This window comes from Alphaproteobacteria bacterium (genome assembly GCA_017308135.1).
In the GTDB taxonomy this organism is placed as follows: Bacteria; Pseudomonadota; Alphaproteobacteria; order CACIAM-22H2; family CACIAM-22H2; genus Tagaea.
The window spans coordinates 503,513-559,239 of the sequence record JAFKFM010000006.1; the positions used below are offsets into that span (position 1 = coordinate 503,513).

58 protein-coding genes (2 of these 58 running past the window's edge) are annotated in these 55,727 nt (G+C 65.4%); 27 read left to right on the forward strand and 31 right to left on the reverse strand.

Annotated elements, in window-relative coordinates:
- The 9 genes in view from J0H39_02750 to ddpX are tightly spaced (at most 38 nt apart) and all read right to left on the reverse strand, a layout consistent with a single transcriptional unit that may run on beyond the window.
- On the reverse strand, positions 1–843 hold the 5' end (the start) of the coding sequence (locus J0H39_02750) for an ABC transporter substrate-binding protein (GenBank protein ID MBN9495650.1). Its footprint begins 1,101 nt before the window's first position; the window shows 843 of its 1,944 coding nt (coding positions 1–843); its start codon is at positions 841–843; the stop codon falls past the left edge of the window.
- Complete coding sequence (locus J0H39_02755; protein ID MBN9495651.1) at positions 840–2,708, reverse strand: ABC transporter ATP-binding protein; 1,869 nt, start codon at positions 2,706–2,708, stop codon at positions 840–842. The genes J0H39_02750 and J0H39_02755 overlap by 4 nt, the downstream gene beginning before the upstream one ends.
- Before the next feature lie 38 nt (positions 2,709–2,746).
- Entirely contained in the window at positions 2,747–3,223 is a 477-nt protein-coding gene (locus J0H39_02760) for a hypothetical protein (protein ID MBN9495652.1), read from the reverse strand.
- The gene (locus tag J0H39_02765) at positions 3,220–3,972 is read right to left on the reverse strand and encodes a polysaccharide deacetylase family protein (protein ID MBN9495653.1); all 753 of its coding nucleotides are present in this window, start codon (positions 3,970–3,972) and stop codon (positions 3,220–3,222) included. Before J0H39_02765 ends, J0H39_02760 begins: the two co-directional genes overlap by 4 nt.
- A complete protein-coding gene (locus tag J0H39_02770; protein ID MBN9495654.1) occupies positions 3,963–5,039 on the reverse strand; it encodes a glycosyltransferase in 1,077 nt (358 codons plus the stop codon). Before J0H39_02770 ends, J0H39_02765 begins: the two co-directional genes overlap by 10 nt.
- The gene (locus J0H39_02775; protein ID MBN9495655.1) at positions 5,024–5,623 is read right to left on the reverse strand and encodes a histidine phosphatase family protein; all 600 of its coding nucleotides are present in this window, start codon (positions 5,621–5,623) and stop codon (positions 5,024–5,026) included. Before J0H39_02775 ends, J0H39_02770 begins: the two co-directional genes overlap by 16 nt.
- Complete coding sequence (locus J0H39_02780; protein ID MBN9495656.1) at positions 5,620–6,708, reverse strand: glycosyltransferase family 4 protein; 1,089 nt, start codon at positions 6,706–6,708, stop codon at positions 5,620–5,622. The genes J0H39_02775 and J0H39_02780 overlap by 4 nt, the downstream gene beginning before the upstream one ends.
- Positions 6,681–7,889 (reverse strand): glycosyltransferase family 4 protein, encoded by a 1,209-nt coding sequence (locus J0H39_02785; GenBank protein MBN9495657.1) that lies wholly within the window; start codon positions 7,887–7,889, stop codon positions 6,681–6,683. Before J0H39_02785 ends, J0H39_02780 begins: the two co-directional genes overlap by 28 nt.
- Before the next feature lie 10 nt (positions 7,890–7,899).
- Positions 7,900–8,463, reverse strand: coding sequence for a D-alanyl-D-alanine dipeptidase (ddpX, locus tag J0H39_02790; GenBank protein MBN9495658.1), 564 nt, complete (start codon positions 8,461–8,463; stop codon positions 7,900–7,902).
- Between the two features lie 29 nt (positions 8,464–8,492).
- Between ddpX and tsaB the strand changes: the two genes are divergently transcribed.
- The 16 genes from tsaB (at position 8,493) to J0H39_02870 (ending at position 22,266) form a co-directional block, all read left to right on the forward strand.
- Positions 8,493–9,128, forward strand: a complete 636-nt coding sequence (gene tsaB / locus J0H39_02795; protein MBN9495659.1) for a tRNA (adenosine(37)-N6)-threonylcarbamoyltransferase complex dimerization subunit type 1 TsaB — start codon at positions 8,493–8,495, stop codon at positions 9,126–9,128.
- Positions 9,125–9,589 (forward strand): GNAT family N-acetyltransferase, encoded by a 465-nt coding sequence (locus tag J0H39_02800; GenBank protein MBN9495660.1) that lies wholly within the window; start codon positions 9,125–9,127, stop codon positions 9,587–9,589. The genes tsaB and J0H39_02800 overlap by 4 nt, the downstream gene beginning before the upstream one ends.
- 45 nt (positions 9,590–9,634) lie before the next feature.
- Positions 9,635–10,054 (forward strand): MucR family transcriptional regulator, encoded by a 420-nt coding sequence (locus tag J0H39_02805; protein MBN9495661.1) that lies wholly within the window; start codon positions 9,635–9,637, stop codon positions 10,052–10,054.
- A 151-nt stretch (positions 10,055–10,205) separates the two neighbouring features.
- On the forward strand, positions 10,206–10,640 hold the full coding sequence (locus J0H39_02810) for a transcriptional repressor (GenBank protein ID MBN9495662.1): 435 nt from the start codon (positions 10,206–10,208) through the stop codon (positions 10,638–10,640).
- Positions 10,637–11,491 carry a GNAT family N-acetyltransferase gene (locus J0H39_02815; GenBank protein ID MBN9495663.1) on the forward strand — a complete coding sequence of 285 codons (855 nt, stop codon included), beginning with the start codon at positions 10,637–10,639 and terminating at the stop codon, positions 11,489–11,491. The genes J0H39_02810 and J0H39_02815 overlap by 4 nt, the downstream gene beginning before the upstream one ends.
- Before the next feature lie 76 nt (positions 11,492–11,567).
- Positions 11,568–12,341 (forward strand): 1-acyl-sn-glycerol-3-phosphate acyltransferase, encoded by a 774-nt coding sequence (locus J0H39_02820; protein MBN9495664.1) that lies wholly within the window; start codon positions 11,568–11,570, stop codon positions 12,339–12,341.
- A 93-nt stretch (positions 12,342–12,434) separates the two neighbouring features.
- A complete protein-coding gene (gene miaB / locus J0H39_02825) occupies positions 12,435–13,739 on the forward strand; it encodes a tRNA (N6-isopentenyl adenosine(37)-C2)-methylthiotransferase MiaB (GenBank protein MBN9495665.1) in 1,305 nt (434 codons plus the stop codon).
- Positions 13,736–14,704, forward strand: coding sequence for a PhoH family protein (locus tag J0H39_02830; protein ID MBN9495666.1), 969 nt, complete (start codon positions 13,736–13,738; stop codon positions 14,702–14,704). The genes miaB and J0H39_02830 overlap by 4 nt, the downstream gene beginning before the upstream one ends.
- Positions 14,701–15,162, forward strand: coding sequence for an rRNA maturation RNase YbeY (gene ybeY / locus J0H39_02835; GenBank protein MBN9495667.1), 462 nt, complete (start codon positions 14,701–14,703; stop codon positions 15,160–15,162). Before J0H39_02830 ends, ybeY begins: the two co-directional genes overlap by 4 nt.
- The gene (locus J0H39_02840; GenBank protein ID MBN9495668.1) at positions 15,159–16,046 is read left to right on the forward strand and encodes an HlyC/CorC family transporter; all 888 of its coding nucleotides are present in this window, start codon (positions 15,159–15,161) and stop codon (positions 16,044–16,046) included. Before ybeY ends, J0H39_02840 begins: the two co-directional genes overlap by 4 nt.
- Before the next feature lie 10 nt (positions 16,047–16,056).
- A complete protein-coding gene (gene lnt / locus J0H39_02845) occupies positions 16,057–17,592 on the forward strand; it encodes an apolipoprotein N-acyltransferase (protein MBN9495669.1) in 1,536 nt (511 codons plus the stop codon).
- A 110-nt stretch (positions 17,593–17,702) separates the two neighbouring features.
- Entirely contained in the window at positions 17,703–18,224 is a 522-nt protein-coding gene (locus J0H39_02850; protein MBN9495670.1) for a helix-turn-helix transcriptional regulator, read from the forward strand.
- Positions 18,225–18,412: 188 nt separating this feature from the next.
- Positions 18,413–19,627 (forward strand): methionine adenosyltransferase, encoded by a 1,215-nt coding sequence (locus J0H39_02855; protein ID MBN9495671.1) that lies wholly within the window; start codon positions 18,413–18,415, stop codon positions 19,625–19,627.
- Entirely contained in the window at positions 19,627–20,370 is a 744-nt protein-coding gene (gene trmB / locus J0H39_02860; protein ID MBN9495672.1) for a tRNA (guanosine(46)-N7)-methyltransferase TrmB, read from the forward strand. The genes J0H39_02855 and trmB overlap by 1 nt, the downstream gene beginning before the upstream one ends.
- A gap of 34 nt (positions 20,371–20,404) precedes the next feature.
- On the forward strand, positions 20,405–21,814 hold the full coding sequence (locus J0H39_02865; GenBank protein MBN9495673.1) for a hypothetical protein: 1,410 nt from the start codon (positions 20,405–20,407) through the stop codon (positions 21,812–21,814).
- Positions 21,811–22,266, forward strand: coding sequence for a GNAT family N-acetyltransferase (locus J0H39_02870; GenBank protein MBN9495674.1), 456 nt, complete (start codon positions 21,811–21,813; stop codon positions 22,264–22,266). The genes J0H39_02865 and J0H39_02870 overlap by 4 nt, the downstream gene beginning before the upstream one ends.
- Here the strand turns inward: J0H39_02870 and ugpQ are convergent.
- The 6 genes from ugpQ to J0H39_02900 form a co-directional block, all read right to left on the reverse strand.
- Positions 22,259–22,996, reverse strand: coding sequence for a glycerophosphodiester phosphodiesterase (gene ugpQ, locus J0H39_02875; protein ID MBN9495675.1), 738 nt, complete (start codon positions 22,994–22,996; stop codon positions 22,259–22,261). The genes J0H39_02870 and ugpQ overlap by 8 nt on opposite strands.
- 71 nt (positions 22,997–23,067) lie before the next feature.
- Positions 23,068–25,203 (reverse strand): polyribonucleotide nucleotidyltransferase, encoded by a 2,136-nt coding sequence (gene pnp, locus J0H39_02880; GenBank protein MBN9495676.1) that lies wholly within the window; start codon positions 25,201–25,203, stop codon positions 23,068–23,070.
- 222 nt (positions 25,204–25,425) lie between these two features.
- Entirely contained in the window at positions 25,426–25,695 is a 270-nt protein-coding gene (rpsO, locus tag J0H39_02885; protein ID MBN9495677.1) for a 30S ribosomal protein S15, read from the reverse strand.
- 18 nt (positions 25,696–25,713) lie between these two features.
- Positions 25,714–26,613 (reverse strand): tRNA pseudouridine(55) synthase TruB, encoded by a 900-nt coding sequence (truB, locus tag J0H39_02890; protein MBN9495678.1) that lies wholly within the window; start codon positions 26,611–26,613, stop codon positions 25,714–25,716.
- Positions 26,610–27,059, reverse strand: a complete 450-nt coding sequence (rbfA, locus tag J0H39_02895) for a 30S ribosome-binding factor RbfA (protein MBN9495679.1) — start codon at positions 27,057–27,059, stop codon at positions 26,610–26,612. The genes truB and rbfA overlap by 4 nt, the downstream gene beginning before the upstream one ends.
- Positions 27,056–28,036: an oxidoreductase gene (locus J0H39_02900; protein MBN9495680.1), complete on the reverse strand. Its 981-nt coding sequence runs from the start codon at positions 28,034–28,036 to the stop codon at positions 27,056–27,058. The genes rbfA and J0H39_02900 overlap by 4 nt, the downstream gene beginning before the upstream one ends.
- Positions 28,037–28,129: 93 nt before the next feature.
- On the opposite strand from J0H39_02900, the gene J0H39_02905 reads away from it, so the two are divergent.
- A complete protein-coding gene (locus J0H39_02905; protein ID MBN9495681.1) occupies positions 28,130–29,260 on the forward strand; it encodes an adenylate/guanylate cyclase domain-containing protein in 1,131 nt (376 codons plus the stop codon).
- Here J0H39_02905 and J0H39_02910 read toward each other — a convergent pair.
- Both J0H39_02910 and J0H39_02915 read right to left on the reverse strand, forming a co-directional pair.
- A complete protein-coding gene (locus tag J0H39_02910) occupies positions 29,257–31,017 on the reverse strand; it encodes an ABC transporter ATP-binding protein/permease (protein MBN9495682.1) in 1,761 nt (586 codons plus the stop codon). The genes J0H39_02905 and J0H39_02910 overlap by 4 nt on opposite strands.
- 97 nt (positions 31,018–31,114) lie before the next feature.
- A complete protein-coding gene (locus J0H39_02915; GenBank protein MBN9495683.1) occupies positions 31,115–32,293 on the reverse strand; it encodes a hypothetical protein in 1,179 nt (392 codons plus the stop codon).
- A gap of 313 nt (positions 32,294–32,606) precedes the next feature.
- On the opposite strand from J0H39_02915, the gene J0H39_02920 reads away from it, so the two are divergent.
- From J0H39_02920 to J0H39_02930, 3 genes are read left to right on the forward strand one after another with little or no spacing between them, the layout of a single operon-like run.
- Positions 32,607–35,273 carry an ABC transporter ATP-binding protein gene (locus J0H39_02920; protein MBN9495684.1) on the forward strand — a complete coding sequence of 889 codons (2,667 nt, stop codon included), beginning with the start codon at positions 32,607–32,609 and terminating at the stop codon, positions 35,271–35,273.
- A 14-nt stretch (positions 35,274–35,287) separates the two neighbouring features.
- The gene (locus J0H39_02925; GenBank protein ID MBN9495685.1) at positions 35,288–35,749 is read left to right on the forward strand and encodes a cyclic nucleotide-binding domain-containing protein; all 462 of its coding nucleotides are present in this window, start codon (positions 35,288–35,290) and stop codon (positions 35,747–35,749) included.
- Positions 35,746–36,231 carry a hypothetical protein gene (locus J0H39_02930; GenBank protein MBN9495686.1) on the forward strand — a complete coding sequence of 162 codons (486 nt, stop codon included), beginning with the start codon at positions 35,746–35,748 and terminating at the stop codon, positions 36,229–36,231. The genes J0H39_02925 and J0H39_02930 overlap by 4 nt, the downstream gene beginning before the upstream one ends.
- Here the strand turns inward: J0H39_02930 and J0H39_02935 are convergent.
- From J0H39_02935 to J0H39_02950, 4 genes are read right to left on the reverse strand one after another with little or no spacing between them, the layout of a single operon-like run.
- The gene (locus J0H39_02935) at positions 36,212–37,366 is read right to left on the reverse strand and encodes a benzoate/H(+) symporter BenE family transporter (protein MBN9495687.1); all 1,155 of its coding nucleotides are present in this window, start codon (positions 37,364–37,366) and stop codon (positions 36,212–36,214) included. The genes J0H39_02930 and J0H39_02935 overlap by 20 nt on opposite strands.
- On the reverse strand, positions 37,363–38,208 hold the full coding sequence (locus J0H39_02940; GenBank protein ID MBN9495688.1) for an exodeoxyribonuclease III: 846 nt from the start codon (positions 38,206–38,208) through the stop codon (positions 37,363–37,365). Before J0H39_02940 ends, J0H39_02935 begins: the two co-directional genes overlap by 4 nt.
- The gene (locus J0H39_02945; protein MBN9495689.1) at positions 38,205–39,158 is read right to left on the reverse strand and encodes an alpha/beta hydrolase; all 954 of its coding nucleotides are present in this window, start codon (positions 39,156–39,158) and stop codon (positions 38,205–38,207) included. The genes J0H39_02940 and J0H39_02945 overlap by 4 nt, the downstream gene beginning before the upstream one ends.
- Positions 39,155–39,913 (reverse strand): gamma-glutamyl-gamma-aminobutyrate hydrolase family protein, encoded by a 759-nt coding sequence (locus tag J0H39_02950; protein ID MBN9495690.1) that lies wholly within the window; start codon positions 39,911–39,913, stop codon positions 39,155–39,157. Before J0H39_02950 ends, J0H39_02945 begins: the two co-directional genes overlap by 4 nt.
- Before the next feature lie 98 nt (positions 39,914–40,011).
- Between J0H39_02950 and J0H39_02955 the strand changes: the two genes are divergently transcribed.
- Positions 40,012–40,398, forward strand: coding sequence for a translational machinery protein (locus tag J0H39_02955; GenBank protein ID MBN9495691.1), 387 nt, complete (start codon positions 40,012–40,014; stop codon positions 40,396–40,398).
- Here the strand turns inward: J0H39_02955 and J0H39_02960 are convergent, their stop codons facing one another.
- Complete coding sequence (locus tag J0H39_02960; protein ID MBN9495692.1) at positions 40,399–41,376, reverse strand: TerC family protein; 978 nt, start codon at positions 41,374–41,376, stop codon at positions 40,399–40,401.
- Between the two features lie 314 nt (positions 41,377–41,690).
- Positions 41,691–42,677, reverse strand: a complete 987-nt coding sequence (locus J0H39_02965) for a D-glycerate dehydrogenase (GenBank protein MBN9495693.1) — start codon at positions 42,675–42,677, stop codon at positions 41,691–41,693.
- 74 nt (positions 42,678–42,751) lie between these two features.
- Between J0H39_02965 and J0H39_02970 the strand changes: the two genes are divergently transcribed.
- The 3 genes from J0H39_02970 to J0H39_02980 are packed head-to-tail and all read left to right on the forward strand — an operon-like array spanning position 42,752 to position 44,189.
- The gene (locus J0H39_02970) at positions 42,752–43,243 is read left to right on the forward strand and encodes an SH3 domain-containing protein (protein ID MBN9495694.1); all 492 of its coding nucleotides are present in this window, start codon (positions 42,752–42,754) and stop codon (positions 43,241–43,243) included.
- The gene (locus J0H39_02975; GenBank protein MBN9495695.1) at positions 43,240–43,740 is read left to right on the forward strand and encodes a lecithin retinol acyltransferase family protein; all 501 of its coding nucleotides are present in this window, start codon (positions 43,240–43,242) and stop codon (positions 43,738–43,740) included. Before J0H39_02970 ends, J0H39_02975 begins: the two co-directional genes overlap by 4 nt.
- Complete coding sequence (locus J0H39_02980; protein MBN9495696.1) at positions 43,737–44,189, forward strand: LEA type 2 family protein; 453 nt, start codon at positions 43,737–43,739, stop codon at positions 44,187–44,189. Before J0H39_02975 ends, J0H39_02980 begins: the two co-directional genes overlap by 4 nt.
- On the opposite strand, the gene J0H39_02985 is transcribed toward J0H39_02980, so the two are convergent.
- The gene (locus J0H39_02985; GenBank protein ID MBN9495697.1) at positions 44,186–45,196 is read right to left on the reverse strand and encodes a glucosaminidase domain-containing protein; all 1,011 of its coding nucleotides are present in this window, start codon (positions 45,194–45,196) and stop codon (positions 44,186–44,188) included. The two genes, J0H39_02980 and J0H39_02985, sit on opposite strands and share 4 nt — an antisense overlap.
- Before the next feature lie 46 nt (positions 45,197–45,242).
- Positions 45,243–45,797, reverse strand: coding sequence for a NifU family protein (locus tag J0H39_02990; GenBank protein MBN9495698.1), 555 nt, complete (start codon positions 45,795–45,797; stop codon positions 45,243–45,245).
- A 169-nt stretch (positions 45,798–45,966) separates the two neighbouring features.
- Here J0H39_02990 and J0H39_02995 point away from each other — a divergent pair, with 169 nt between their 5' ends.
- The gene (locus J0H39_02995) at positions 45,967–47,244 is read left to right on the forward strand and encodes an adenylate/guanylate cyclase domain-containing protein (protein MBN9495699.1); all 1,278 of its coding nucleotides are present in this window, start codon (positions 45,967–45,969) and stop codon (positions 47,242–47,244) included.
- Here J0H39_02995 and J0H39_03000 read toward each other — a convergent pair.
- The 6 genes from J0H39_03000 to J0H39_03025 form a co-directional block, all read right to left on the reverse strand.
- The gene (locus J0H39_03000) at positions 47,241–47,723 is read right to left on the reverse strand and encodes a universal stress protein (protein MBN9495700.1); all 483 of its coding nucleotides are present in this window, start codon (positions 47,721–47,723) and stop codon (positions 47,241–47,243) included. The genes J0H39_02995 and J0H39_03000 overlap by 4 nt on opposite strands.
- Positions 47,724–47,745: 22 nt before the next feature.
- Positions 47,746–48,486 (reverse strand): TIGR02186 family protein, encoded by a 741-nt coding sequence (locus J0H39_03005; GenBank protein ID MBN9495701.1) that lies wholly within the window; start codon positions 48,484–48,486, stop codon positions 47,746–47,748.
- Complete coding sequence (locus tag J0H39_03010) at positions 48,483–49,430, reverse strand: sulfite exporter TauE/SafE family protein (protein ID MBN9495702.1); 948 nt, start codon at positions 49,428–49,430, stop codon at positions 48,483–48,485. The genes J0H39_03005 and J0H39_03010 overlap by 4 nt, the downstream gene beginning before the upstream one ends.
- 98 nt (positions 49,431–49,528) lie before the next feature.
- Positions 49,529–50,527, reverse strand: coding sequence for a tryptophan--tRNA ligase (gene trpS / locus J0H39_03015; protein ID MBN9495703.1), 999 nt, complete (start codon positions 50,525–50,527; stop codon positions 49,529–49,531).
- A 34-nt stretch (positions 50,528–50,561) separates the two neighbouring features.
- A complete protein-coding gene (murJ, locus tag J0H39_03020; protein ID MBN9495704.1) occupies positions 50,562–52,100 on the reverse strand; it encodes a murein biosynthesis integral membrane protein MurJ in 1,539 nt (512 codons plus the stop codon).
- Between the two features lies 1 nt (position 52,101).
- Entirely contained in the window at positions 52,102–54,948 is a 2,847-nt protein-coding gene (locus tag J0H39_03025) for a [protein-PII] uridylyltransferase (protein ID MBN9495705.1), read from the reverse strand.
- 30 nt (positions 54,949–54,978) lie between these two features.
- Between J0H39_03025 and J0H39_03030 the strand changes: the two genes are divergently transcribed.
- The gene (locus J0H39_03030; GenBank protein ID MBN9495706.1) at positions 54,979–55,443 is read left to right on the forward strand and encodes a hypothetical protein; all 465 of its coding nucleotides are present in this window, start codon (positions 54,979–54,981) and stop codon (positions 55,441–55,443) included.
- Positions 55,444–55,456: 13 nt separating this feature from the next.
- Positions 55,457–55,727, forward strand: the 5' portion of a protein-coding gene (locus J0H39_03035) for an FKBP-type peptidyl-prolyl cis-trans isomerase (GenBank protein MBN9495707.1). It continues 182 nt past the right edge of the window; 271 of the gene's 453 nt are visible here — the first part of the coding sequence; the start codon lies at positions 55,457–55,459; its stop codon lies beyond the right edge, outside the window.

Below are 55,727 nucleotides of genomic sequence, written 5' to 3' on the forward strand. Positions count from 1 at the left end.
CCCGTTCGCGTCGATGCGGTGGTAATAGGGATTGCGGTCGAACACGAAACGCTCGGCCGGCGCCTTGGTGCGCACGACCCACGGATCGAGCACGGGCAGATCCGGGTTGTCGTTGCGGTCGAGCTTGTCGAGCCGGTTATGCAATTGCGACCAAGTGCGCAGATTGGCGCGCTGCACGGCTTCGCCCAGCGCCTTGCGGTCGGCGTAGCGATGGTGGAATTGGCGCAGATAATGCGCCGGACGATAGATGAAGACCGGGGCGGGGCCCGCAAGGGCGGGCAGGAATGCGGCGTTGGGCGTCGACCATTCGTAAACGACGGTGCGCGCATCCGGAAAGCTGACGACGGGTTTCTCGTTATCGACCAGCAGCGCCTTGGGCGGGCCCGCGGGCGTCAGCGCCTTCTCGTTCGCGACATCTTCCCACCAATAGCGGAAATCCTCCGACGTGAAGGGCGCGCCGTCAGACCAGCGATGATTTTCGCGCAGCTTCAGCGTGAAGCGCCGCCCGCCATCGACATCGACGCTTTCCAGAATATCGGGCGTAAGCTCGAGATTCTTGTCGAGCCCGACCAAGCGCGAATATCCGTAGACGGAAACGAGGCGCACATCCTGCGTACGGCCGATTAGCATGCGCATCTCGCCGCCATGCTTGCCCGGCTGCCATTCGGGATCGTCGATCGCCGTCACCAGCGGATTCGCCGGCAAGCGATCATGGATCGACGGCAACTTGCCCGCGATCACATCCAGCGACAGGTTCGGCGTTTCGATCAACTCGCCGGCATTCGCCGAACCGACGAAAAATGCCGCGGCCAGCAGGGCCGCACTCAGCGTTTTGAACTTCATGCGACGACCTCCCGCGGGCGGGCGAGGGCGCGCAAGCTGTCGGGCGAAGCCGACAAATGCGCGCGCACGTAATGACCATGGCCGAGATCGATCAGCCCCACCGGCGTCTGGCCATCGACCGTGAACGGCGCGGGCCACAGGCTTGGGCTCGACGCGCGGCCTTCCATCAAGGCGGCGAGGTCGAGCGGCCGGTCGATATCCGGTTCGGGCACGGCGGTCAGCAGCGCTTGCGTATAAGGATGGATCGGTTCGCGGAACAGCCGCTCGCGCGGCGCCACTTCGACCAAGCGTCCGGCGCACATCACGGCGATCCGGTCGGCCATATAGTCGACCACCGCGAGATTATGGCTGACGAAAATGTAAGTGAGGCCGAGCGCCTTCTTGAGATCCTGCAGCAGGTTCAAGACCTGCGCCTGGATCGACACGTCGAGCGCCGAGACGGGCTCGTCCAGCAGCAGCAATTCCGGACCCAGGGCCAAGGCGCGCGCGATGCCGATGCGCTGGCGCTGCCCGCCGGAGAAGGAATGCGGATAGCGGTTGAGGGCGCGATCGTCGAGCCCGACCACGCGCATCAATTCGCGCACGGTGGAACGGCGCGAACGTTCGTCGCCGATGCCGTGGATCAGCAGCGGTTCCGACACGATATCGCTGACCGTCATGCGCGGATTCAGCGACCCGAACGGGTCCTGGAACACGAATTGGACCTTGCGGCGATAATCGAACAATTCGGCGCCGTCGAATTTGCGCGCGTCGCGGCCTTCGAACAGGATGTCGCCCGAATCCGGCGTCAGCGCGCGCATGATCATTTTCGACACGGTCGTCTTGCCGCAGCCGGATTCGCCGACCAGGCCCAGACATTCGCCGCGAAATACGTCGAAGCTGACGTCGTCGACCGCCAGCACACTTTGCGCTTGGCCGCCGCCGAACATGCCCGATTTGCGGATCGCGTAGCTTTTGCGCAAATGCCGCACCGACAAAACCGGCGTCGCGCGGTCGGCGGCGTCGAGCGGCGGCTTGGGCGCGCCGGTCTTGTCCTTGCGGCGGACCATTTCGCCAAGATCGGATTTGATCTCGCGCAGCGGAATCAACTTTTCGCCCGGCTTCATGTCGAAGCGCGGCACGGCCGCCAACAGCGCCTTCAAATACGGGTGTTCGGGCTTGCGGAAAATATCCTCGCGCATGCCCGCTTCCATCACCCGGCCGCGATACATCACGACCACTTCGTCGGCCATGTTCGCGACCACGCCCAGATCGTGTGTGATCAGCAGGATCGCCATGCCGAGATCGGCTTGCAGATCCTTCAGCAGCTTCAGGATCTGCGCTTGGATCGTCACGTCCAGCGCCGTGGTCGGCTCGTCGGCGATCAGCAAAGCGGGGCGGCAGACCAGCGCCATCGCGATCATCGCGCGCTGGCGCAAACCGCCGGACAACTCGAACGGATAGGTGCGCAGCGCCTTGACCGGATCGGGGAAGCCGACCCGGCGCAGCATGTCTTCGGCGAGGTCGAGCGCTTCTTGGCGGTCGCGCGTGCGGTGCAGGCGCACGGCTTCGGAAATCTGGTCGCCGACCGTATGCAGCGGCGACAGCGACGTCATCGGTTCCTGGAACACGATGGAAATGCGCCCGCCCCGGATCGCGCGGAACTTGGCGCCGTCGGGGTCGAGCTTGGCGAGGTCGGTCGTCTTGTCGCCGTCGCGAAACAGCATCTGGCCGCGCGCGATGGCGCCGGCCTTGGGCAGAATGCCCATCAGCGCTTGGCTGATGACCGTTTTGCCGGAGCCGGATTCGCCCACGACCGCGACCGTGCTGCCAGGCCGCACGCGGAAATCCACGCCGTCGACCGCCTTCACCCGCGTATCGTGCACGCGGAAGTCGATCGCCAGATCGCGGACTTCCAGGAGATTCACCGCGCGATCCCCAGGGCTTTCAGATTTTCGCGGCTGGCGGCATCGACGGAAACGCTATGGCGTTCGGCCTCGGCGAACGCGGCCGACACCAAATCGGCGAAGCCCTCGCCCGAGGAATCCGCGTCGATCCGCGCCCCATCGCTGGACAGCTTCAGCTGCATCCAACCCCCCGTGCGGTCCCGCGTCGTCGAGAAAAAAGCGAGTTTAAAGGACCGCAATTCGTTCCAGTCGAGCCTAGCCGCTCCCGGTCCCGAAAGCGATACACCGATTGCGTCCCAGGTTACGGATTGGCGACCGCGCCGCCAGGTCTTGTAGCCGAATCCGGCGAACAGAACGGTCAGCGGCAGCAGGAACCCATGCGCGATCGACCATTCGCCAAGCCCGATAGCGGGAGTCAACGTCAACGCGACGCCGATGCCCGCGCGCGCGTAGTCGCCGGCCAGCGCCTTGGCGGGGTAGCGCAGCGTGTTCACGAAAAAATCTCGGCGGGATGGCGCCAATTCACGGCCGGGTGTGCCGCGATACGGCGCAAGGCGGCGTCGGTGAAGTCCCAAGCCGCCTCGTCATGCGCCAGATGATGGGTGAGAAACCCGGTCGGCTCGTCCGGATCGGCCTTGCCGTCCAGCTTCGCGGTCAGATGTGCCACCAGCGCGCCCAACGCCAAGCCTTCGCCGCCGAAGCCGCGCGTATGCCAATCCATGATGTCGCAATGCGTGTTGATCTGCGTAAGGCCCGGCCGCGCTTTCTTGCGCGCGTTGAAGGTCGATAAGCCGCGATAGCCCGCTTGCGCCAGCAGATCGGCGGCATCGTCCGAGATGCGGTTATGCGGCGGGACCAGAATGGGCAGCGGGGCCGCGAACAGCGATTTGATTTTCAGCCAGCCGCGCGCGAGTTCGCCCATCACCACCGGCAACGGGCGATGGGCGCCCAGCTCGGCTTTCGATTGGCCCAAAGGGGCGTGATTGTCGTGATTCCAGCCATGCTGGCAGACGACCAGATCGGTCAGCGCCGCCAATTCGCGCGTCGCGCGCGCGGGGATGACCGCGATCAGCGGCACGATGCCGGTCGCGGCGGAAATCGCGCGCAAGCGATCAAGCGCGGGTGTGGGGCGGGTGGCGTCGTCGTCGCGCCACCACAATTCGGCCATGCGGCCGGCGGTGCCATAGGAATCGAGCACGCGGAACAGCGTGACCCAGTCGGCGGGAGGCGGGGTTATAGCCATTGTGAAACGATACTGACCGTGGCGGCGACCCCTTCGCAAGAGATCGCGTGCGGTTGGGGCGATTTCGCGGCGCCGATCGCGGTATCGAGCGACTCCGGCGTCAATCCGGCCTCGTCGGCGATCGTCGCAAGACCGGCGGCGGCGAACGCCTGGGCGCGGATCGTCTGTTCGCGCTCGTTGCCTTCCGCGAAGGGCACGAGGATGGCGGGCACGCGCGCGCGCAACAAATCGATCGCCGTGTTGTAGCCCGCTTGGCTGATCGACAAGCGGCTGCCTTTCAGCAAGCCCGGAAAATCCGGCCGGTTGCGCTCGACCGCGACGAAATCGTTGGGGGCGGCGATCGTCGCCGGTTGTTCGCCGGTCAGGATACGCCAGCGCTCGCCCGCATGGGCGCGGCGTGCGGCGAGCTTCAAACTCGAATCGAGCAACTTCGCCCCGGCCGCGCCGCCGCCGACCGAGACGACGATCTCGTCTTGGCCCGAAGCGGGTTGTTCGTCGCCGGCGACATAGCCCGTGTGGATCAGCTTGGCGCAGATCCGCGCCAATTCCGGGAAGCCTTGGGTCGCGGGCAGAAAGCTTTCATCGCCATGCGCCAACACGGCGGCGAAATCGCCCAATGCCGCCAAGCGCGCTTCAATTTTCGCGTCGGATGGGCGCTGCGGCACGTCGCGGATCGAAACGAGTTTCGGGATGCGGCTTGCGCGCGCGATCAACGGTTCCAATTCGAAGCGCAGCAGCGCACGGCCGAGCGGATAGAGCTCGACGATCAGCAGATCGGGCTTGAACGCGGCGTAAAGGTCGAGCGTGGCTTGTGCGCGTGCTTCACGCCACGATTCATCGACCGCATCGCCGTGCGCGTCGATCAAAACCTTGAATGTCGTATCTTGCGCGCGGCAGGCGGGAAGCTGGATCAGCTTCGCGGCGCCGATGTCGAGGCGCAATGGCATGCCGCCGCTTGCCAGAACCGTGTCGTGGCCCGCTTGCGCCAATCCGTTCGCGATTGCCGCCATGCGCCGTGCATGGCCCGTGCCCAGCAGATGCTGGACATGGATCAGGATTTTCGCCATCGCCGCTTCAGCGCGAGGTTGAGATCGACGATGCGCGGATGGCCATCCTTGGCGAGTTCGAGGACATGCATCGAATAGAGATCGAGCTTGTCCGGCGGGTCGCCTTTCATGTCCCAGCCGCGCGCCAGCGCATAGACCGCGCGGAACACGCCGCGATGGGTGACGCACAGCGTCGAACGACCATCGGCGGCGAGTTCGGCCAATAAGGGGCGCAGGCGGTCCTGCACCATGCGCGGCGATTCGCCGTCGGGCGGCGTGAAATCGAGCCCGCGTTGCTCGTTCTCGACGAACGCGTCGCCCATTTCGGTGCGGATATCGTCGATCGTGCGGCCTTCGAATCGGCCCCAATGCATTTCGACCAAGCGCGGCTCGAGTTCGAATTTGAGGCGCAGCAACTCGGCCGTTTCGCGGCAGCGGCGCAACGGCGAACACAGCACGCGCCAATTGTCGAATTCATGCGGAATGCGCCGCGCTTGCAGGAATTCGCGCGTGCGCGGCGTCAACTCGATATCGGCGCGGCCTTGCAGACGCTTGGCGCCGTTCCAAGCCGTAGGGCCGTGGCGCATGAACGCGACGTAAGTCATGCCGCCAATCCCCGCACCAATGCGTCGAGCGTCGCGGATGCGCCGTCGAGCCCGTGTTCGCGTTCGGCTTTCAGGCGCGCCGCGTCGCCCATCGACTTTCGCAAATCGGGATCGTCCAACAGCGCGGCGAGCTTGGCGGCGAAGTCATCCGCATCGCCGGGCGCCGTTAGGAATCCGGTTTTGCCGTCGGCGAGGATCGAACCCACGCCGCCGAAATTTCCGGCGATGGCGGGCAGGCCCGACGCCTGCGCTTCCAGCAGCGCCATGCAGAAGGCTTCGTTGACCGCGGGCCAGACGAAGATATCGGCGTTCGCGTAATCCTGCGCCAGTGCTGCTTCGTCGCGCAGGCCCAGGAAGGTCACGCGATCGCCGAATGGCGCGAACAGCTTCTCGATATCGGCGCGGGCCGGGCCATCGCCCGCAATCGCCAAACGCCAATCGCGCGCGCCAAGTTTCGTCAAAGCCGCCGCGAGAATCTCGTAGGAGCGTTGCTTGTCGCCGTGCCGCAACATGCCCACGGCCAGCAAGCGCAGGGTCGATGCCGCGCCGCGCGTCGCGCGATAGACGCTGGGATCGAGGAACGGCGCCAAGGCGACGCGCCGGCAATTGGGCCGCAGATATTTATCGAGGGCGGCATCGTCGCGCGCGTTCAGCGTGACGATCGCGTCGGCCGCACGCAACGCATCGATGCAGGCGCGATGGCCGATATCCCAGGGCCCGTTCGCGCGCTTGTTCGCGATCGATGCTTCGACCGCGACATAGGGAATCGACAATGCGCGCGCGACGCGCGGGCCCAAATGATCGGGCGCCTTATAGTAAAGATGATACGTGAGCCACAGCGCGGGCGCATTGCCGTGCGCGCGATAGCGGCGCAGCAGCCGATCGGCCATGCGTGCGCCGATCCGCGCGATCCGCGCTTGGCGTGCCATATCGCCCCGTCGATCGAAACTGCGCAGGCGCGAGGCAATATCGACGTCGTGGCCCGCCATGCGCAGCGCATCGGTCAGCAAGCGCGCCACGCGCCGGTCGCCCGACGGGGTCGGGTGATCGGGATGTTTCAGAGGCGCGTAGACGGCGATCCGCATTGGCACAACAGATCATGCAGTTTGTCGCGGTTCGCCGCGAAGGGAAAATCGCGCCGCACCTTCAACCCGGCGGCTTCGCCCAGCCGAACGCGCAAGGCGGGATCGGCGATCAGCCGCGCCAGCGCGGCCGCCAGCCCGGCGCGGTCGCCCGGTTCGACCAGAATGCCCGTTTCCGCATCGACGAAATCGGCGATCGACCCGGCGGAGGTGGCGACGAGGGCGAGATTTTGGCTCGCCGCTTCCATCAGCACATTGGGCAAACCGTCGCGGTCGCCGTCGGATGTGACCTTGCTGGCGAGCGCGAAGATGTCGCCTTCGCGCAACGCGGCGAGCACCGAATCCTGATCGCCCGCCCCGCGAAATTCGACGCGGTCGCCCAGCGGTGCCGCTTGGGCGCGCATCGCGTCTTTCAGCGGCCCGCCGCCGACATGAACGAAGCGCCAATCGAGATCGGCGGGCAACATCGTCAACGCTGCGATCAGATCGTCATAGCCCTTCTTGGGCACCATCCGCCCGACGGAAACGATGGTGACGGTCTTGCGCCCGTCGCGCGACGGCGGTTCCGGCCAGCGCGTGGCGTCCAGCCCGTGCGGCACATAACGCGTTTTGCCGGGTGCGAGCGCGTCGAGATGTTCGGCCCCTGCCTTGGTGCAGGTCGCGCACCAGACCATTGAGGCGAGCTTCTCGCGCTTCTCCCAGTCGGGTGTGGTCCAAATATCCTTGGCGTGCGCGAAGGCCGACCAGGATGCGCCCCTTATCATCGCGGCATAGCGCGCGACCGACCCGGGCGTGTGGATGAAATGCGCATAGAAATGCGCGATCGCCGGATCGGCCTCGGCCGCCAGCACGCAGGCCTGGAAGAAGCGCCGCCCCCGATTCGGCGTGAGATCGCGCCGCCAATCGCGGATGAATTGCGCGAAAGCGGCGCGATAGCCGGGCAGGGTTCGGGCTTTCCACCATCCTCGCGCGACTCGACCTGGCGCGCGCCACAGATATTCGGGCAGATAGCGCACTTGCGCCTTCAGGCGCTTGGCGAGCGCATGGACCTTCTTATCGGTCGGGTGGCGCAACGACCAAAGATCGAGTTCGAGGCCCTTTTCCTCGAGCCCGACCAGTTCCTGCGCCACGAAGGTTTCGGAAAGTCGCGGCCATCCTTTGACGATTACGCCGATGCGGGACAAAGTGGCGCCGTCATTCCTGGGCCATCAGGCCCTGCCGCAGCACGCTGTCGGACAGGACCGGATAGCGCCGTGCGTCGAAGAGCTGATAGTGCCACCATTCGCGCGAGTAGAAATCCCATCCCGCCGCCGACATCAGGCCGAGCAACAGGAAACGGTTGCGCTGCGCCGTTTCGGATACTTGCGTGTCGCCGTGATAGGACAGGGGCGTGAACGCGTCGAATTCGGTGCCCATGTCGAGCGCTTCGCCGCTTTTGGCGTCGATCAGCGTGAGATCGACGGCGACGCCACGCGAATGGGGCGAGCCGCGCCGCGGATCGGCAAGGAAATCGGGATCGGGACGGAAATTCCACAGCTTCCATTGCGCTTCGGACGGGCGGAACGCGTCGAACAGCCGGAAGCGCAGGCCCAACGCGGCGGCCAGGTCGATCGCGCGCTTCAAATGCTTGGCCGCGTCGGGGTGCAGAAACGCCGCCGCGCGGCCATAGACCGGCTTGCCGGTGAAGTTGCGCGGCGTGGCGTAGGCCAAGTCGAATTCGACGTCGAAAGCCGGCGGCGTGATGGCGACCAAAGTCATGCGCCGTTTCTAGCACCGGCGGGCCAGGCATGAAACTCCTCGCCCTCGATTCGGCGTTTGCCGCCGTCTCCGCCGCCGTTTGGATCGACGGCCGCATTGTTGCGGCGAATCATACGCCGCTGTCGACCGGCCACGCCGAAGCCTTGCTGCCGCTGATCGCCAAAACGCTGGGCGAGGCGGGGATCAACGCCCTCGACCTCACGCGTATCGGCGTGACGATCGGGCCGGGGCACTTCACCGGCTTGCGCGCCGGGTTGGCCGCCGCCCAAGGCATCGCGACCGCCTGCGGTACGGAATATGCCGGCATCGATTGCTTTTCGGTGGTCGCGTCGGCGCTGGCCAAACCTACGCCCGGCGAGCGTTTACTGATCGCCTTCGATTCGAAGCGCGAGGAAGCCTTCGTCCGCGTTGATGATGAAACACCTTATGCCGCGACACCGTCGGGCTTCGTCGCATCCGGCGATTCGTTCTTGGTCGGCGGCGACCGCGCGGCGGAGTTCGTTGCGGCTTTGACCGCCTCGGGCAAGCGCGCGCGCGTGGCCGAAGGCCCGGCCTTGCCGCGTGCCGATCTGCTTGCACCGCTGGCGGCGCAGGCCGCCCCGGTCGCGAAGCTCGTGCCGCTTTACATTCATCCGCCGGCGATCACCCAGGCCAAACCGCGATGATCGAACTGCGCGTCGTCGATCGAACATACGGCGAAGTGCTGTCGGCGCTGCATTGCGCGTGTTTCGACGATGGCTGGGGCCCCAACTCGATGGACGAGGTGCTGCGCTCGCCCGGCGTCTACGCGATCCTCGCGGCCGACGGCGAAATGCCGGCCGGCATGGCGCTGGGGCGGCTCGCGGCCGACGAGGCCGAGTTGCTGACGATTTGCGTGGCCGAGGAATTTCGCCGCCAAGGCCTGGGCGAAGCCTTGGTGCGCGCGGTCGCGTCGGTCGTGCCGCGCGCGCGGGCCCTGCATCTGGAAGTCGCGGCCGATAATCGGGGGGCGATGACGCTTTATCGGATGCTCGGCTTTCGCGAGATCGGGCGGCGCAAGGATTACTATCGCCGCGCGGGGAATTCGCTGGTCGATGCCCTGACGATGATGATCGAGCCCAAGAAAATCGCGCCGCCAATTCCATAATTTATTTGGGTTGTTCGGTAACGGGTCAGCGCCTATATCGCCGGGATGACCGAATCGAAACAAGCCGATTTGCTGGCGCTGACGGCGAATATCGTCGCGGCGCATGTCTCCAAAACCACCGTCGCGGTGGACGATCTGCCGGCCTTGATCCGCCAGGTCCATCGCACGCTGAACGAAATCGGCCAGGGGGCGGCCCCGGCGGCCGAGCGCCCGTCGCCCGCCGTGCCGATCAAAAAATCCGTGACCAGCGACTTTATCGTCTGCCTGGAAGACGGGAAAAAGCTCAAGATGTTGAAAAGGCACCTGAAAACCGCCTACAACATGACGCCCGAGCAATATCGCGAAAGATGGGGTTTGGCGTCGGATTATCCGATGGTCGCCCCCAATTATGCCAAGAAACGCAGTCAGTTAGCCCGCGATTTGGGGCTTGGCACCAAGTCCAAGCGCAAGCGCGGCGCGGACTGATTTACCCCGGATACGTCGACGGCCGTCATCACCCCGCCATATAATGACGGTACATCCCTCGCGAACTTCTCCAGGCCCCCGATTCGCTTCCGGAGGACGACGTATGGATGGCATGGCGTATCCGCCCAACGACATCGGAGAACCCCGACGCATGCCGCGCCGCCTGGAAGCCCTCTGCATTGAAAAAGGCCTGAAGATGACCGGTCAGCGCCGGGTCATCGCCAAGGTCCTGTCCGACGCCGACGACCACCCGGATGTGGAACAGGTCTATCGCCGCGCCGCGGCGATCGATCCGCGCATCTCGATCGCCACCGTCTATCGGACGGTGAAGCTGTTCGAGGAAGCGAACATCCTGACGAAGCTCGATTTTGGCGACGGGCGCGCGCGCTACGAAGAAGCGCCCGAGGAACATCACGACCACCTGATCGACGTGAAAAGCGGCCGGGTGATCGAGTTCCATAACGAAGAGATCGAGCAGTTGCAGGCCGAGATCGCCCGCAAGCTCGGCTACAAGTTGATCGGGCATCGTCTGGAGCTTTACGGCGTGCCGATCGACACGCCCGAACCGGAGAAACCCAAGCAATGAGCGCATTGCCCAAAAACGACGGTCTTATCGACGCCGATTTCGCGCCGATCGTTTCGGGCGATCTTGAAGTGCGCCTCGCGCGCGACGTGGCCGAAATCGAAGCGGCCCAGCGTTTGCGCTATCGGGTTTTCGTGGACGAACTCGGCGCCAAGCCCGATGCGGCCGCTTTGGCCACGGGCCGCGACGCCGACAAATACGACGAATATTGCGATCATCTTCTGGTGCTCGATCGGTTGAAGGGCGAAGGGGCGGCGGCGATCGTCGGCACTTATCGTTTGCTGCGCCGGTCCGTCGCCCGCGCGCATGACGGTTTCTACACCGCGACCGAGTTCGATATTTCGCGCCTGGAATCGGTCGAGGGCGAGATCCTGGAGCTCGGCCGTTCCTGCGTCGATGCGGAACATCGCACCCGCGCGGTGATGCAGCTTTTGTGGAAGGGCATCGCCCATTACGCCTTCCGCCACGGCATCAAGGTGATGTTCGGCTGCGCCTCGCTGCCCGGCACCGATCCGCAAACCCACGCGGCGGCGCTGTCCTATCTGCACCATAATCACTTGGCGCCCGAAGCGATCCGCACGCGCGCCTTGCCCGAACGCTATGTCGATATGAATTTGCTGCCGGCGGGCGAGGCCAAGCATGAAGCCGCCGCCGCCGCGTTCGATGCGCGCGCCGTGATCGCGGCCTTGCCGCCGCTGATCAAAGGTTATCTGCGCCTGGGCGGTTTCGTCGGCGACGGCGCCGTCATCGATCGCGAGTTCAACACGATCGACGTCTGCATTCTGGTCGTGACCGACGATGTCACCGCGAAATACTTGAAGCACTACAGCCGCCCGTCCGGCGACGCGAGTTGATCAATTGAACCAAGCCGGCTCGCGCGCTTTGGCCGTCGTGCGATTGACGGTCTATCTCGTTTTCACGCTGACGCTGATGCCGGTGCAGGCGGTGTTCGTCGCATTCGGCTCGCGCGGTGCCGGGACGCTGCCGGTTTTCTATCACCGCAACTGCGCGCGCATTCTGGGCTTCGATATCAAGGTGACCGGCATGCCGTCGCAAGCGCGGCCGACCTTGTTCGTGTCGAATCACATCTCCTATCTCGACATCACCGTTCTGGGCGCGCTGACCGAACTCAGCTTCATCGCCAAATCGGAAGTCGCGCGCTGGCCGCTCTTCGGCTGGCTCGCCAAGTTACAGCGCACGGTGTTCGTCGCGCGCCGGCAGGCCAGCGTGGGCAAGGAACGCGACGCGATCGCCGCACGCCTCGACGCGGGCGGCGCGCTGGTCCTGTTCCCCGAAGGCACGACCGGCGACGGCAATCGTATCTGCCGGTTCAAAAGCGCCTTGTTCGCGGTGGCCGAACGGCCGGAAGGGGCGGCGCCGATCGTCGTCCAGCCCGTCACCATCGCCTGGACCCGACTCGACGGCATGCCGATGGGCCGCTATTTCCGCCCGGCGGTAGCATGGTACGGCGATATGGATCTAGGTCCGCATCTGCTGCATGTCGCCGGGCTGGGCCGGATCGAGGTCGAGGTGATCTTCCACGAACCGACCACCTTGGCCCAGGCCGGATCGCGTAAGGCTTTGGCACATCACTGCGAATCGCTGATCGGCCGAACCCTGACCGCGACCCTGGCCGGGCGCGGGGCCGGGCCCTTGCCGGTCCCGCCGCCGCATGCGACACACGCCGCCCCCGCCACCGTCTAGGGGCTTTCCCCAGGGGGAGGCGGCGAGTACCATTTGTCCTTGGATTCCCGGCCTTACGTGAAAAAGCTCCATATCAAGACCTATGGCTGCCAGATGAACGTCTACGACTCCGCGAAGATGGCGGATGTCCTGGCGCCGCTGGGCTACAGCCAAGTCGAGACGCCCGACGGCGCCGATCTGGTCATCCTCAACACCTGCCATATCCGCGAGAAGGCCGCCGAGAAGGTGTTCTCGGAGCTCGGGCGCCTGAAACCGTTGAAGGACGCGAACGGCACGCTGCTCGCGGTCGCCGGTTGCGTGGCGCAGGCCGAAGGCGAGGCGATCCTGGCCCGCGCCCCCTATGTCGACGTGGTGCTGGGCCCGCAGGCCTATCACCGCCTGCCCGAATTGGTCGCGCGTGCGACGCGCGGGGCCGGGGCGGCGCTGGACACCGATTTTCCGGTCGAATCGAAATTCGACCATTTGCCCGCCCCCGGCGCCAATCAAGGTGTGGCCGCGTTCCTGACCGTGCAGGAAGGCTGCGACAAATTCTGCACCTTCTGCGTGGTTCCCTATACGCGCGGCGCGGAATTCTCGCGCGACGTGGCCGCGATCGAACGCGAAGCGCGCGCGCTGGTCGCGAACGGCGTCGGCGAAATCACGCTGCTCGGCCAGAACGTCAACGCGTTCCATGGTGTGGACGAGGCGGGTAACGAGCTTGGCCTTGGCGCGCTCGCGCGCCGCTTGGCGCGGATCGAAGGTCTGCATCGCATCCGCTACACGACATCCCATCCGCGCGACATGGACGACGATCTGATCGCCGCCCATGCCGATACGCCCGCTTTGATGCCGTTCCTGCATTTGCCCGTGCAGTCGGGTTCCGATCGCTTGCTCGAAGCGATGAATCGCGGCCACACGGCGCGCCAATATCTCGACCTGATCGCGAAGCTGCGCAAGGCGCGCCCCGACATCGCGCTGTCGAGCGATTTCATCGTCGGCTTCCCCGGCGAGACCGAGGCCGAGTTCGAAGCCACGCTCGACCTGATCCGCGCAGTCAAATTCGCGCAAGCCTTCTCGTTCAAATATTCTCCGCGCCCGGGCACGCCGGCGGCGTTGCTCGACAAGCAGATCCCCGAAGCGGTGCAGGACGAACGGCTCTACAAGCTGCAAGCCTTGCTGCGCGAACAGCAGGACGCATTCAACGCCGCGACCGTCGGCGCGATCGTGCCCGTGCTGTATGAACGCCCCGGGCGCAATGCCGGCCAGCTGATCGGCAAAACGCCGTGGCTGCAAGCGGTGCACGCGCAATTGCCGGACGATGCGGCCGGTAAGGTTCTTCCCACCCGAATTCTCGCCAGCAGTTCGAATTCGCTGTCGGGGGTCGTCCACGATCAAACCCAGGAAAGGTTGTCGGCTTGAGCGGACCCATTCATCTGGCCTTCGACGACAACCGACTTCTTTCCTCGCTCTACGGCGAGCATGACCGGCACCTCGCGCGGATCGAGCAATTGCTCGGCGTGGACATCGCCTCGCGCGGCAACGAGGTGCGGATCCAAGGTCCGCATTCGGCCGCCGAGGCGGCGCGCGACGCGCTGAACGCGCTCTACGCCAAGCTCGTGAAGGGCCTGCCGATTGACCTTGGCGAGGTCGAAGCGGCGGTGCGCTTCACCACGCCGAGCAACGGCGGCACGGGCGAGCGCGAATTGTTCGACGCCGACGCGCTGGCCATCGCCACGCGCAAGCGGCGCGTGGCCCCGCGCACGGCGACGCAAGGCGCCTATCTGAAGGCGCTGAAGCAGAACGAACTCGTCTTCGGCATCGGCCCGGCGGGTACCGGCAAAACCTATCTCGCCGTCGCGGTCGCCGTGGATCATCTGATCACCGGCAAGGTCGATCGCATCATCCTGTCGCGCCCCGCGGTCGAAGCGGGCGAGCGGCTCGGCTTCCTGCCGGGCGACTTGAAGGAGAAGGTCGATCCCTATCTGCGCCCGCTCTACGATGCGCTGCACGACATGCTGCCGCCCGATTTGGTGGCCAAGCGTTTGACGTCGGGCGAAATCGAGGTCGCCCCGCTCGCCTTCATGCGCGGCCGCACCTTGGCAAATGCGTTCGCGATTCTCGACGAAGCGCAGAACACCACGCCCATGCAGATGAAGATGTTCCTGACCCGCTTGGGCGAGGGCAGCCGCATGGTCGTGACCGGCGATTTGACGCAGATCGATTTGCCGCCGGGCCAGAAATCGGGTCTCGCCGAAGCGCTCGACACGCTGACCGGCGTGCCGGGCATCGGCATCACGCATTTCACGGGTGCGGACGTCGTGCGCCATCCGCTGGTCGGGCGCATCGTCGAAGCCTATCGCCGGCGCGAAGAGCAGAGCAAATGAACGCGCTTCTGTCCGTCTCCGTCGACGATCCGCGATGGCGACGCGCCCTGCGCGGACCCGAAACGGTCGTGCGCAGGGCGGCGAATGCGGCGTTGGACGGGGCCGCTTCGCGCGGCGAGATCCGCTACGTGCTGGCGGGCGACACGCTGCTGCGTTCGCTCAATCACGATTTTAGGGGCAAGGACAAGCCGACCAACGTGCTGTCCTTCCCCGACGAAACGCCCGGCACGCTGGGCGACGTCGCGTTGGCTTACGAGACTTGCGCCGCCGAAGCGCGCGCGCAAGGCAAGACCTTGGGGGCGCATCTCGCCCATCTCGTCGTTCACGGAACACTGCATTTGCTCGGGTGGGACCACGAGACAGTGCCCGAAGCGCTGGCGATGGAGGCGCGCGAACGCCGCGTGCTCCGCCGCTTGCGCATCGCCGATCCCTATCGAGTCCATCAGGTGAAAGAATGAGCGAGTCGCAAACAAGTTTCGCGGATCGATTGCGCGGGCGGCTGCGCGATCTGCTGCGCCCCAAGGGGGATGCGGCGGAAGAGCAGCTGCGCGACACGATCGAAGAAATCATTGAGGAAAGCGAAACGCCGGCCGAACCGATGGGGGCGGCCGAGCGCGCGATCCTGTCCAACGTGTTGCGCTTGCGCGAGGTCACGGCCGAAGACGTGATGGTGCCGCGCGCCGATATCGTGGCGATCGAGCTGGAAGTCGATCTCGACAAGCTGGCCGCGTTCCTGGCGCGCGAAGCGCATAGCCGCGTCCCCGTCTATCGCGGCACGCTCGATGACGTCGTCGGCTTCGTGCATTTGAAGGACGTGCTGCGCGCGCGCGAAACGAAATCGGGCGCCAAGCTCGCCGACGTGATGCGCAAGGTGATCTTCGTCGCCCCGTCGATGCGCGTACTCGATTTGCTGCTGGAAATGCGCAAGACGCGCACGCATCTCGCGCTCGTTGTCGACGAATTCGGCGGTGTGGACGGGCTCGTCACCATCGAAGACGTGGTCGAAGCGATCGTCGGCGACATCGAAGACGAGCACGACGTCGACGAACGTCCGCGTTTGCAGAAGGTCGCCGACGGGTGGCTGGTCGATTCGCGCGTGTCGATCGAGGAATTCCAGAATCAGACGGGCCTGACGCTGGACGACGAAACCCGCGAAGCCGATATCGACACGGTGGGCGGCGCCGTCGCCGCCATGGCCGGCCGTGTCCCCGGCCGGGGCGAAGTGATCCGCCATGCCGGCGGCTGCGAATTCGAAATCATCGACGCCGACCCGCGCCGCATCAAACGCTTGAAGGCGCGCGCCGCCCAAGCGGCACCCAGCCAAGAAAGCGCCGCCGAGTAGCGTGAATTTCATCGCCGACATCGCGCGGCGCCTGCAAACCGCGACCGGCTGGCGGCGGCGTTTCTATGCCGCGGGGCTTGGCATTTGCGCCGCATTGGCGCTGCCGCCTTTGGGCCTGGTGCCGCTCGCTTTCGTCGCGTTCGCGGGCCTGCTGCTGCTGTTGCAAAGCGACGATCCGGCGAAACGCTTCGCCGGCTTCGCCACCGGCTGGTGGTTCGGCTTTGGCCTGCATGTCGTCGGACTTTACTGGATCGCCAACGCGCTGCTGATCGAATGGGAACGCGTCGGTTGGATGATCCCTTTCGCCGTGTTCGGCCTGTCGGGATTCTTGGCCGCGTTCATCGGTGTGGCGACATTCGCGGTGGTGCGCGCGGGCGCGCAAGGTGTTGCAGGCGCCATCGCCCTCGCCATCGCCTGGACGATCGCCGAATACGCGCGCGGCCATGTGCTGACCGGTTTCCCGTGGAATCTGATCGGCTCGATCTGGAGCGTCGCCGATGCGCCGCTGCAATTCGCGGCGTTGACCGGCGCCTATGGCTTGTCGGCGATCACGGTGTTGATCTGTGCATTGCCCGCGACATTGCGCCTTCGGCCGGTGCTGGCCGCGATCGGCTTGCTCGCCGCACTTTGGATCGGCGGGCTCTGGCATCTTTCGACCGGTCCCACGAACAACGTACCGGGTGTGGCGCTGCGCTTGGTGCAACCGGTCGTGCCGCAGGAATTGAAGTGGGACGCGTTCGCGCGCGAAGGCAATCTCGCGCGCACGATCGCGTTGTCCAAAGTGCCGGGCTGGGAAACGCGCACCCATGTGATCTGGGCGGAAACCGCCACGGCGTTTCCGATTTGGGGGACGAACCCGCGCATCGCCGAACGCCGCCGCCAAGTCGCGGACGCCGCCCCGCCCGGCGGCATGTTGATCACCGGTGCGGTGCGCCTGGAACTCGACGGGCAGAACATCGCCGCCGCCTATAACTCGCTGCACGCGATCGACGGGGCGGCGAACATGCTCGCCAACTACGACAAGGCGCATCTGGTACCGTTCGGCGAATACGTGCCGCTGCGCGGGCTTCTGCCGATCGAGCGCATCGTGCCCGGCAGCGGCGATTTCGCGCGCGGTCCTGGCCCCGCAACCATCGCGATCCCCGGCTTGCCGCCGGCGGGCGGGTCGATTTGCTACGAGATCATCTTCCCTGGCCGCACCGTGGATGAAGCTGCGCGACCGGGATTCGTCCTCAACGTCACCAATGATTCCTGGTTCGGCTATTCCGCCGGACCGTTCCAGCATTTCGCCGCCGCGCGGTTGCGCGCGGTCGAGGAAGGACTGCCGGTCGTGCGCGCCGCCGGTGGTGGTATTTCAGGTATCATCGATGCGCGCGGGCGTGTGCGCGCCTTTCTCGGTCTTGAAATCGTCGGCGTGCTCGACGCCGATTTGCCGCAAGCGGCCGCGCCAACACCCTATGCGCGATGGGGCGATCTAATGCTGGCGGCGTTGTTGGCGATTTTCGTCGCGATTTGGCTTCGCGCGCGAGAAAACGGGATCGCCTGACGGTCGTTTCTGAATCGAACCTCTTCCCTTCTAAGGTACTTTCTTCCTACAAATGTACCCGGAACGGCGCGCAACGTAGTCGTGCGTTCGTCCGCAGCGAGGATTCGAACATGGCAGCGAAATCGAAGAAACGGCGCGGCAATCCCCTTGGCCGGCGCGGTCGCGCGTCGCCGGGGCCGAATCCGATCGACATCCATGTCGGCAAGCGCTTCCGCGAACGCCGCACCGTGCTGGGCCTGTCGCAGCACGACGTGGGCAAGATGCTGGGCGTCACCTTCCAGCAGGTGCAGAAGAACGAGCGCGGCACCAATCGCTTTTCCGCGTCGCGCCTTTACGAAGCCGCGCGCGTGCTCGACGTGCCGGTCGGCTATTTCTACGAAGATATGCCGGGCGAGGTCGCCTCGCATGGCCGCAAGCATATGCAGGGCGTGGCCGAAGGCCCGACGCCGGCTTTCGACTTGGACCCGATGGCCAAGCGCGAGACGCTGGAGCTGGTGCGCGCCTACTACGACCTGACCGACCGTCAGGTGCGGATGAATATGGTCACCATGATGCGCACTTTGGCCAAAAACGACCCGGATTCGCGGGTCCATGACCGTCCGCGCCGCGGCCGCCCGCCCAAGAAAAGCTAAAGACCGGCCCCCTCAACCGTGTGGTTGACGGGGGGCCCGAACCTTGCCACAAACCCCGCGCGTGAGGGGCCCTGGGCGGGAATGCCGGGGGCTTCGTGCGCGTTCATGTTTCCGGGCGGAAAATCCGCCCGGCGGCCGGGCGAAAGATGCGCCGGCCGTTCAACGTTCCCGGTTTTGGAGGCCGGCCCATGCGCAAGGGCGAGTTCGTTTTCACCAGCGAGTCCGTGTCCGAAGGCCACCCCGATAAGGTGTGCGACCGTATTTCCGACGCGATCGTCGACGCGTTTCTTTCGGTCGATCCTTATGCGCGTCTGGGCTGCGAAACCCTGGCGACGACCAACCGGATCGTGATCGCCGGCGAAGTCCGCCTCGACGCCAAGAAGTGCGGCCCCAAGGCGCCGATGCTCAAGGGCGGCAAGGTCAACGCGCCGCTGATCGAAAAGATCGCGCGCGAAGTGGTCAAGGAAATCGGCTACGAGCAAGACGGCTTCCACTGGAAGAAGAACAAGGTCGAAGTCCTGCTGCACGGCCAGTCGGCGGACATCGCCATGGGCGTGGACGCCGCCGGCAACAAGGACGAAGGTGCGGGCGACCAGGGCATCATGTTCGGTTACGCGACGAACGAAACCGAAGAATTGATGCCGGCCCCCTTGCAGTATTCGCACAATATCCTTCGCCTGATGGCCGAAGCGCGCCACTCGGGCAAGGAGAAGTATCTCGAGCCTGACGCGAAGAGCCAGGTCACCCTGCGCTACGTGAACGGCAAGCCGGTGGGCGTGTCGGCGATCGTCGTGTCGACGCAGCATTCGGCCAAGGTCGATCAGGACGACGTGCGCGAGATCGTCCGCCCCTATGTGCAGAAGGTTCTGCCCAAGGGCTGGAAAATCCCGGAAGCCGAGTTCTACGTGAACCCGACCGGCCAGTTCATCATCGGCGGTCCGGACGGCGACGCCGGCCTCACCGGCCGTAAGATCATCGTCGACACGTATGGCGGTGCGGCCCCGCATGGCGGCGGCGCGTTCTCCGGCAAGGACCCGACGAAGGTCGACCGCTCGGCCGCGTATGTCGCGCGTTATCTCGCCAAGAACGTCGTGGCTTCGGGCCTCGCGGAACGCTGCACGATCCAGCTCGCCTACGCGATCGGCGTGGCGAAGCCCCTGTCGGTCTATGTCGATACGCATGGCACCGGCAAGGTCGACGAGGGCAAGTTGTCGAAGGTGCTGCAGGACCTCGTGGACCTCAGCCCGCGCGGCATCCGTACCCATCTGCAGCTCAACCGCCCGATCTATCGCCGCACCTCGTCTTACGGCCATTTCGGCCGCAAGCCGGAGAAGGACGGCGGCTTCTCGTGGGAGAAGACGGATCTGGTGCGCGATCTGAAGTCGGAATTCGGCGTGCGTTGATCGCCCCCGACGACGATAGCAACGAGACGGACGAGGCGCCGGGGTCCCCCCGGCGCCTTGTTCATTCGGATTGGCTCCATTCGTACGGACGGCGACGCGGCCGACGGTTGAAGCCGAACCAGACGGCGCTGATCGAGAAACATCTCGACGCGCTGTCGGTGACCACGCCGCTCGACCTCGCCGCCGCGTTCGGCCAAATACCCGAACGTTTGCGGCTGGAGATCGGCTTCGGCGGCGGCGAACACCTCGCCCATCAAGCCGCGAACAACCCGGATGTTTCGTTCCTGGGCGCCGAGCCGTTCATGAACGGTGTCGCGACGATGCTGCGCCATTTCGAGCAGAAGGGCCTGCGCAATGTCCGGCTCTATCGCGGCGATGCACGCGAGCTGTTTTCGGGCATTCCCGACGGCGCGCTCGAAGCGATCTATGTGCTGCACCCCGATCCCTGGCCCAAGGCGCGCCATAACAAGCGCCGCCTGATCCAGAAGCCGTTTCTCGATCAGGCGTGGCGCATGCTGAAGCCGGGCGGGGAATTGCGCCTCGCGACCGACGATCCCGATTATCTGATCTGGATGTTGCAGCGCGTGCTGATCCATCCCGGTTTCGAATGGACGGCGCGGACCGCCGACGATTGGCGTCTGATCCCCGCCGACGCGATCGAAACGCGTTACGGAATTAAGTCGCGCCTGGAAGGAAGGCCCGCGACTTTCCTTAAATTGCGTCGTCGCGAAACGGCTGCTTGACCCGGCCGCGCACTCGGCCAAACTCCGATAGGCAATGGACGAGCGCGGCTACCTTCCCAATGTCTTGATGGCGACGACGGCGCTGACGGCGCCGTCGGCGGCGGCGTTCGGCTTTTTCGCCGCCACGCGCCATTTCCATTGGGGGTGGGCGGTGCTCGCGACCCTCGCCGTCGGCCTTGTCGTCGGCTGGCTGGTGCGCCGGCATATCGGCCGTATCGAACATCACGCGCGCCGCTTGCGCGAGCTTGCCAAGGGCGAGCCGCCGAACCCCGTGCCCGCAACGGCGGTGGTGGCGGAAGGCCCGACCCAGCCGCTGGCCGAAGCGATGGATTCGCTCGAACGCGCCTTGCCCGACCGTGTGCCGCCGGCGGCGCACGAAGCGGCGCTGGAATCGATCGTCGATGCGCTGCCCTACGCGATTTTGCAGGTCGACGCGGACGAGCGCATCGCCCGCGCCAATGCGACCGCGCGCGCCGTGTTCGGCGACAATCTCGAAAACATGCCGCTGGTCGCCCATCTGCGCGACCCCGACGCGCTCGATGCGGTGGCCGATGCGCTGGCGGGCAATTATCCCGATCCGATTGATGTCGTCCTCGCCGGATCGGTCGAACGCGCCTTGCGCGTGCGCGCCGTGCCATTGCGCGATGGTATGGGCGCCCCCGCCGCGTTGCTCGCCGTCATCGACATCACCGCCGTGCGCCGCGCCGATCGCATGCGCCGCGATTTCGTCGCCAATGTCAGCCATGAATTGCGCACGCCCTTGGCGACGCTGGCGGGCTTCATCGAAACGCTGCAAGGCCCCGCGAAGGACGACGCGCCCGCGCGCGATCGCTTCCTCGGCATCATGGCCCAGCAAGCGGGGCGCATGACCAGGATCGTCACCGATCTTCTATCGCTGTCGAAGATCGAGGAATCGGAACTGACGCCGCCCTCGGGCCGCGTCGATGTTGCGCGCATCGTGCAATCGACGATCGACGCGCTGGCGCCGCAGGCCAAGGCGAAACAGGCGGCGATCGAGGCGACGCTCGCGAACGATTTGCCGCAGGCGATCGGCGACAGCGATCAGCTTGCCCAGGTGTTCCAGAACCTGATCGACAATGCGATCAAATACGGCCGTGTCGGCGGGTGCGTGCGCGTTTCGGTCGCGCGCGCCGAAGCCTTGCCCGCCGGTTTCGCGCCGCGCCATAGCACCTATCTCGTGTTCAAGGTGCGCGACGACGGCGAAGGGATCGCGCGCGAACATCTGCCGCGCTTGACCGAACGTTTCTATCGCGTCGATGCGGGCCGTTCGCGCGACATGGGCGGCACGGGGCTGGGCCTCGCCATCGTCAAACACATCGTCAATCGGCATCGCGGCACGCTGGATATCGACAGCGAACAGGGCAAAGGCTCGGAATTCGCCGTCTATCTGCCGGTTGCCGAAACCTCGGCGAAAGTCGCATGAGCGATCTCGCCATCGCCAAGGAACCGGCGGACTCGGCCGTCGCCATCGCTTGCGTCACGGCGTATTTCGCCGAACTCGCCGCGCGGTTCGAAGGCGGTTTCGATCCGGGCCAGCCCGGCTATGCCAATCCGAAAGATGCCGGCGATTTCTTCGTCGCACGGCGCGGCGATTCGGTCGTCGCTTGCGGTGCCGTCAAAAAGCACGCGACCGGCATCGCCGAAATCAAACGTATGTGGGTCGCACCCAATGCGCGCGGCCAAGGCATCGCCAGCGCGTTATTGAAGGCGCTGGAAGACGAAGCGCGTCGCCAAGGCTACGCCCAAGTCGTGCTCGACACGAACAAGGCGCTGACCGAAGCGCACGCGCTGTATCGCAAAGCGGGTTATCGCGAAACCGCGCGGTTCAACGACAACCCCTATGCGCATCTCTGGTTCGTGAAGGACCTTACTTGACGGCCGCACCGATCGCGCTGGGCGCGTCGGTGATCAGTGCGTCCACGCCCCAGCTCAGCAACTCCTTCGCCTTGGGCGCTTCGTTGACCGTCCACACCAGCACCGGATAGCCCGCGTCCTTCGCCGCGCGAACTTGCGCTTGGGTCAGTTTGCGGAAGCCGGGATGGATCGTCGCGCAGTCGAGCGCCTTGACGGCTTCCAGCCAATCGCCGGCCAATTCCTCGGCCAGATAGCCGCGCGGCAAATGCGCGGACTGCGCTTTGGCGGCGGCGAGCGACAAGGGCTTGAAGCTCGACACGATCGGAATGGGGGAGGATTTCGGCCAAAGCTTGTCGACCAGCGCGCAGGAAATGCGCGCGGTCTCGGACTCGCGGGTCGGGCAGGGTTTGATCTCGATATTGAAGCCCATGCCGAGCTTCGCCATCAGCGCCATCGCTTCTTCCAGCGTGGGCACTTTCGTGCCCTTGAACTGCGGCCCGAACCATGCGCCGGCGTCGAGCTCGCGGATCTGCGCCAGCGTGTGGTCGGCGACCTTGCCCTTGCCGTTGGTGCAGCGATCGAGCGTTTCGTCGTGCATTAGGATCGGTACGCCGTCCTTGGTGAGCTTCGCGTCGAACTCGACCCACGTGGCGCCTTGACGAAAGGCCTCTTCGATGGCGGGCAGCGTATTCTCCGGCGACGACGCCTTGGCGCCGCGATGGCCGACGATCAGCGGAATATCGAGCTTCATGGGGTCCCTCCAAAAGAAAGGGCCCCCGCGCGGTTTCCCGTGCGAGGGCCCGATCTATCCGCGCGTTGGCGTTACTCGGCCGACGGCGCGCTCTTCTTGTCGAACTGGTCGGAGATGTCCGCGCCAGTCGCCTGATCGACGCGGCGCATCGACAGCTTGACCTTGCCGCGATCGTCGAAGCCGATTAGCTTGACCTTCACGCTGTCGCCCATCTTGACCACGTCGCCGGTCTTCTCGACGCGGCGCGGGGCGAGTTCGGAGATGTGGACGAGGCCGTCCTTCGAACCCATGAAGTTCACGAAGGCGCCGAAATCCATCACCTTCACGACCTTGCCGGTGTAGATGGCGTTGAGTTCCGGCTCGGCGACGATGCCCTTGATCCAGTCGATCGCTTGCTTCGCCTTCTCCTCGCTCGTCGAGGCGACCTTGATCGTGCCGTCGTCCTCGATGTCGATCTTGCAGCCTGTGACCTCGACGATCTCGCGGATCACCTTGCCGCCGGTGCCGATCACTTCGCGGATCTTTTCCTTCGGAACCGAGAAGGTCGTGATGCGCGGCGCGTTGTTCGACACGCTCTCGCGCGCCCCGGTCAGGCCCTTGGCCATCTCGCCCAGGATGTGCAGGCGGCCGTCCTTGGCCTGGCCCAGCGCGATCTTCATGATGTTCTCGTCGATCGAGGTGATCTTGAGATCCATCTGAAGCGCGGTGACGCCCTTCTCCGTGCCCGCGACCTTGAAGTCCATGTCGCCGAGGTGATCCTCGTCGCCCAGGATGTCGGTCAGCACGGCGAAGCCGCGATCTTCCTTGATCAGGCCCATCGCGATGCCGGCCACGGGGCGCGGCAGCGGCACGCCCGCGTCCATCAGCGACAGCGACGAACCGCAGACCGTCGCCATCGACGACGAACCGTTCGACTCAGTCACTTCCGACACGACGCGGATCGTGTAGGGGAACTTGTCCTTGGCGGGCAGCAGCGGACGGATCGCGCGCCAGGCGAGCTTGCCGTGGCCGATTTCGCGACGGCCGGGGCTGCCCATGCGCTTGGCTTCGCCGACCGAGTAGGGCGGGAAGTTGTAGTGCAGCATGAAGTGCTCGCGGTATTCGCCTTCGAGCGCGTCGATGATCTGCTCGTCGTCGCCGGTACCCAGCGTGGCGACGCACAGCGCCTGCGTTTCGCCGCGGGTGAACAGCGCCGAACCGTGGGTGCGCGGCAGCAGGCCGACCTCCGTCACGATCGGACGGACCGTCTTCGTGTCGCGGCCGTCGATGCGCTTGCCGGTATCCAGAATCGTGTCGCGCACGACCTTGGCTTCCAGGTCGCCGAACAGCGCGCCGGCAAGGGCGGCTTCTTCCGGCACGGCCTTGACCGCTTCCATCGCCTTCGCCTTGATCGCCGCGACCTTGTCGCGACGGGCGAACTTGATCGGTTCCTTATAGGCTTCGGTCAGCTCGGCCGCGAACGCCTCGAGCTTCGCCTTGGTGGCCGCCGTGGCGGGTGCGGCTTCGGGGATCGCCCAGGGTTCCTTGGCGGCGGCTTCGGCCAGCGAAATGATCAGGTCGATCACCGGCTGGAAGGCGCGGTGGCCGAACATGACGGCGCCGAGCATCTGCTCTTCCGTCAGTTCCTTGGCTTCCGATTCGACCATCAGCACGCCGTCCTTGGTGCCGGCGACGATGAGGTCGAGGTCGGAAGTCGCGAGTTCTTCCTGCAGCGGGTTCAGCTTGAACTCGCCGCCGATGAATCCGACCCGCGCGGCGCCGATCGGGCCCATGAACGGGATGCCCGACAGCGTCAGGGCGGCCGAGCAGCCGACCATCGCCACGATGTCCGGATCGTTCATCAGGTCATGCGACAGCACCGTCGCGATGACCTGGACTTCGTTGCGGAAATTCTCGGGGAACAACGGACGGATCGGGCGGTCGATCAAACGCGACGTCAGCGTTTCCTTTTCCGTCGGACGGCCTTCGCGCTTGAAGAAGCCGCCGGGGATCTTGCCGGCCGCGAAGGTCTTTTCCTGATAGTGGACGGTCAGGGGGAAGAAATCCTGACCGGGCTTGGCCGACTTGGCGCCGACGACCGTGCACAGCACGACCGTGTCGCCCAGGCGCGCGATGACCGCGCCATCGGCCTGACGGGCGACCTTGCCCGTTTCGAGGGAGAGCGTGCGCCCCCCCCATTGCATCTCGCGTTTCACGATATCGAACATCTTGGGTTTACCTTCCTTGCCACGTACGGACCCGCAGCACTTCGCCCCTATGGCGAAACGCGCGTGGTTCCGGCCGCTATCGCCCCCATGGCGACAGCGCGAACCGGAACCGCCCATGGACTTCTGGACGTCGGATAGAAAAAACGCGACGACGCGCCCGCGGCCGGAACATGTCCGGCGTCGCGGGCGGCATCGTCGCGCATGGATTTCAAACGGTTCGCTTTAGCGACGCAGTTCGAGACGCTCGAGCAGCGTCGAGTAGCGCTTGGTGTCGGTCTTCTTGAGATAGTCGAGAAGACGGCGGCGCTGGCCGACCATCATCAGCAGGCCGCGGCGCGAGTGGAAGTCCTTCTTGTGCGTGCCGAGGTGCTCGGTGAGCTCCTTGATACGCTCGGTCAGCAACGCGACCTGGACTTCCGGGGATCCGGTGTCGCCCTTCTTGACGGCGAACTTGGCGACAATTTCACTCTTGTGAGCGGGTTCGAGCGACATCGGTCATTCCTTTCGACCCTAGAGGTTGAACACGCGCACCGGACGGAGGATTTCTCCGTCGCTCGCGACCAGCGCCACCAGCCGCCCTTCTTGGAAGGCGGCAATCGGTTCGGCGGGAACGCGATCGATGCGGGGGTCTCGCAAAGCCCGGCCCTGTTTAAGGGCCGAAGCCTCTTCCTCGGTCACGGCCAGCACCGGGATGTCGTCCAGTGCGGTCTCGACCGGGGCGAGGGCCCCAAAGCGGGCCGGACTATGCCCAAACCCCTCCAGCGTTGCCAGTGAAATTGCCGATTCCAGCGTGAATTTGCCGACTCGGGTCCGGCGAAGTTCGGTCACATGACCGACCGTTCCCAACGCGACGGCCAGGTCGCGGGCGAGGCTGCGGACATAGGTGCCTTTGCCGCAGGTAACCCGAAACCGCGCCGTGTCGGCATCGGGCGATTCCAGATATTCGAGCTTATGGATCAAGACCTTACGGGGTTGGAGAACGACTTCCTCCCCGGCACGGGCCAGTTCATAGGCGCGCTTGCCGTCGATCTTGATGGCCGAGAAGGCGGGGGGCAGCTGCTCGATTTCGCCTTCGAAGCTTGGCAGAGCGGCCCGGATCGCGGATTCGGCCGGGCGGTTGGGGCTGGTCGCGACGACCGACCCTTCCAGATCGTCGGTCGCGGTCGCCGCCCCCCAGCGCACGGTGAACTCGTACTGCTTGGTCCCGTCCATGGCGAAGGGGATCAGTTTGGTCGCCTCGCCCAGCGCGATGGGCAACACGCCCGAGGCCAGCGGGTCCAGCGTGCCGCCATGCCCGCCTTTGGCGGCTTGAAAGATCCAACGCACTTTGCCGAGCGCTTGCGTCGAACTCGGGCCGATCGGCTTGTCCAGCACGACCCAGCCATCGACCTTGTTCTTCTCGCGCTTCACTTCTTCTTGCGCGCGCGCGGTTTGGGCTTGTCGGCTTGCGGCGGGGCGATATCGGCCAGCACTTTCGGATCGCGGAACGCCGCATCCATGCGGGCCGCGTAATCGAAGCCGGTGTCGCGCTTGAAATGGATATCGACCGCTTGGCGCAGATCGATGCGCCGTTGCACTTCGCCGCGGATATAGGCGCGGGCACGCCCCAGGGCCGCGATCGTCTTGTCGGCGTCGATGCCGCCCAATGTCGTCACAAACGCGGTCGCGTGTTTGAGGTCGGGCGAAGCGCGCACCTCCGACACGGTGATGGAGGCGCCTTGCAAATCGGGGTCGCGGAAATGGGCTTCCTGCAACACCTCGACCAGCGCGCGGCGCACCGCTTCGCCCACGCGCAATTGGCGCTGGCTGGGGGCGCCGGCCGGACCGTCTTCGTTTCTGTCGAACTTGCCGCTCATTGCGCCACGTCGATCACGATGCGGCCTTGGATCTGACCGGCGACGATCTGCTCGGCCAAGGCCGGCACATCGGCGAGTCCGACGATCTTCGTGCCGCCGACGGGCAAACCGTCGGGCAGCAACGCGGCGAGCTTGCGCCATGCGGCGTCGCGCTCGGGGATCGGGCAGCGCACGGAATCGATGCCGATCAATTTCACGCCGCGCAGAATGAACGGCATCACCGTCGTCGGCAGATCGTGGCTGCCGGCAAGCCCGCACGCCGCGACGGGGGCGCGATACGCCATCGACGCCAGCGCGTTCGCCAAAGCGGGTCCGCCGACCGTGTCGATCACGCCCGCCCAGCGCTCGGTCTCCAGCGGCTTGGCCGGCTTGGCGAGTTCGGCGCGATCCATCACGCTCGCGGCACCCAGCGCCTTCAAATACGATTCGAGTTCCAGGCGCCCGGTCGCCGCGACGACCTTGTGGCCGAGCTTGGCGAGGAGTGCGACCGCGACCGAGCCCACGCCGCCGGCGGCGCCGGAAACGAGAACCTCGCGGTCCTTCTTCAAACCGTTGGCTTCCAGCGCATGCACCGCGAGCATCGCGGTCAATCCGGCCGTGCCCATCGACATGGCCCATTTCTTGTCCATGCCGGGCGGCATCTTGATCAGCCACTCGGCCTTGGCGCGCGCGCGTTCGGCCATGCCGCCGTGGAATTGCTCGCCCACGCCCCAGCCCGTCAGGATCACGCGGTCGCCGGCCTTGAAGCGATCGTCGTCGGACGTCTCGACCGTGCCCGCCCAATCGATGCCGGGGATCAACGGAAACGCGCGCACGATCTTGCCCTTGTCGGCGATCGCGAGCCCGTCTTTGTAGTTCAGCGTCGAATAGCTGACCTTGGCTGTCACCGGGAAGTCGGGCAGCGCCGAATCGTCGAGCTGACGGAGATTGGCCGTGACTTTGCCGTCGGTCTTCTCGAGAAGCAGCGCACGAAACATGCCGGTTTGCCTTTCGCCCGGGGGTCGTCCCGGGGCGACTACTCGCAGGGCCGGGCGCTTGCGTCAAGCGATCCGGCGGCGCATCGTCCGACGATGAACGCGCGAATCCGCGACTTCGTCGACTGGGTGCTGGGCCCGGCCAAAGCCCTCGATCTCGCTGATTTCATGGGCGGCGTGGCCGAACGGCTGGTCGAAATGGGCCTGCCGATCGACCGCGCGGGGGCGCTCCTCGATACGCTGCATCCCAGCTATGTCGGAATCCAACGCATCTGGGAACGCGGCGGCGGCACGCGCGAGGGCCGCGCGCGTTACGACAACCCGGATATCTTCTCCGGCAAAATCAAATACACGATCGATAGCGTGCAGGAGACCGGGGCGTGGTTCGATATGCGCCTCGACGACGGCCGCGTCGACGAATACGACCTGCTGCCCGATCTGCGCGCCCAGGGCTTCACGCATTACGTCATCGCACCGCTCGCCTTCGTCGAAGGGCCCGTGCAGGGATTGTCCTTCGCGACAAAGCGGCCGGGCGGGTTCTCGGCGGGCGATATCGCGTTGATCGACGCCGCGCGCCCCGCCATCGCGGCGGTGATGGAATTGAAGATCCGCACCCGCGTTTCGCGCGAAGTGCTGCAAACCTATGTCGGCAAGGCGCCGGGCGATTTGATCCTGGCCGGCCAAATACGGCGCGGCGAGGTGCGGAATTTGCGCGCGGCGCTGGCGATGAGCGATTTGCGCGGCTTCACGGCGATGAGCGATGCGCTCACACCCGAACAGACCGTGGCGCAGATCAACGCCTATCTCGATTGTCTGGTGCCCGAAATCCTGCGGCGCGGCGGCGAGGTTTTGAAATTCATCGGCGACGGCGTGCTCGCGATGGCCGATGCGAACACGCTGGGCGATGCGGATGCGTGCGCGCGCATGCTCGATGCGGCTCTCGCCGCACAAGAAGCGCTCGCCAAGACCGGATTCCGCGCGGGCATCGCGCTGCATTTGGGCGAAGCCGCGTTCGGCAATATCGGCGCCGGCGACCGGCAGGATTTCACCGTCATCGGCCGCGACGTGAACATGGTCGCGCGCTTGGAAAAAATGTGCGGCACGCTGGGCGAGAATGTCGTCGTCTCGGCCGCGTTCGCCGCCGCGATCGATCGCCCGTGGCGGCGCTTGGGCGAGTTCACCTTCAAAGGTTTCGAGGGCGCACGGCCCGTTTACGCGCCCGGCTAAGCCACCACCAATGTCGCGGGCTTGCCGTCCGTACCGGGTTCGACGCGCCAGAACTTGTTATGGAACTGGCGCAAGGCCGGCCGGTGGCCGATCGACACGACGCCCGTGTCGGCCAAGCGTTCGCCGATCAGCGCGTAGAGATGCGCTTCCGTCGCTTCGTCCAACGCCGCGGTGGCTTCGTCGAGGAACAGGAATTTCGGCTTGGCCAGCAACGCGCGCGCGACGGCCAGGCGCTGCTGCTCGCCCGGCGACAAGGCTTGGCCCCAATGGGCGACCTCGTCCAAACGCCCGGCGAGATGGTCGAGCTTCACGTCGGCGAGCGTCGATTTCAGCGTCGCGTCGTCGATGCCGTCGACATTGGGATAGAGCAGCGCCGCGCGCAGGCTCGCAATGGGCATATAGGGTTTCTGCGGCAGGAACAGGGCCGCCCCCGGCGGCGGCGTTTCGACAATGCCGCGCCCGAAGGGCCACAGCCCGGCAAGGGCGCGGAACAGCGTGCTCTTGCCCGAACCCGACGGGCCGGTCAGCAGCACGCGATTTCCCGGTTCGACGCGCGCGTCCGCGTTGGCGATCAGCGTGGCGCCGTTCGGCAAGGCGACGTCGACCCGGGCGAGGGCGGGGACCGTGCTCGCGCGCGTTTGCAGCGGATTGGCTTTCGCTTCGATCTCGGCCTTCGCGATCGCCGCTTCGAAATCGAGCAGCCGATCGACGACCGATTTCCAATCGGCAAGCTGGGCATAGGCCGAGACGAAGAACGACAGCGCGCGTTGCACTTGGCCGAAGGCCGACGCGATCTGCATCAGGCCGCCCAGCTGAATCGAGTTGTTGAAATAGCGCGGGGCGGCGACGATGAACGGGAAAATGATCGCGGCTTGCGCATAGAAGCTGGTGAAGGTGTTGAGCTTCAACGTCGCCCACATCAGCCCGTACCAATTGGCGGCGATGGCCGCGAAGCGGCGCGCGAAATTCTCGCTCTCGCGCTTCTCGCCGCCATAGAGGGCGACCTGCTCGGAATTTTCGCGCAAGCGGACGAGGTCGTAGCGGAAATCCGCTTCGTAACGCTGCTGGGCATAGTTGAGGGGGACCAACGGTTTCCCCACCAAATGCGTCAGCCATGTGCCGACGATCGCGTAGATCAACGCCGCCCACACCATATAGCCGGGAATGTGGATCTCGTGCCCGAAAAGCGTGATCGAGAACGCGCCCGACAGCGTCCATAGGATCGTGAGGAACGCGCCGAGCGTGAGCACCGCGTCGAGCAGCTGGGTGATCAACGACAAGGTCGTGGTCACGAACAGCTTCACGTCTTCGGCGATGCGCTGGTCGGGGTTGTCGGTTTCGGCACCCGTCAGCTGAAAGCGATAATAGATCCGGTTGTCGAGCCACGCGGCGACGTAACGCTGGGTCAGCCATTTGCGCCAGCGGATCGTCAGCCACTGCATGGCGTAGCGCGAGACGATGTAGTTGACGATGAACAGGAAGGCCAGGCCGACGAAGACCAGCATCTGTTTTTCGAACACCGGCCGGTCGCGTTCCTGCAAGGCGGTGTAGAAGACGTTGTTCCATTCGTTGAACAACACTTCGAGATAGACGCCGAAGACCGTCAATCCGATGACGATCGCGAATAGCGCCCAGGCGGCGAATTTATCCTCCGACGCCCAATAGGGCTTGGTCAGACGCCATAGACTGGCGGCGAAGCTCAACAGATCGACACGGCGGCGGGGTGTGGAAAGTGTGGCGCTGGCGGCGGGCGGCATATTGGGGACTCTCCGGATTATCCGGAGAATCTAGGCCGATCACGTGTCGTAAAAAAGGCCGCCGCGTTTCGAAGTGTGACCGGATCGGCGCGCCGGCTTAGCGCGCGGCAAGGGCGCGGATCGCCGCTTCGTCCTGGGTCAGCGGCAGCCAGCGCCGGACCAGACGTTCGACGTTTTCGAGCCCGTCGAGCAAGCCGGGTACCACCGCCGCCGACGGCGATTTCTGGTGCGCGAGGTTCTTCAGCGCGCGGACCATATCTTCGGTCCGGCGGATTCCGTCGTCGGGCAGCATGCGCACCAAACCTTGGGCCTGGGCGCGCTCGGCGCGGATCGTCTGCTCCAAACGTGGCGCGGTGCGCGGCACGATCAAGCCCGGCCGGTCGAAAGACAGGATTTCGCAGAACGTGTTGTAGCCGCCCATCGCCACGACGCCGGCGGCGCGCGCGACCAGCGTTTCCATATGCGCGTCGAAGGTGATCGCCTCGACATTGCCCAGCGCCTGCGCGCGGTTCAGGAACTCGGCTTGGCGTTCGGACTGCATGAACGGCCCGAGCACCAGCAACGCGCGATGCGGCAATTGCGTGCCGGATTCGTAAGCGCGCAGCACCCAGTCGATCAGCGCGTCGCCGTCGCCGCCGCCGCCGGTCGTCACCAGCACGTAAGGCTGTTCGCGCTCGCGCGCGGCTTCCATCGACGCGCGCGGCCCGTTCAGAGGCAGCGTGCGGCGCAGATAGCCGGTGTAGCTCATCTTCCGGCGCACCGATTGCGGAATGGCCAAGCCTTCCAGCGGATCGCAGATCTGCGGCAGGCCGTAGACCCAGATATCGTCGTAAAGCTCGCGCAAGGCCGGCAGCGCGTTCTTGCGCTTCCATTCGGGTTCCAGCAACGCGGGATCGTCCATCACGTCGCGCAGGCCCAGCACCAGCGGCACGTTGCGGCGCTTGAGGAATTCGAGCGTTTCGGTCACTTCGCCGCGCAAGCCCAGCGGTTCCTTGTCGACCAGGAACAGATCGGGCTGGAACGCTTCGGCCGTGTGGCGGATGATCGACGCGCGGATCGCCAGCGTTTGCGCGATGTCGATATGCAGGTTCAGCGATGTGTAATCGCCGTCGCGCAATTTGATGACGCCGGGAATGCGCACGAAATCGACGCGCGCCTTGAAATCGAACGAGCCGATGATCGGCGAGCCGGACAGGATCAGCACCGACAGATCCTTGTCGGCCTCCACCAGCGCATGCGCGATCGTGCGGCAGCGGCGCAAATGGCCGAGCCCCATCGTGTCGTGGCTGTAGATCAGCACGCGACGGTCGGACCGCGCGCGACGTTTCGGAGCTTTGGCCAATCGTCCCCCCGGACGGGATCTCGATCGGCCCGAGACTAAGGGGAGTCCCGTGACGATTCCAAGCGATCAACGCCAGTAAATAATAATTTTGAGGGCTGTTGCCGGACTGCGATACCGGGTCGGGATGCGGTAAAGCGCCGCCCGTACCGCCCCCATGCCGCAGGGCGGCCCGGTTGCGCCGCCCCGGTCCCGGCCGCTAAACTCCTGATCGGGATAGGGGACTTCGCGCGTGGGCGGCTCAGGCGATATCGACCGGAACATCTTTCGCTTCGTCATCCGGTTTTCGGTCAAGGAAACGGCGCTGGTCTGCCTGCTCGTCGCGGCGGCGCAGGCGTTCTATTACGTCACGCTCGACCTGCCCAAGAACATCATGAACCAGGGCATCCAGGGCCAGGGGATTCAGTTCCCGAAGGAGGTCCTGGGCTGGTTCAGCGTCGATCAGATCGGCTATCTGCTCTGGCTGTGCTTGCTGTTTTTCCTCGCCGTGCTCGTCAACGGTGCCGTCAAGCAATACATCAACTCGCTGAAGGGCAAGCTTGGCGAAAGGCTGCTGCGCCGCCTGCGCTATTCGCTGGTCGAGCGCATTCTGCGCTTCCCCATTCCGCATTTCCGCAAGGTCTCGTCGGGCGAGTTGATCCCGATGGTGACGTCGGAGGTCGAGCAGATCGGCGGCTTCATGGGCGACGCCTTCGTGCAGCCGCTGATGCAGGCGGGCATGCTGCTGACCATCGCGCTGTTCTTGTTCATGCAGAACCCCGTGATGGGTTTCGCCGCGATTTCGCTGTTCCCGTTCCAAGCCTATATCGTCCCGATGCTGCAAAAGCGCGTGAAGGCGCTGGGCAAGGAACGCGTGCGCGCGGTGCGCAAAGTGTCCGAGCGTATCGGCGAAACCGTCGGCGGCATCCACGAAGTGCGCGCCAACGGCACCGCGTCGTGGGAACGCGCCGATTACACCGAACGCTTCGGCACGATCTTCCGCATCCGCTTCGACATCTATCAGCGCAAATCGCTGGTGAAGTTCATCAACAACTTCCTGAGCCAGTGCGCGCCGCTGCTGTTCTACTCGATCGGCGGCTATCTGGTGATCCAGGGGCAATTGTCGCTGGGCGCGCTGGTCGCCGCTTTGTCCGCGCATAAGGACATGACGGCACCGTGGAAGGAATTGCTCGACTACTACCAGCAGGCCCAGGACGCGCAGCAGAAATACGAGCAGGTCGTCGAGCAGTTCCGGCCCGAGCAGATGCTGCCCGAAGCGCTGCACGAACTTCCCGCCGAACCTGCCCCGGGCTTGGCGGGTGATATCGCACTGGCCGGGTTGTCGGTCGCGGAGGACGCGCAGACCAAGCTGCTCGAATCCGTTTCGCTCACCATTCCCCACGGCGCCAAAGTGGCGCTGGTGGGGGCCGCCGGCGGCGGGCGCGAGGCGCTGGCGATGACGCTCGCGCGGCTCTATTTGCCGTCCTCGGGAACCTTGCGCGTGGGCGAACGTGACCTCACGCGTCTGCCCGACGCGCATCTGGGCGCGTCGATGGGATATGTCGGGCCCGGCGCCTATCATTTCGCGACCTCGCTGCGCGAAAACCTCTCTTACGGTTTGCGTCAGCGCCCGGTGGCCGCGCCCGAAAAGCGCAGCGCCACGCGTACGCGCTGGCTTGCCGAAGCCGCACGCGCGGGCAATCTGGCGCTCGATGTCGAGGATAACTGGATCGACTATTCGCGCGCCGGCGTGGCGAACGCCGAGCAGTTCGACGCCGTCGCCGCGCGCGTGCTCGAACGTGTGGATCTGGCGGAGGACGTGTTCCTGTTCGGGCTTCGCGGCCGCGTCGATCCGCGCGCCAAGCCGGCGGTGGCCGAAGCGATCCTGGCCGCGCGCGCGGCGTTTCGCGAGCGGCTGTCCGGTCCGCAGGCCGATCCGGCGCTGAAGGGCTTGATCGAATCCTTCGATCCCACGCGCTACAACGACAACGCGACGCTCGCCGAGAATCTGTTGTTCGGCACGCCGATCGATCCCGCGTTCGAGGTCGATGTGCTGGCCGAGCAGCGCGACTTCCTGGCCGTGCTGCAAAAACAGGGCATGGCGGACGAGCTGATCGCGATGGGCCGTCAGGTCGCCGAAACGATGGTCGAGTTGTTCGCAGGCCTTCCCGCCGGCCACGAATTCTTCGACCGTTTCAGTTTCATCGCCGCCGACGATCTGCCGACCTTCCAAGCGATCGTCGCGCGCACCGCGCCGGACGAGTCCGGCAAACTGCCTGCGATTTCGGACGAAGATCGCGCGCGGTTGATCGGCCTGCCGCTGAAGCTCGTCAACGCGCGCCATCGTTTGGGCTTGATCACGCCCGATTTCAAAGGCCGCGTGCTGGAAACGCGCGCCGCCATCCACGACGCGTTCGGCAAGGGTCCGGCCGCGGGCAAGATCGCGTTCTTCGATCCCGAATCCTACAACGCCGCGGCCGCGATCCAGGACAACATCCTGTTCGGGCGCGTCGCTTACGGCCAAGCGAAAGCGCAAGCGATCGTCGGCAAGGCGATGCGCGAAGTGCTCGATGCGCTGGGCTTGCGCGAACGCGTGTTCGAAGTGGGTTTGGATTTCCAAGTCGGCGTCGGGGGTTCGCGTTTGACGCCGGCCCAGCGCCAGAAATTGGCGCTCGCGCGCGCGCTGGTGAAGCGGCCGGAGATTTTGGTTCTCAACGACGCCCTTGCCGTGCTGGACTCCGGTACCCAAGTCAAAACCCTGGACGGCGCGCTTGCCGCCGCCGGGTCGGCGACGGTGGTCGCCGCGTTGGCCGATGCGGCATTGGCCGCGAAATTCGATCGCGTCGTCGTCCTGGCCGATGGGCGCGTCGCGCAAGACGGCCGATACGACGCGCTGATCGAGCAGGACGGTCCGCTCAAAGAATTGCTGGCGCCTTAAGGAAGGGGGTTGCGATGTCGATCAAGGAAGAAACCGACGCCCTCAAGCGCATTCCGCTGTTCTCGAAGCTCGACCCCGCGAAGCTGAAACTGCTCGCGTTCATGAGCCAGCGCCTGAGCTACGAACCCGGCCAAGCGATCTTCGCGCAGGGCGATGCGGGCGACGCCGCCTATATCGTGCTGGACGGCGAAGCCGCCGTGCTGATCGACACGAATGCGGGCCCGACCGAAATCGCGCGCACCGGCAAGCACGAGATCGTCGGCGAAATCGCGATCCTGTGCGAAGTGCCGCGCACCGCCACGGTGCGTGCGGCGGGCGACAATCCGCTCGTCTGCCTCAAGATCGAGAAGGACGATTTCATGGCGCTGGTGAACGAGTTCCCGTCGATGGGGCTCGAAATCATGCGCGAACTCGCGCGCCGCATCGTCAAAACCAACGCGCAGCTGCGCAACGCGATGGCCGCTAAATCCGCGTGAGCCGCCTCGACCAGGCGATCAGGCGGCTCGAGGCGCAGCGCTTGTTGCTCGATCGCGCTTGCGCAGGGTTACCCCAAGGTCCCGTGCTCGAACTTGGTCTTGGCAACGGACGCACATACGACCATCTGCGCGAAAAGCTTGGACCCGCGCGCGCGATCCATGTCTTCGAACGGTATGTCGCCGTCCATCCCGATTGCCTGCCACCCGAAACGCTGCTGCATCTGGGCGATATGCGCGAGACGCTGCCCGCCTGGGCGGCGGAAAACGGTGCCGCCGCCGTTCTGGCGCATGCCGATACGGGATCGGGCGACAGCGATGCGACGGCGGATTTCGCGACGTTCTTGTCGCAAGCCTTGCCCGATTGTTTGGCGCCGGGCGCCATCGCGCTGTCCGATCAGCCGCTGTCGAGCCCCGCCTTGGCGCCGGTCGACTTGCCCGACGGCGTGCCGCCGGATCGCTATTTCATTTACCGGCGCGTTTGAGATTCTGCGCGGCCAGTGCCGCGATCCCGGCCGCAAGGCCCCAAAACGCCGAGCCGATGCCGAATAGCGACACGCCCGACGCGGTGACGGCGAGCGTCAGCACGGCGGGGAACCGCTCGGCCTCGTCTTTGAGGGCACCGGTCAACGCCCCTTGCAATGCGCCGACGAGGCCGAGCCCCGCGAAGGTCGCGATCAACGCCTTGGGCAACGCCGCGAGAATCGCGACGCACGCACCGGCGAACGCCGCCAAGATCAGATAATAGCCGGCATACCAGATGCCGGAAATCCAGCGCTTGTCCTTGTCGGGATGCGCTTCGGGGCCGGCACAGATCGACGCGGTGATCGCGGCGAGGCCCAGCGGAATGGCGCCCGCGAACGCGCCGACGAAGGACGCGAGGCCGGTCGCCGCCAGCGAGTCCCGCGTCGGCGTGGGATAGCCCGCCGCTTTCAGCACTGCGAAGCCCGCGAGATTCTGCGACGCCATGGTGACGAGATACAGCGGCAGGCCCAGGCCGATGATCGCGCCCATCTCGAAGCGCGGCGTTACGAATTCGAAATGCGTCAGCCCCAATTCGCCGGAGATGGGTGCCGCGAGGCCCAGCGCGTATGCGATCGCCGTGCCCGCCGCCAACACGGCGACGACCGCCATATGCGGATTGAACAGCCGCACGACCAGGAACATCACCACCAGCGGCAGAACCAGCGCGGGTGCGCCGCCCGCTTGCACGAAGACTTGTGCCACGAAGGGCAGCACCACGCCCGCCAGCATCGCTGCGGCGATCGAGGTGGGGATGCGCGCGACCAGATCGCCCAGCGGCTTGACGAACGCCGTCGCGACGATCGCGGCCGACGCGACCAGATAGGCCCCGACCGCAACGTCGAAGCTCAACCCCGTCGTGCTCGCGATCAACGCCGCCCCGGCGGTCGCCCAGGCGGTGATCAGCGGAATACGATGGCGCCAAGACAGCCACGCCGCCGCGATCGCTTTGACGAAACAAACGGCGGCGATCGACGACGCGATCTGGCTTTGCGTTGCACCCACGGCGGCCGCGGCCGCCACCACCAGCGCCACCGTGCCGCCGAAGCCGACGATGGTGGCGATGAAGGCGGCGGAAGCGGGTGCGGCGCGACTCATAACGCCAAATCGACGATAACGGGCACGTGATCGGAAGGCTGCGGCCAGTCGCGCGCCTCGCGCAGAATATGGAAGCCCTTCATCTTGGGCGCCACGTCGGGCGTCGCCCAAATATGATCGAGACGCCGCCCGCGATCCGATTTGCGCCAATCGGAATTGCGATAGCTCCACCACGTATAAAGCCGCTGCGGCTCGGGGAACGCCTGGCGCGAAAGATCGACCCAAGCATGATTGGCCCGCATCGCCGTCAAAGCTTCCACTTCGACCGGCGTGTGGCTGACGACGTCCAGAAGCTGCTTGTGGCTCCACACGTCGGTTTCGAACGGCGCGATGTTCAAATCGCCGACCAGCACGCGCGGCCGGTCGCGCTTGGTCTTCTTCCAATAGGCGGCTTGGCTGCGCACGAAGTCGAGCTTGTGCTTGAACTTCGTATTCGCTTCCGGATCGGGAATGTCGCCGCCGGCGGGAATATAGATGTCGTGAATCTCGGTGCCGTTGGCGAGCGAGGCTTGCACATGGCGGCAATCCTCCAGCCCGCACCAATGGCGCGGCCCCGTTTCATGAAGGGGAACGCGCGACAAAATGGCCACGCCGTTATAGCCCTTCATGCCGTGGAAGATCTGGTGCTGGAAACCCAGCGCCTTCAACGCTTCGGCCGGGAAATGCTCGTCCGGGCATTTCGTTTCCTGCAGGCAGAGAATATCGGGCCGGGCGGCGGCGACCAATTTCTCGACCAGCGGCAAACGCAGCCGGACGGAATTGATGTTCCAAGTGGCGAGGCGCAAAGCGCCGCGCGGGGCTTTGGGCGGGCCTTCGGCGGGCGCGTAAGGAAGAGCGGTCATGATCCGCTGTTGTTAGCGAAGTTTTGCAGCAACGCCAAGCACCGGGCGCGATCCTCGAAAATCATCATATGGCTGCGGCCGGGCAATACCGTCAGCGCCGATCCGGCGACGGTCGCGTGGGCATATTCCATCATGCCGGTCACCCAATCGCCCTTCGCCTTGGCCGCGTCGATATCGCCGGCGACGAAATGGATCTTCGGCCCGCGATAGCCGGAAAGTGCTGGGGATAGCAGCGGCCGGCCCAGGCTCAGGAAATACCCGGCCTCGATCCGCGGCGCGCAGGCCAAGCGCCACGTGTCGTTCTCGGGGCGCAAGGTCGCGCGCGCATGTTCGGCGATCGCATCGCGCGGGAAATCGGCGAACATCTCGCGCGCGGCGAGATATTCGGTGAGCTCGTCCGGCCCGCCCTTGAATTCGCTGCGCCTTGCGAGCGTGCGCGCGACACGGCGTTTCTGGTGCTCGTCGGCGTGCGGGCGCAAGGGATGGCCATCCAACGGATAGAGCGGCGGCTCGAACAGCATCAACCCGGCAAGATCGAGACTTGCGAATCGCGCGGGCCGGAACAGCGCCAAGGCGATCATCGCCGCCCCGCAGAGCGAATGCGCGGCGTAATGCAGATGCCGTGCGCCGGACCATTCTTGCGCCGCGCGCGCGATGGCCTCGACATCGTCCATGATCGCATCGACCGCGCAGAACGATTCGATATTTCCGGCCGCGCTATCCGATCCGCCATGCCCGGCGGCGTCGAAGGCGAAGACGTCGCAGCTCTGCGCGCGGCCCTTCAGGATGGTCGCGTAGCTGCCGGCCGCGAAGCCGTTCGCATGGCCGAACAGCAGCGTCGGGCCCGTTCGCGCGCCGTGCAGCCGATAGAGCGCCAATTTGCGTCCCGCCGGCGTGGCGATGCGCCGGCACTCGGCGATGTCGGCCGGCAGCGAAACGAAATCGCTCACGCCGTGCGCCGCTGCCGGTATTCGGCCACGACGCTCGCGAAATGGCGGAAGATCGCGGCGGCGAATTTATCGGTCTTGATGTGCCATTCGGGATGCCATTGCACGCCGAAGGCGAAGCCGGGGCCTTTGGTCCAGCGCACCGCTTCGATCGTGCCGTCTTCATGCGTCGCTTCGACCGCCAAGCCGTCGCCGAGCTTGTCGATCCCTTGGCCGTGCAGCGAATTGACGAAAAGGCGCGAGGTCGAATCCGCGATTCGCGTCAGCAGCGATCCGGGCACCACCTCCACCCAATGGCGGTTGGCGTAGCGCACATTCGGGTCGTCGTGCTCGGGGGCGCGATGATCGATATGGTCGGGCAGAAGCTCGACATATTGATGCAGCGTGCCGCCGGCGGCGACGTTCAATTCCTGATGGCCGCGGCAGATCGCCAAGATCGGCACGCCTTTGGCGAGGGCCGCGCGCAGCAGCGGCAGTGTGGTCGCGTCACGGTCGGGGTCGGCGGGGGCACGGCCTTCGCCATCCACGCCATACGTCGACGGGTCGACATTCGACGGGCTGCCGGTGAACAGCAACCCGTCCAGCCGGTCGAGCAACGCATCGATGTCCTGGCGCGCGCCGATGGCGGGGATCACGACCGGCATACCGCCGATCCCGTCGAGCACGGCATTCACGTATTGGATGCGCGCGATGTGCTGGCGATGGACCGGGCCCTGTTGCAGGTCCGCCGTCACGCCGATCAAAGGGGGATTTCGCATGGACCAAATCGGTACCATGCGTATGGGCGGTTGATCCATATCATTGGCGGCATGGCGGGCTTGCGGTCCTATGGCGGGGACCGATTGAGGAGAAAACGATGAACCGCTTCCACGCCGTCTGCTGGATCGACCACCACGAAGCGAGGGTGTTCCATTTCGACGCCCATGATTTCGAGCGCGCGACGATCCGAACCGACAAACCCAACGGCCATATCCACAACAAGCGCGCGCCCGAGGCGTCGCATAGCGACAAGCACTTCCATGAAGGCGTCGCCGCCGCTTTGGCCGATGCGCAGGAGATTCTGCTGCTCGGCCCCGGTCAGGCGAAAACGGAGTTCGGCGCCTTTTTGAAGGCGCAGAACCCCGCTTTGGCCAAGCGCGTCGTCGCGACCGAAAGCGCCGATCACCCGACCGACGGCGAAATCGTCGGCCGGGCGCGGCGGCACTTCAAGGCGATCGACCGGATGACGCCCCAGCGCGGCTGATCAGGCCTTCGCTTCGGCGTCGTTGCGCGTCTTCCACAACGAGAACAGCACGCCGCCCGCGATCAGCGACACGGTCACGCCCAGCGAGAACCAGGCCGGCATCTTGCCGATGAAGCCGACCAGGAAGATCTTCGTGCCGACGAAGACGAGCACGAGGGCGAGCGCGTATTTCAGATACTTGAAGCGATGGATCATCGCCGCCAGCGCGAAATACAGCGAACGCAGGCCCAGGATCGCGAAGATGTTCGACGTGTAGACGATGAACGGGTCCTGCGTGATCGCGAAGATCGCGGGCACCGAGTCCACGGCGAAGATCAGATCGACCGCCTCGACCAGCACCAGGCACAGGAACAACGGCGTGGCCCAGCGCACCAGCTTGCCGGTCTTCGGGTCGGGGCGCGTGACGAAGAATTTCTGGCCTTCCAGATCGGTCGTCACGCGCATCCGCTTTTTGACGAACAGCAGCACCGGGTTTTCGCCGAAATTCTCCTCTTTATCCGCCATCCACAGCATCTTGATACCGGTGAACACCAGGAACGCGCCGAAGACGTAAAGGATCCACTGGAACTCAGCGACCAGCGCCGCACCCAGCCCGATCATGATGCCGCGCATCACGATCACGCCCAAAATGCCCCAGAACAGCACGCGGTGCTGATATTTCCGGGGCACGGCGAAATAGGTGAAGATCATCGAAATGGCGAACACGTTGTCGAGCGACAGCGACCATTCGACGAAGAAGCCGGTGTAGTATTCGAGACCGCTGGTGGCACCCATCTGCCACGTGACCCACCCGCCGAACAGCATGGCCAGGGTGAAGTAGAAGCCCGAGAGCTTGAGGCTCTCGGCGACGCCGATTTCGGTGTTCTTCTTGTGCAGCACGCCCAGATCGAGAATCAGCAGCGTGGCGACGAGCGTCAGGAACGCCGCCCACATCCAAATGGGCGTACCGAGAAATTCACCTGTCGTTATGTAGTCCATGGACCCCTCTTCGACGTCGGAAACCCGAACGCCGAAGATCCTTCATGGGATCGCCACACGCCCGGGCCATACAACGGCCCGAACGCCAGAAATCCTTTTTGGGATTGGGGCGGGTCGGGCCAACGATACCCCCGTTAAGTCCGACATCGCGGCGCCGTATTTGGATCGCTCCCTCCAACGGGGTGGGGAGCTATCCGGGAAGGCGCGCCGCCAGAGGGGCCCGGACCCGAAGCCTTGAGATAGGGGTCCGCGACCTTCGCGACAAGGGGTATCGGCCGAAAAATCGACGCTATTTCACGCCGTTACGGTGTGGATCAGAACATCGTCGTGACGACCTTGTTCGGCGGCGTATGGCCGTCGACGAAGGTCTTGATGTTGACGATCACGCGCTCGCCCATCGCGAAGCGCCCGTCATGCGTGGCCGAGCCGATATGCGGCAGCAGCACGACGTTGTCGAGTTCCAGCAGGCGCGGATGGATTTCGGGCTCGCGCTCGTAGACGTCGAGCCCCGCGCCCGCGATCTCGCGCGCATAGAGTGCGCGGGCGAGCGCTTCTTCCTCGACCACTTGGCCGCGGCTGGTGTTGACCAGAATCGCGTGCGGCTTCATCAAGCGCAAACGCCGGCCGGAAATCAGATGATAGGTGGCCGGCGTGTGCGGGCAGTTGAGCGACACCACGTCCATATGCCCCAGCATCTGGTCGAGGCTTTCCCAATAGGTCGCTTCGACTTCGGCTTCGAGAGCGGGATCGAGCCGGCGGCGATTGTGATAATGGATCGACAATCCGAAGGCGCGGGCGCGCATGGCGACCGCCGTCCCGATGCGTCCCATGCCGACGATGCCCAGGCGCTTGCCGGTCAAGCGCATGCCCAGCATCGCGGTCGGCGCCCAGCCTTGCCATTTTCCCGCGCGCAGCAAACGTTCGCCTTCGCCCAAGCGCCGCGCGACCGCCAGGATCAACGCCATCGTCATATCGGCGGTGTCTTCGGTCAGCACGCCGGGCGTGTTGGTGACCGTGATGCCTTTATCCTTGGCCGCATCCAGCGCGATGTGATTGACGCCCGTGCCGAACGACGCGATCAGCTTCAATTGCGGCCCGGCCGCGCGCACCAGATCGGCGGTGATTTCGTCGGTCACGGTGGGGACGAGAACTTCGGCTTCCGCCATCGCGCCGGCGAGATCGGCGCGCGAAAACGGCCGGTCGTCGAGATTGAGCTTGCAGTCGAACAGCTCCATCATCCGCGTCTCGATCAGATCGGGCAGTTTGCGTGTCACGATCACGCGCGGGCGGCGATGGGGCATGGCGTGTCCTCGGGCGGCCGTAATGCTTTCCCGCGTAGCAGGGCGGGGCACGGCTTGTCTATAATGGGGGCATCATGATTCGCGCCCTCTTGATCGCCGCCGCCATTCTGGCGCCGGCACCGGCATTCGCGCAAAGCCAGCGCGACAATCTGCCCGTTCCGCGCTTCGTTTCGCTGCGCTCGGAAGAAGTCAATCTGCGCACCGGCCCCGGCGTGCGCTACCCGGTCGAATGGGTGTTCGTGCGCCGCCAGATGCCGGTCGAAATCACCCAGGAATTCGAGAATTGGCGCCGCGTGCGCGACCGCGAGGGCACGGAAGGCTGGGTCCACCAATCGATGCTGACCGGACGGCGCACCGCCGTCGTGCTGGGCGATGCGGGAACGACCGTCGAACTCAAGCGCCGGGCGGAAGCCGCCGCGCCGGGCCTCGCGCGGGTCGAGGCGGGCGTGATCGCGACACTGATCGAATGCCAGGGCGATTGGTGCCGGGTCGAGGCCGGGGGGTTTCGCGGCTGGCTCGAACGTACCCATATCTGGGGGGTCTACGCACAGGAGACTCTGAAGTGACGGGAACCATCGGACCGGGCGAGATCCTCGCCGTGCGCCAAGGCTTGTATTGGCATGTCGGCATCCATGAAGGCGCGGGCACGGTTTTGTCGCGCCGGCCCGGCAAGGGCGTGGTGCGCGAAACCTTGCGCGAATTCGTCGGCGAGTCCGAATTGCATATCGTGCCGATCGACCGGCCCAGTTTCCCGCCGGCGGAGATCGTCGCGCGCGCCGCGTCGCGCTTGAACGAATCGGGTTACGACTGGCTCGAACGCAACTGCGAGCATTTCGTCGGCGAATGCGTCTATGGCAAGGCGTCGTCGCGCCAGTTGTGGGTTGCGGGCGCGTTGGCGGGCGTGTTGGCGCTGGGCGGCAAATACGCGGCCGCGACGAATGTCGTCGCGGTGCTGGGTTTGGGCATCGCGGGCGTGGCGGCCTTCGCCTTGCTGTCGAAACCGCCGACGGCGATCCCGTTCGTCGACGCGGACGGTGCCGCCGACCTCGTCGTCCGGACGTGATCGCGCGCCGTTTCCTGCTGATCGGCGGGGCAGCGGCATCGCTCGCCGCGTGCGCCAATCTGCACCTCGATCCGCTCGACGTGCGCCTCGTCGATCTCGCCCCGATGGACGGCGGCGGGCTGTTCGAACAGCGTTTGGCGCTGACACTGGCGCTGTCGAACCCCAATCCCAGCGACGTGTCGTTGACGGGTTTGCGCGTCGTGCTCGACGTCAACGGCGAAACGCTGGCGCGCGGCCAAACCGGCGACGGCGTGGTCGTGCCGCGCCTGGGCGAGGCGCGGCTGATCGTGCCGGCCAGCGTGTCGATGCTCGATTTGCTGCCCGGCTTCATCGCGATGACGCGGCGCGACGGGCTCGATTATCGCCTGTCGGGCACGGTTTTCGTCGCGGGCCTCGGCGGCGGTTCGCTGCCCTTCGCGCGCGAAGGGCGTCTGATCTCGAACACTTAACCCGCGTTCGCGATGTCGGCGCGCGCGGTGTCGAGCTTGGCGCGATCGAGGGCCCGCAGGCCGTTGACGCGCATCAGCGAACGCACCTCGCGCACGTAATCCATGCCGCGTTCCGAATAGCGGCGCAGATGCTGCGCGAGCGTGTAGCCGTCGGGCGCGGTTAAATCGGCGTTGGGATTGTCGCGGCGGGCTTGTTCGCGCGCGCGCCGGAATTCGGCATAGGCGCGATGCGTGTTGAGATTCTCGGCATAGGCCTGCACGGCATGTTCGAGCTGTTCGAACTTGCGCACCTTGCCGTCGTCGTCGGGCGTGCGGAACACCATCTGGCCGAACAGCGCCTGGCCCGCTTGGGCCACGCGGCTCGTCCCCCAGCCGGTTTCGATCGCGGCTTGGGCGATGGCGAGCGATACCGGGATCGCGTCGACGCGGCGCAGCAGCTCGCGCGTTTGCGTCGGTTCGACGCCGAAACGCTCGGCGAGATCGGCGACCCATTCGCGGTCGGCCGGCGCGGCGTCGGGGCCGGCGGCGAGAACATCCTGAAGGCGCGCGCGATCGGCCAGGATGCGCTCGTTTTCCATCAACAACAGCGGCAGCAGCGTTTTGATGAACACCGCTTTGCGGAACTCGCTGGAATCGAGCGCCCCCATATCGCGCGGCAGGCGTTCGACGATCAGGCGCGGGACGATCTCCGCCCCTTCGCGCGCCGCCTGTAGCACGAAGCCGCGCTCGACATAGAGGTGGTAAAGCTCGGCCGCCGCTTTACCGGCGATGCGCGTGACGTTCTCGGTTTCGAATTCGGGCGCGGCGTCGCCGTTCGCGATCGGGGGGAGCGGCAGGCGCAGCGCTTCGCGCCAGGGCGCGCTGCCTTTGGCGTTCATCGCCAGTGCCGCCAGGCCGGCGGCGACGAAGGCGACAATGACAAGAATGCGAATCGGGCGCGCAAGGGGCGCCGGGGATTCAAGCGACGCGAAGTCGCGCGAATCCGCCGCGTCGGCGGTGCGTTCCATATTCAAATTCCTCGGAAACGGGATGTCGAGTTCGCGGGGCCCGAAATCAGGCCGCGCGAACTTCGACGATCTCCGGAATATAGTGGCGGAGCATGTTCTCGATGCCCGACTTCAGCGTCGCGGTCGAGGACGGGCAGCCCGAGCAGGAGCCCTGCATATGCAAGTAGACGATGCCGTCTTCGAAGCGGTCGAAAACGATGTCGCCGCCGTCTTGCGCCACGGCCGGGCGCACGCGGGTGTCGAGCAGCTCGACGATCTGGGCAACAATCTCGCTGTCCTCGGCGCCGGCGGCGCCGTGGGCCGAGCCCTGTTCGGCGGTCAACGCGGCGGCACCGGAGGTGAAATGCTCCATGATGGCGCCCAGCAGCGACGGCTTCAGCAGATGCCAATCCTTGTCATCCGCCTTCGTGACCGTTACGAAGTCGCCCCCCAGGAATACGCCCGTCACGCCATCGACGCCGAAAAGCTTGCTGGCGAGCGGCGAGCGCTGGGCCGCGTCGTCGGCGGATTTGAAATCGGCCGCCCCTTGGCCAAGCACGTCGCGGCCGGGCAGAAATTTCAGGGTCGCCGGGTTTGGCGTCGTTTCGGTCTGGATGAACATGTCGAACACTCCCAAATTAGTCGGGCAAACGAGGCGGGTCCAATACGCGACTCCGCGCCGTTGGGGGCCCTGGCCGACCGGGGTGGGCCGAGTGGGATTTAAATGGCGATGAATACCCGAGCGGTCAACCCCGAAAAGGAAACGTACTGTAAAGGTTTGAAATAAAAACATGAATTCGCTTTTGCAGCTGCGAAATGCGCCGGCGGGCGTGCTTCAACGCCGCCGTTTCACCCGTCCGGAAGCCCAGCGGCCCAAGGTCAAAGACCTTGCCGGATTGCTCGGCTGGACCCACGGCAAGGCCTATGCGGTGGGCTCGCCGATCAAGCTGCTCGACGGTTTCGCCTGGCGGATGGTCGCCGCCGGCCTGCCGATCGACCGCATGGCGCTGTCGGTCGCCCTTCTGCATCCGCAATTCGGCGGCTACGGCATTCGCTGGTGGCAGGAATCCGGCGTGGCGGAGGAAGTGCTGATCGAGCATGACGTCACCAAAAGCGACGTCTATCGCAGCAGCCCGTTCCCGGCGATCGTCGAACGCGGCGAAACCATCCGGGTCAAAATCGAAGGCTCGAACGACACGCCGTTCCCCATCATCGAAGATTTGCGCGCCCAGGGTTACACGGATTATTTCGCCCTGCCGATCGCGCTGGGCGGCATGTTGGGGGCCACCAACGACCGCCGCTTCCAGGTCGGCAATGTGGCGACCAAGCGTCCCGGCGGGTTCATTGCCAGCGACATCGCGGCGATTCGCGCGGCGTTCACGTCGCTGGAAGGGCCGCTGGCGCTGGTCACCGAACGGCGCATCGCGCAGGATCTGCTGGCGATCTATCTCGGCCGTCACACCGGCACGAAGGTGCTGAAGGGCGAGGTCGCGCGCGGGACGGGCGAATCGATCCATGCGGCCATTCTGGCGACCGATATGCGCGGCTTCACGGCGCTGGCGGACAGTTTGCCCGAAACGCGCACCATCGAAATCCTGAACGCATGGTTCGAAGTGCAGGTGGGGGCGGTTCACGCCCATCGCGGCGAAGTGCTGAAATTCGTCGGCGACGGCATGCTGGCGATCTTCCCGATCGCAGATATCGAACTTGCCCGCCAGGCCGCGCGCGACGCGATGGCGGCGGCGCGCGACGCGCTCGCTTGCGTGCGCCGTCTCGATTTTCCCGACGCGGGCAAGCTGCGCGCGGTCGCGGCGTTGCATGTCGGCGAAATCTATTACGGCAATATCGGCGCGCACGACCGGCTGGATTTCACCGCCATCGGCCCGGCGGTCAATCTCGCCTCGCGCCTGGAAGGTGTCGCCAAGAAGGTCGATCTGCCGCTGGTCGTGTCGGAGGAATTCGCGGCCCTAGGCACCGAGAAGCTCGTCTCGATCGGCCGCTTTCCGATGAAGGGGCTTTCGGGGACTCGCGAAGTCTTCGCGCCGGAAGCGGTGCCCGACGCGGCCTAGGAAATCGCGTCGATATCGTCGTCGGTCAGGCTGCCGGGGACGATCGTCAGCGGCACGCGCAATTGGCCCGCGTATTTGCCCGCAAGCTCGGTGACCAGCGGGCCCGGCCCGCCGCGCCCCGTGCCCGCCCCCAGCACCAGAATCGAGATCGCGGGTTCTTCGTCGAGCAAGGCGAGCAAGGCTTCGCGCGCGTCGCCCTCGCGCACATAAAGCATCGGCGTCTCGCCCGACATTTCGTGCACGACGGTCGACAGTTCGGCGAGCTTGGTTTCGGCGGCTTGGCGGCGTTCTTCGCGCATCAATTCGCCCACACCCATCCACTCGCCGCCTTCGGCGGGTTCGGTCACGTACAACATCGCCACGCGTCCGCCGACATGGCGCGCGCGATTGCAGGCGAAGCGCAGCGCGATTTTCAGCTCCGGGCTTTCGTCGACCACGACCAGAAAGACGCGCTGCGCTTGCGGCGTGCGATTTGGCATCGGGAAGTCTCCTGGCGTGAACTCACGACTTGCGGAAGATAAGGCCGGCCGACCAGCCGGCGAAGACCGCGATCAGGATCGCGATCAAACCATACCATGCCGCGTGGACATGGGCGAAATCGTAGATTTCGGCGCCCACGCCGATCTTGCTGACGAACATCGGCGTCGATTGCGCGGCGATCACCTGGCCGTTCTGCACCAGCAGCACTTCGATCGAATAGGCGCCGGTGGGCACGTTGGCGGGGAACACGATGCGCGTGCGGAACAGGCGCGATCCCAGGAAGGTCACGCGGCCGGGCTCGGGATCGTAAAGCTCCAGCTTTTCCTTGTTGCGCAACAATCCGGCGCGGAACGCGGCGAGCGCGATCGCATCCGCGTCGCGCGACGGGGTCAGACGCAGGAAATCGCTGCCGATCTGATGGCGCTGGCGCAAGGCGGGTGTGACGATCTCGTCCAAGGGTTTGGACGACGCCACGCGGTAATAGCTCGGCACGTTGGCGAAGCTCAGCGTCTCGGTGTTGATCCAGATGCCCGCGACGCGCGCCTTGCGGCGCACGGCGACGTCACTGTCGGGCCCGCGTATCAGCACCACCACGTCGCCTTCGCCTTCGGTGGCGCCGAACAGCAACAACTCGGTGCCCGCGAAACCCGCCGTGATCGCGATCAGATGGCTCGACAAATCGGCGACCAGCGCTTGCGCGCGCGCTTGCTGCGGGATTGCGACCGCGAACAGAAGACCGAGCAGGAGAAGAATGCGCTTCATGGCTCCGGCGTCTCCGCCGTGCGCACGACGATCGAATAGATATCCTCGGGCGGGATCACCAGATCGACGAACAGCTTGATCGCGACCGCCAGCACGATCAGCGCCAGCAATCCGCGCAGCGATTCGCCGCGCAGCTTGGCGCCGAAGCGCGCGCCGAATTGCGCGCCGGTCACGCCGCCGACCAGCAGCAGCACGGCCAGCGCGATATCGACCGTCTGCACCTGCCAGGCTTGCAGATAGGTGACGTTGGCCGACACGAAGATGATCTGGAACAGCGACGTGCCGATGACCACGACCGTCGGCATGCCCAGCAGATAGATCATCGCCGGCACCATGATGAAGCCGCCGCCCACGCCCAACAGCGCCGACAATACGCCGACGATGGCGCCGATGCCGAACGGGGCGAGCGCGCTGATATAGAGCTTCGAATGCGGGAAGCGCATTTTCAGCGGCAGGCCGTGCAGCCAAATATGTTCGTGCAGCTTGCGGCGCACGGGTGCGGCGCCGCTGCGTTTGTTCTGCCAGCGTTTGCGCAGCGTGTTGATCGTCTCGATCAGCATCAACCCGCCGACGATGCCGAGCACCACGACATAGGCGATGGAGATGAAGAACTCGACCTGGCCCGAACTGCGCAACAGCGCGAAGATCTGCACGCCCAGCGTCGAGCCGACGATACCGCCGCCGAGCAACACGCCGCCCATGCGGAAATCGACGTTGCCCTTGCGCATATGCGCGATGACGCCGGACACCGACGAGGCGATGTTCTGCGCCGCCCCCGAGCCCACGGCGACGGCGGGCGGAATGCCGATGAAGATCAGCAGCGGCGTCATCAGGAAGCCGCCGCCCACGCCGAACAGACCCGACAGGAATCCCACGCCGCCGCCCAGCAGCAGCAGCAGGAAGATGTCGATCGACGCTTCGGCGATAGGTAGATAAATCTGCAACGCGCAACGAACCCCGGCCCGATATTGGGCCAGGGACGTTCACGGGGCAAGTGACGCGCCGGTTATATCCCGTTGCCGTGCGGGAATAGGTCGCGGTTTTACGGCCGCAGGAAGCCGACGATGTCGTAGACCTGCCGCAGATGCGTGGCGGCCATGTCGCCCGCGCGTTCGGCGCCCCGGCGCAGCACCGCGTCGATGCTGCCGGGATCGGCCATCATGCGGTTCATCTCCGCCGTGATCGGCGACAGCACCGCGACCGCCACGTCCGACAAAGCGCCCTTGAAGGTGGAGAATTGCGCGCCGGCGAATTCCTGCACGACCGCTTCCAGGGATTTGTCGGTCAACGCCGCGTAGATCCCCAGAAGATTGTCGGCTTCCGGGCGCGTCGCCAATTCTTCGACCGTCGCGGGCAAGGGCAGCGGATCGGTCTTGGCGCGCTTGATCTTCTGCGCGATCAGATCGGGCGTGTCGGTCAGGTTGATGCGGCTATTGTCGGATTCCTCCGACTTGCTCATCTTCTTGGTGCCGTCGCGCAGCGACATGACGCGCGTCGCGGCGCCGAAAATCTGCGGTTCGGGCTGCGGGAAAAACTCGACCCCGTAGCGCGCGTTGAAGGCGCCCGCGATGTCGCGCGCCAGTTCCAGATGCTGCTTCTGGTCCTCGCCCACGGGCACATGCGTCGCCTTATAGGCCAGAATGTCGGCGGCCATCAGCACGGGATAGGCGTAGAGGCCCAGCCCCGCGTTTTCGCGATTCTTGCCCGCCTTATCCTTGAACTGGGTCATGCGGTTCAGCCAGCCCAGCGGCGTCATGCAGCCCAGCACCCAGGAAAGCTCGGCATGCGCCGACACGGTCGACTGGTTGAAGATCGTGCACGCTTCGGGATCGATGCCGCAGGCGATATAGGCGGCCGTCACCTCGCGCGTCGCTTTGCGCAATTCGACCGGGTCCTGCGGCATGGTGATCGCGTGCAGGTCGACGATGCAGAAGATGCACTCGTAATCCTTCTGCAGCTTCACCCAATTGCGGATGGCGCCGAGATAATTGCCGAGATGCAGGTTGCCGGTGGGCTGGATGCCCGAGAAGATGCGGTTCATGACGCGGGGTTTATCGCGTCCCCGCCGCGTCCGGTCAACCGCGCGCGAAGGATTTGAGGTCGGCGGGGCGCGCCGCCCCCAAAATCAGCGCGGCGGCCCCATAGGCGGCCAGCCCCAGCGCGATCAGGGCGGCCAGCGCCACGTAACGCAGCCCATGCACCGCCAGGAAGGGCTCGGCGAAGCGCAACCCCGCCGACAGGATCAACGCCATCATCGCCGTGGCGGCCAATTGGCGCGGCAGGCGGGATTTGAGCCGCGCATCGGGTGCGAAATGGCCCGCGCGGCGCAGCATCCAGGCCAAAGCGCCGGCATTGAGGATCGCGGCCAGGGCCGTCGCCAGCGCCAGGCCGACATGGCCGACGACCTGCATCAGCGTGACACCGCAGATCGTGTTGAAGATCACGCAGGCGACCGCGATTTTGACCGGCGATTTGGTGTCGTGCCGGGCATAGAAATTGGGCGTCAGGACCTTGACCGCGACATAAGCGGGCAGCCCGACCGTATAGGCGACCAGGGCGGCGGACGTGCCCGATACATCGGCGCCGGTGAAGGCCCCGCGCAGGAACAAGACCGACACGATCGGTTCGGCCAGCACCACCAAAGCGGCGGTGGCGGGTAAGGTGAGAAGGCTTGCCGCCTCGATCGCGCGGTTGAGGGTCGTGCGCGCCCCTTCCTCGTCGCCCAAACGCACCTGGCGCGATTGCAGCGGCAGCAGCGCCGTGCCGATGGCGATGCCGATCACCGCCAGCGGAAGTTCGTAAACGCGGTCGGCGTAATAAAGCCACGAGATCGAGCCCGCCGCGAGCAGCGAGGCGAGCATCACGTCGATCACCAGATTGATCTGTGCCGCCCCCGAGCCCAACGCGACCGGCGCCATGCGCGTCATCAAGGCGCGCGTGTCGGGCGAGAGTTTGGGCAGACGCAAACGCAAGCCCATGCCTTCGCGCCCGCAAGCCCAGGCGAGGAACAGGAATTGTGCGAGGCCGGCCAGCGCCACCCCCCACGACAACGCATGCCCCGCCGACGGCATGAAGGGCGTGAAACCGAAAATCGCGCCGATCAGGCAGAGGTTCAAAAGGATCGGCGTGGCCGCGACGGCGGCGAAGCGATCGAGCGAGTTCAACACGCCGCCCTGCAAGGCGACCAGCGAGATGAACAGCAGATAGGGAAAGGTGATCCGCGTGAAATCGACGGCCAGCGCGTAACGCTGCGGTTCGTCCGCGAAGCCGGGGGCGATGACCGACACGACCCAGGGCATCGCGAATTCCGCCGCCACGACCAGCGCGAACAACACGGCGAGCAGCACGGCCATCGCGCTTTCGGCGAATTCCTTGGCGGCTTGCTTGCCGTGCTGGGCGACGGTTCCGGCGAACATCGGCACGAACGCCGCGGCGAAGGCGCCCTCGGCGAACAGGCGGCGGAAGAAATTCGGAAATTTGAACGCGACGAAAAACGCGTCGGCGATCGGCCCTGCGCCGAGGAACGCGGCGGTCGCCATATCGCGCACGAAGCCGAGCACGCGGCTCGCCATCGTATAGGAACCGACCGTCGCGGTCGCGCGCAGCAAGGCCATTCTATTCGGCCGCTTCGGCGCGTTTGTTGCGCGGCTTGGGGGTTTCCTCGCCGTTGGCCGACAACACCTCGATCAGCGCCTTGCGGATGCGCTCCAGCTTCGTTTCGTCCTCGATCTTATGGCCGAACACGTCCTTCACGTAGAAGACGTCAACCGCGCGCTCGCCATAGGTCATGATCTTGGCGGTCGCGGTCGATAGGCCCAGCGTCGTCAGCGTCGACGCGATGTCGTAAAGGAAGCCGATTCGATCGCGGCCGTTCACCTCGATCAGCGTGTGATGCTTGGACGCCTGATTGTCGATGATCACGCGCGGCGGCACGGTGAACACGCGCGTGCGGCTGGGGATCGCCGGGCGCTTGGCCAGCATTTCCTTCACGCGCAAACGCCCGCCCAGCGCGTGCTCGATTTGCGTCGCGAGGCGCGCGAGTTTCTCGGGCCGGTCGAAGGCGGCGGGCACGCCGTCGGGATCGTTGGCCGATTCCTGGATCGAGAAGGAGTCGAGCGCCATGCCGTTCGATAGCGTGAAGATCTGCGCGCCGACGATATTCGCGCCCGACAGCGCCATCGCACCCGCGATGCGCGCGAACAAGCCGGGATGGTCGAGCGTATAGATCGTGATCTCGGTCACCGTGCGCTTGCGGTCGATGCGCGTATCGATGGCGAGCGGCAGCGAGGCGCGCTCCGCCTCGCGCACGAAACGCGCATGGCGCGCCTGGGTCGTGGGATCGAGCGACAGCCAATAGGCGGGATAGCCCAGCCCCGCGAACCAAGCCATATCGGCTTCGTTCCAATCGACGAGCTCGTCCTTGAGGCGCGCTTGCGCGATCGCGACGCGCTTCATCGTGCCTTCTTCCGAATAGGCGCCGGCCAAGGCTTCGACCGTGCGGTCGTAAAGATCGCGCAGCAACGTGGCTTTCCAGGTGTTCCACACGCCGGGGCCGACCGCGCGGATATCCGCGACCGTCAGGCACAGCAGCAGGCGCAAGCGCTCGGGGCTTTGCACCAATTCGGCGAAGGCGCGGATCGTTTGCGGGTCCTGGATGTCGCGCTTGAACGCCGTCGCCGACATGGCGAGGTGATAGCGCACCAGCCACGATACGGTTTCGGTTTCCTCCGGCGTCAATCCGACGCGCGGCCCCAGCTTCAGCGCGATTTCCGCGCCGATTTCCGAATGGTCGCCGCCGCGGCCCTTGGCGATGTCGTGCAGCAGCAGCGCGAAATACAACGCGCGGCGCGACTGCACTTGGCGGATCACTTCGCTGGCGCGCGGATGATCGGCGGTCAGCTCGCCTTTCTCGATGCGATGCAGAATGCCGATGGCGAAGATCGTGTGCTCGTCGACCGTGTACACATGGTACATGTCGTGCTGCATCTGCGCGACGACACGGCCGAAATCGGGAATGAAACGCCCGAACACGCCCGCTTCGTTCATCCGGCGCAGCGCCGTTTCCGCGTTCGGATCGGTCAGGATTTCCAGGAATAGGGCGTTGGCGTCAGCATCGTTGCGCAATTTCGCGTCGACGCCGCGCAAGCCCTGGCGCATCTGGCGCAGCGCGTAAGGATGGATGTCCAGCTCGTTGAGCTGGGCCACCCGGAATATGCGGATGAAATTGACCGGGTCCTTCACGAAGGCGTCGGGCTTGGCCAGCGTCAGTCGCCCGCTTTCGATGGCGAAACGCCCGTCGCCGATCTGCTTGGGCTTGGGCGTGCGCGCGAACAGCTTGCCGACGTCGAACTTGGTCTTCTTGCCTTCCTCGATTTCCAGCGCCGCGCAGAAAATGCGCGTGAGGTCGCCGACCTCCTTCGCGATCAGGAAGTAGTGTTTCATGAAGCGCTCGACGCCGCGTGTACCCGGCCGGTCGGTGTAGCCCATGCGCTCGCTGATTTCGGTCTGCACGTCGAAGGTCAGCCGATCCTCCGGCCGCCCCGCGAGATAGTGCAGATGGCAGCGCACGCTCCACAGGAATTCCTGGCACTTGGCGAAGCGCGCGGCTTCCTCGGCGGTGAACACGCCCTTCAGCACCAGATCGGCGACCGTTTCGACGCGGTGCAGATATTTGCCGATCCAAAACAGCGTGTGCAGGTCGCGCAAGCCGCCTTTGCCGTCCTTGACGTTGGGCTCCAGCACGTAGCGCGAATCGCCCATGCGCTGGTGGCGCTTGTTGCGCTCGGCGAGCTTGGCTTCGACGAACTCGGCGCCCGTGCCCTTGGCGACTTCGGCGTAGAAGCGCTTCTTCACGTCGAGGAACGGCTTGTCGTCGCCCCACAGATACCGGCTTTCCAGCATCGTGGTGCGGATGGTCATGTCCTCGCGCGCCAGGCGGATACATTCCTCCACCGAGCGCGTCGCATGGCCGACTTTGAGGCCGAGATCCCACAGCGCGTAGAGCGTCCACTCCACCATCTGCTCGGTGCGCGGGCTCGATTTGTAGGGCCGCACGAACAACAGATCGATATCCGATTGCGGCGCCATTTCCGCGCGGCCATAGCCGCCGACGGCGGCGATCGACAAACGCTCGCCCGCGGTCGGGTTCGACGCCGGATAGATATGGCGATCGGCGAAGTCGTAGACGAGACGCACGATCTGATCGATCAGGAAAGCGCCCGCGCGCACGGTCTGCGCGCCGTTGGCGCTGCCCGCCGCACCTTGCTTCATTTCGAAGCGGCGGCGAATCTCCGTGCGGCCGGCGGACAGGACGGCTTTCAGCTTTTCGATGGCGACGGGGCGCAATTTCTCCGCCGGGCCCTTATGCGCTTCGGCAAGGGCGCGCAATTCGCCGTCGATGGCGCGGCGGTCGATGATCGCGCGCTGATTGGCGACGTCGTCACGGGGCGAAGATTCGTCCATGAACTCAGTATAATGATCGGGTCGAACGGAATGGAGACCAAATTGCGGCACGGATGGGCGGTATTCCTGGCAAGCGTGGTTCTGGTTTCCTGTCACCCGGCCCCGCCCAGCGCGCCCGCGTTACGGGCCGGGCTGTCGCAAGACGGGCGCGTACTTGAAATCCAGGCCGACGACGCTTCGCCCATCGTCGCGGCGGAATTGCGGTCGGATAATGTGGAACCCATTCCCGCACGCAAGATCGACGTGATCCGCCCGCTGCCGTTGCGCGAGGAACGCCCCGGTGTGGGCGTGGGGGCGTCGGGCGGTTCGTCGTCGGGCGTGGATTTCGGGATGAGCTTCCGCGTGCCGTTGGGCCAGGATCGCCGGCCGCGTTTGATCCGCTCGACCGCGTTGATCGATCTGCCGGAAAATTATCGGCGCGGCGGCGGGATCGTGCGGATCACATTCGCGGACGACAATGGCGACCGGCGCGTTGTCGATCTGCCCGCCCCCTGATAAAAGCCTGCCCATGACACATCTTCTTCCCCGCCGTGCGGCACTCGCACTCGGCCTTGCTTTGGTGATCCCGATGTCCGACGAAGCCGACGCGCAAACCTCCGATCTTTCGGCCGCCAAGCGCACGCGCTCGGGTCTCGGCATCGTCGACGTAAAGGAAGGGGCGGGCGATTCGCCGACTTCCGGCCAAACGGTGCGCGTGCATTACACTGGCTGGCTGCTGGAAGACGGCAAGCGCGGCCGCAAATTCGATTCCTCGCGCGATCGCGGCCAGCCCTTCGAAT

Bases quoted from the DNA above. Each gene is read 5' to 3' on its own strand.
- J0H39_02775 (MBN9495655.1), bottom strand. From the start codon at position 5,623: ATGACTTACGTCGCGTTCATGCGCCACGGCCCTACGGCTTGGAACGGC.
- J0H39_02810 (MBN9495662.1), top strand. From the start codon at position 10,206: ATGCCGCGCCGCCTGGAAGCCCTCTGCATTGAAAAAGGCCTGAAGATG.
- J0H39_02990 (MBN9495698.1), bottom strand. From the start codon at position 45,797: ATGTTCATCCAGACCGAAACGACGCCAAACCCGGCGACCCTGAAATTT.
- J0H39_02905 (MBN9495681.1), top strand. From the start codon at position 28,130: ATGAACGCGCGAATCCGCGACTTCGTCGACTGGGTGCTGGGCCCGGCC.
- J0H39_02865 (MBN9495673.1), top strand. From the start codon at position 20,405: ATGGACGAGCGCGGCTACCTTCCCAATGTCTTGATGGCGACGACGGCG.
- J0H39_02900 (MBN9495680.1), bottom strand. From the start codon at position 28,036: ATGTTTCGTGCGCTGCTTCTCGAGAAGACCGACGGCAAAGTCACGGCC.
- J0H39_02970 (MBN9495694.1), top strand. From the start codon at position 42,752: ATGATTCGCGCCCTCTTGATCGCCGCCGCCATTCTGGCGCCGGCACCG.
- trpS (MBN9495703.1), bottom strand. From the start codon at position 50,527: ATGAACCGCATCTTCTCGGGCATCCAGCCCACCGGCAACCTGCATCTC.
- tsaB (MBN9495659.1), top strand. From the start codon at position 8,493: ATGAAACTCCTCGCCCTCGATTCGGCGTTTGCCGCCGTCTCCGCCGCC.
- J0H39_02935 (MBN9495687.1), bottom strand. From the start codon at position 37,366: ATGAGTCGCGCCGCACCCGCTTCCGCCGCCTTCATCGCCACCATCGTC.
- J0H39_02950 (MBN9495690.1), bottom strand. From the start codon at position 39,913: ATGCGAAATCCCCCTTTGATCGGCGTGACGGCGGACCTGCAACAGGGC.
- rpsO (MBN9495677.1), bottom strand. From the start codon at position 25,695: ATGTCGCTCGAACCCGCTCACAAGAGTGAAATTGTCGCCAAGTTCGCC.
- murJ (MBN9495704.1), bottom strand. From the start codon at position 52,100: ATGGCCTTGCTGCGCGCGACCGCGACGGTCGGTTCCTATACGATGGCG.
- J0H39_02840 (MBN9495668.1), top strand. From the start codon at position 15,159: ATGAGCGAGTCGCAAACAAGTTTCGCGGATCGATTGCGCGGGCGGCTG.
- ugpQ (MBN9495675.1), bottom strand. From the start codon at position 22,996: ATGAAGCTCGATATTCCGCTGATCGTCGGCCATCGCGGCGCCAAGGCG.
- J0H39_02805 (MBN9495661.1), top strand. From the start codon at position 9,635: ATGACCGAATCGAAACAAGCCGATTTGCTGGCGCTGACGGCGAATATC.
- J0H39_02780 (MBN9495656.1), bottom strand. From the start codon at position 6,708: ATGCGGATCGCCGTCTACGCGCCTCTGAAACATCCCGATCACCCGACC.
- J0H39_02820 (MBN9495664.1), top strand. From the start codon at position 11,568: ATGCCGGTGCAGGCGGTGTTCGTCGCATTCGGCTCGCGCGGTGCCGGG.
- pnp (MBN9495676.1), bottom strand. From the start codon at position 25,203: ATGTTCGATATCGTGAAACGCGAGATGCAATGGGGGGGGCGCACGCTC.
- J0H39_02765 (MBN9495653.1), bottom strand. From the start codon at position 3,972: ATGGCTATAACCCCGCCTCCCGCCGACTGGGTCACGCTGTTCCGCGTG.
- J0H39_02985 (MBN9495697.1), bottom strand. From the start codon at position 45,196: ATGGAACGCACCGCCGACGCGGCGGATTCGCGCGACTTCGCGTCGCTT.
- rbfA (MBN9495679.1), bottom strand. From the start codon at position 27,059: ATGAGCGGCAAGTTCGACAGAAACGAAGACGGTCCGGCCGGCGCCCCC.
- miaB (MBN9495665.1), top strand. From the start codon at position 12,435: ATGAACGTCTACGACTCCGCGAAGATGGCGGATGTCCTGGCGCCGCTG.
- J0H39_03030 (MBN9495706.1), top strand. From the start codon at position 54,979: ATGGAGACCAAATTGCGGCACGGATGGGCGGTATTCCTGGCAAGCGTG.
- ybeY (MBN9495667.1), top strand. From the start codon at position 14,701: ATGAACGCGCTTCTGTCCGTCTCCGTCGACGATCCGCGATGGCGACGC.
- J0H39_03025 (MBN9495705.1), bottom strand. From the start codon at position 54,948: ATGGACGAATCTTCGCCCCGTGACGACGTCGCCAATCAGCGCGCGATC.
- J0H39_02995 (MBN9495699.1), top strand. From the start codon at position 45,967: ATGAATTCGCTTTTGCAGCTGCGAAATGCGCCGGCGGGCGTGCTTCAA.
- J0H39_02910 (MBN9495682.1), bottom strand. From the start codon at position 31,017: ATGCCGCCCGCCGCCAGCGCCACACTTTCCACACCCCGCCGCCGTGTC.
- J0H39_02770 (MBN9495654.1), bottom strand. From the start codon at position 5,039: ATGGCGAAAATCCTGATCCATGTCCAGCATCTGCTGGGCACGGGCCAT.
- J0H39_02850 (MBN9495670.1), top strand. From the start codon at position 17,703: ATGGCAGCGAAATCGAAGAAACGGCGCGGCAATCCCCTTGGCCGGCGC.
- J0H39_02815 (MBN9495663.1), top strand. From the start codon at position 10,637: ATGAGCGCATTGCCCAAAAACGACGGTCTTATCGACGCCGATTTCGCG.
- J0H39_02870 (MBN9495674.1), top strand. From the start codon at position 21,811: ATGAGCGATCTCGCCATCGCCAAGGAACCGGCGGACTCGGCCGTCGCC.
- J0H39_03000 (MBN9495700.1), bottom strand. From the start codon at position 47,723: ATGCCAAATCGCACGCCGCAAGCGCAGCGCGTCTTTCTGGTCGTGGTC.
- J0H39_02940 (MBN9495688.1), bottom strand. From the start codon at position 38,208: ATGACCGCTCTTCCTTACGCGCCCGCCGAAGGCCCGCCCAAAGCCCCG.
- J0H39_02915 (MBN9495683.1), bottom strand. From the start codon at position 32,293: ATGGGGCTCGGCCATTTGCGCCGCTGCCGCACGATCGCGCATGCGCTG.
- J0H39_02960 (MBN9495692.1), bottom strand. From the start codon at position 41,376: ATGGACTACATAACGACAGGTGAATTTCTCGGTACGCCCATTTGGATG.
- J0H39_02965 (MBN9495693.1), bottom strand. From the start codon at position 42,677: ATGCCCCATCGCCGCCCGCGCGTGATCGTGACACGCAAACTGCCCGAT.
- J0H39_02955 (MBN9495691.1), top strand. From the start codon at position 40,012: ATGAACCGCTTCCACGCCGTCTGCTGGATCGACCACCACGAAGCGAGG.
- J0H39_02855 (MBN9495671.1), top strand. From the start codon at position 18,413: ATGCGCAAGGGCGAGTTCGTTTTCACCAGCGAGTCCGTGTCCGAAGGC.
- ddpX (MBN9495658.1), bottom strand. From the start codon at position 8,463: ATGACTTTGGTCGCCATCACGCCGCCGGCTTTCGACGTCGAATTCGAC.
- J0H39_03005 (MBN9495701.1), bottom strand. From the start codon at position 48,486: ATGAAGCGCATTCTTCTCCTGCTCGGTCTTCTGTTCGCGGTCGCAATC.
- J0H39_02800 (MBN9495660.1), top strand. From the start codon at position 9,125: ATGATCGAACTGCGCGTCGTCGATCGAACATACGGCGAAGTGCTGTCG.
- J0H39_02925 (MBN9495685.1), top strand. From the start codon at position 35,288: ATGTCGATCAAGGAAGAAACCGACGCCCTCAAGCGCATTCCGCTGTTC.